Here is a 57,671-nt window from a genome sequence, read left to right as displayed (position 1 = left end):
GGCAATGGATGCACTCACCATATACCTTATAATCTCTCCTAAGCTATGTCCCTGCTCTAAGAATTCTTCAATGGCATAGTCACCAAAGCTGCTTAGATAAAATGCCTCGCAGTAATCAAGTAAAGCCCAGGAAAAAAGTCCAAGTAAAACGATATTTAGCAATAAGCTTCGATCTTTAAAATGAATGATTAAATACTTTACGCTAAATATGATGGGAATAAATATAAGGACGACATTGATTATAGATAATACCCTATACACGATGAATCACGCTCCTTTTGTCTAACCAACCTTCCATTTATATCCAATATCATTCCACATTTTTCTTTAAAACCCTCCTTCTTTCTGCCCATCAAGTAAAATATTTTGCAATCCATTTATAAGCTTCATACAGCATGACTGTTAATCCCGATGCAATCAAAGGCCCTACGGGTACACCTCGAAATGCGATCAAACCCAAGATTGAACCAAATACAATAGGAACGATTACCGTAGGATCATCAGTAATCAGTCGGTATCCTTTGGCTGACAATAGGATGACAACAGCCCCCGCTAAAACAGCGGAAATGCCCAATGGATTTTTCAAAGATTGAATAATTTCTTTCATTTCGTATTTGCCTGATGCCATGGGAGCAAGAAAACTAATGGTTAATATGATTACACCCACATTCAACCCATGGGCCTCTAACTTTGGAAAAAGCATCTCTAACTTTAAAAGCTTTAGCAAAATCAATATGGTGCTTGCTATGGCAATGGCATCATTCTTTGAAAACAAGCCCAGTATCAAAATAGCAAGCAATAGAATATAGCTTTGATCCATCTTTCTGATTCCTCCTCTTACACAATAGGGATTGTTGCATATCTATGGCTTTCTGAGGAGAAATATAACCAGGGTTGAATTTTTTCTTAAAATAAAACAAAAGCAGCCTAACGCTTCAGCTGCTTTTGTTTTATTTTATGCAATTAATTGGAACGCCCAATCCACTAGCTCAATGGCCACTTCTGCTGTAACATCATCCTGATCCAGATGGGTGTTTAACTCAACCAAGTCCATGGATTTTACTAGCTGGGTATCCATTAAATGCTTGAATACATATTTTACCTCATCCATGGTCATTCCATCCCGTACAGGGGTACCTGTTCCTGGTACGATCTCTGAATCCAATGCATCCAGATCAAAGCTCATGTGTACCGCTTCTACATTGTTTTCCTTTAACTTTCTGGTAATCTCTTCTACCATAGCATTTACACCGATTGTTTTAATATCATCCATCGTATACAAATTTAAATTCTTTTCTTTTGCTAACTGAATCTCCCCTTCATCGAGATCCCTTGCTCCGATAATAAACACATTTTGCGGCTTTACTTTAATCCCTTTATAATACACATCTGTTAAAGAAGGGCATCCTACACCCATGGCTGCAGCCAACGGCATACCATGAACATTTCCAGATGGAGAAGTTTCATGGGTATTAATATCTCCATGGGCGTCGATCCATACAACAGCTAGATTATCATAAAATTTACTAGCCCCTGCAATGCTCCCTAGTCCAAGGGAGTGATCTCCGCCAATCACAAAGGGGAAATTTCCCGCAGCTAGCGCACTGTACACATTATGGGCTAGGTTTGTATTCACTTCAACAATCGGCTTTAAATATTTCATTTTTTTATGGAAAGCGTATTTCTCTTCTTCTGATACCTTCGGTACATATAGATTTCCAAAATCATAGATGCTATGGTTGTACTTTTTGATCACCTCTACGATTTTCTTTTCTCTCAGCTTTTCTGGACCGTATTGGGCCCCTTCCCGGTCACAGCCATAATTCATTGGTACACCAATTAAACTAATGTTCATGTGTTATTGCCTCCTATTTTGCGATAATATAGTAAAATTATTTTTCAATGATTTTTTTAACAAGTAATCGTAGGTTTCAAATCAAATCTGTCGTGTCGAATAATACAATACCGATTATATCACCCTATTTTTAAGAGGAAAATAGAAATGTTTATTAATAATTCTGAATAAATATAAATTTCGAATAAATATTCGCCGTTTTTATGTGGTAATTTATGGGAAACCATACTTTCTAGCAAATTAAGGTATTACAAGGCTTCGCCAATATATACCTATTTCATTTTATACATCTATACATTAATTTATGAATATTTTTGTAAATATTTCCATTAATATTTTTTCTTATTTTCTTTGCTTGTTTACCATCAAAAGAACAAAATGTCCTTACAAAAATTGTAAGGACATTTTGTTCTTTTTCTATTCTTTAAATCTTTTTAGCCATTCGGTAAGAATCTGAATTACCTCTGGATCTATTGGCTTCTCTGCCTGTTGCCAATAGTCTAGGATCCCTCCCAGCACAGAGCCTGCCATTGGATCTTTTCGGAGAATATGACTTAAATTATGGATCACATGGCTTTCTACGGGTCCTTTTATTGCCTGAGCAATCTCCTCCACCTGAGAAGATGCCGCTTGTACGTCAGCTGATCCTCCTAATACCAGCGTAGGACAATTTACTTTTTTTAGATCCGTCATCACATTATATTGGAAATGCTCTCGCAACCATTGGACATTTAGCCTTTTCCCTTTTATCCGAATAACGGTTCTCTTATCTTTCATGACTTTTTTCTTTGTTGCCCTATACTGCCAATCTAAAAATGCCTTGGCCTTAAGGAGTCGGAGTAACAATCCCTTTATTCCCTTTATATGATCCAAATCCTGTAGAATTCTATTTTTCCTTCTTTCGATGATCTCTTCCAGGCTATGGGCAAACCCACAAAGCAGAATCATCCCATCTACTGCTACCTTACCATAGAGAGCAGCTGCGATGATTGCTCCTTCACTATGTCCAAGGGCGATGATCCGTTTTCTATCCACATAGGGCTGAGCCCTTAGAAAGTCTAACGCTGCTTTTGCATCCTCCACTAAGTCCCAAAAACTTGCCCTATAAAAACTTCCACCGCTCTTTCCAACCCCTCTTTTGTCATATCTCAAGGTAACAAATCCTTCTTGAACCATAACCTGGGATAAATCTTTCAGTATATTCATGGACAAAAATGTAAAGTTTTCATCTCTATCCACATTTCCTGTGCCGGGAATCATTAAAATCCCTGGAATGACCGCCTGCTCCTGTTTGGGTATGGTTATAGTTGCACTTAGGAGGTATTCCCCTGGAATCATTACCTCTTTTTCCATGAAGTCGCATTGCATTAGCATTGCTCCTGTCTATTATTTATATAAACCCTCTATTTATTTTTCTCTCCAGGAGTTTTCTCTATTCCGTTATTTTCTATGGAGCCTCTTCTTATTCTCTAACCCTTAAGATACTTTTTTTATCTTTTGATATAACCAATAAGAATAAATATTTACGCCAATTACTGGTCCAAATATCCCAATCATCATTACCTTAAAAGCAACCGCATTTTGAAGAAAAACACTAAGGAAAGCAAAAATGCCCGATAAGATGAACCCATATCCTCCCAAACGGTGGGTTTTTGTCCAAACCTCTTCATTGGCTAATGTCCAAGGATTCTTTATACCAAAGAAATAGTTATGGCGAATTTGACTCATATAATTCCCAATGATCACGAACAAAATCCCTAACCCAATCCTTACAAACTTTCCTGTATTCACATCATACCCCAAAGCGGATGCAAGGACCACCCAATGAATAGCTATTAAAAAAATAACGATCGCTATCTGGAACATAGCATAAGCCTTTTCATGTTTAAGATAGGAAGCCTTTTTAGGGTCAAGATTAGGTAAAAACACCATCAAAAGATGCAGGATAAGAGGCAATAAAGCTGTAACAAATACCATTTCTTTTTTATCATATCGATCAATTTCTCCACTTAAATTCCAATGCCCCGGTACAGTATCAGGCAAATATTGGTATACAAAAATCGTTCCAATAATTGAAAGTAAAACCATTACGACAATCCATTTATTTATTTTCATCAGACTCTCCCCTTTCTGAAAACTCAAAGAACCATTGCATGACCTCTTGGAAAATCGTTGTGTTTAAAGAATAATAAATATTCTGTCCCTGTTTGTCGCTAAGCACGAGGTTTGCTTGTTTTAGTAAGTTTAAATGATGACTAATAGAGGGCTTGCTGATATGAAAAGCATCCGCAATTTCTCCTGCTGATAAGTCTTTGTCTCGAAGCATCTTCAAAATTTTTCTTCTTGTAGGATCTGCTAATGCCTTAAAAACATCATTCAAGACGTTCTCCTCCCTTTCCTTGGTATTCGTCCATTCACTGCCTCCTTTAATATATTTATATATTTAGATAAATATCTAATTATCTAAATATAGTGTATTCCTTTTTTTATTTTTTTGCAACTTCTAATTTTATCCATAGTAAAATAAAATCTGCGCACGAACGTACGCAGACCAAGATTGAAAAATTTATTGCTCTATTCTATTTTTCAGTTTTTAATAACTCAGAAATAATCTCCTGACATACCGCAGGAATATCCTTATCATCTGTATCAATAATGTAGTCTGCTGCTTCATAGTACCGCTGTTTTCTTTCTTCTAACCGATGGGCAATAGCCGATACCGTCATTTGGTTTCTTAATAGTGGTCTGGAACAATCATCCTTAATACGCCCATAAATCGTTTCAGCCTCTGCCTGTAGTAGTACCACCCGCCCATTTTTCTTCAATACTTCTATATTTTCAGCCCTCAACACTACACCGCCGCCGCAGGAAAGGATTGTATTTTCTCGATCTTGAATTTCATGAACCACCTGGGTTTCTATATCCCGGAAATATGCTTCTCCATAAACATCAAACATTTCATGAATCTTCATTCCCTGATGTACTTCAATCTTTTGATCCACATCGATCCACTCCATCTCTAAGAGCTTGGACAAATGCGCTCCTACTGTGCTCTTTCCTGCTCCCATGAATCCTATGAGCACGATATTATAGGGAAAGAGCTGTTTTGATTGAAGCTTTCGACTATTCCGCATAATTTCTAGATAAATCTTTTCTATTTCCCTGGAAAAGTCTTTATGGGTGAGCTGAGCCAGAGCCTTCTCTAGTACCAGTTGCTCTCTTTCAGGCTGAAAGATAGGTATACCTTTGCTTCTTTTATAGTCTAAGACCTTCATTGCAGCCTTCATTCGTTCTTCCAAGGCCCTCACGATGATTTGATCACAACTGTCAATTTCTTGACGTAATTTTTCCAATTGGTTCAATGCTTCCCCTCCTACTTCTTTATAGAGATGCTTTCCCATGGGTTATGACCTGATAGATTTCTTTTATTCACCAATCTTCCAGTTCATTTTTCCAACGAAATAATCTTCAATTTCCTTATATAGCAAGCGCTGTTCATCTTCCATTAAGGTCTTCCCAGTCCATATTTCTTGAGCTTTTATCGCTTGATAAAATAACATAGAAAATCCATTCTTTACACCACAGCCATGCATCTTTCCCAGCTTTAGAAGTTTCGTTTCATAGGGATTGTACACCATATCAAATATCCAGGGAGCGTTCCTTAACGCCTCTTCCCTCACAGGCATCTCTCCTTCCCATGAAGACATCCCTAATGGAGTGGCATTGATGATGCAATCAAAGTTTGCCTCTACCTGATCTAAGCTCAACACTTCTATGTTTTCTGCTTTTAGATTGATTTCTAAGACCTCTTTTAGCTTATAGGCTCTATCATCACTGCGGTTAGCAATGGTCAGTATTCCCCCTTGCAAAAGGATTTCATGGGCTGCAATACGGGCAGCGCCACCAGCCCCAATTAGCAGGATTCGCTTCCCTTTTAAGGTAATTCCCTCCTCCTGAAGGCTTCTTGTAAATCCATAACCATCGGTATTATAGCCAGTCATTTTTCCATTGTCAACCTTCACTGTATTGACAGCGCCATACCAAAGAGCCTTTTCTTCGATATCATCTAAGTATTCCATAATCGTTTCTTTGTGAGGGATGGTTACATTGAATCCCTTAAAACTATTTCGTAACATAGCAATAGAATCTTTTAATCCTTGGGGTGGTATGCTTACGGGTAGATAGATCCTGTTTTCACGGCATAGGTCGAAAATAGTATTATGAATTTCAGGAGACAAGCTATGGGATATGGGATATCCTATCACGCCATATAGGGCTGTACCTCCATTGATTCTACTGTTCATGATTCATCATCCTTTCTATAATATCATAAAAGTATGGAAAGGATACGGCTGCACATTCTAGTGTGTCGACTTCTACCCCTTCTTCACTTCCCAATCCTGCAATCGTCATAGCCATAGCAATACGGTGATCTCCATAGCTATTTATTTTTCCACCCTTGATCCCTTTACCTCCTCGAATCACCATACCATCCTCTTTTTGCTCTATATCTACACCAATTTTTTTTAATTCTGTCACTAGCGCATCAATTCGATTGCTTTCCTTTACCTTCAGCTCTTGAGCATCTTTAATCACCGTTGTTCCCTCGGCGAAGGCTGCTGCCACCGCCAGCACGGGGATTTCATCGATTAATCTTGGTATCAAGGCTCCCCCAATCTCAATACCCTTCAAAGTACTTCCCTTTACCCTGATATCTCCAATTCTTTCCCCACATTCTTCCCGAACGTTCAGGATTCTGATTTGACCTCCCATTTCCATGAGGACATCCAGGCTTCCTGTTCGGGTCGGGTTGATTCCCACATTTCTTAAAAGAATATCACTATCCCCTAATATTGCACCCAAGACAAGAAAAAAAGCAGCGGAGGAGATATCCCCTGGTACCCTCCGTTCTTTACCATACAGTACATTGCCTGGTCTGCAAATCACCTGTAATCCTTCTTCTCTAATATCTGCTCCCATATCCTTAAGCATTATTTCCGTATGATTCCTTGATAGATAGGGTTCACGAATACGGGTCTCTCCCTGAGCATACAGACCGGCCAATAGAATGGCAGACTTTACTTGTGCACTGGCAATCGGTGAATCATAGGAGATTCCTTGCAGCATTTTTCCTTTGATCCTAAGGGGTGCAAGATTTTCTGCCTCTATTCCTTCTATACTGGCACCCATCTGTTTCAATGGCAGGATTATCCGATCCATGGGCCTTCGCTGTATAGAAGCGTCTCCTGTAATCTCACAGTCAAAATTCTGGCCACTCAGAAGTCCTGACATCAATCGAATGGTTGTTCCTGAATTTCCAACATCTAATCTCTCTTCAGGTACCTTTAGCCCTCTGAGTCCTACACCCCTTATCTTTACAAAATCTTTTTCCATTTTAATAGAAACGCCTAGCTTTTGAAAGCAATCGATGGTACGTAGGCAATCCTCCCCTGTTAGAAAGTTATATAGCTGACTTTCACCCTGGGCAATAGCAGAAAATATGATCCCTCGATGAGATATGGATTTGTCTCCAGGTATATCGATGACTTCTTTCACCCTATGTAATGGCTTAATAAACATTTGGCTTCACCTTCCCTTTTACCACTGAAGTTCTTCCCTTGAAAGAAGCTTCTCCACTACCTTACTCCGATCGATGGGAAGAATGAAGGAAATCTTTCCATGCAGATTTTTCTTATCTTTACTCATCATGTCTATAAGACCTTCTTTGTCGTAGGCAGATATATCGTATGAAACGCCCATGGCTTGAAAAAAGTCTAAGAGTTCCTCAAAATAATCATGTTTTATTAATCCTAACCTCTCCGCCAACAAAATTTCATGATACATTCCCACCCATACGGCTTCACCATGGGTATATTTTTCATAGGCTGTGATTGACTCCAACGCATGACCTATGGTATGACCAAAGTTCAGTATTTTCCTCATTCCCTTTTCCTTTTCATCCTGCGACACAATGCCAGCCTTTATCTCACAGCATCTTTTGATGATATAGCCGATGCATGCTTGATCCAAGGAAAAAATCTCGTCCCTATGACTTCGTATATATTGGAAAAAATCATAATCATAAATGACGCCATACTTCACCACTTCTCCTAGACCACTCATAAAATCTCTTTTAGATAGGGTACGCAGCAGATTCACATCAATAATGACTGCTTGAGGTTGATAAAATGTCCCCATAATATTTTTTCCCTGGGCAATATTAATACCCGTTTTGCCCCCCACACTGCTATCTACTTGAGCCAATAAAGTCGTTGGCATCTGGATATATTCTATCCCTCGCATATAGATAGATGCACAAAACCCTGCAATATCTCCAACAACACCGCCTCCAAAGGCTAAAATCTTGCTTTGCCTTGTACATCCTATTTCATGTAGATAGTCTATAATCTCTACAACCGTATGAATATTTTTACTTTCCTCCCCTGGTACAATCACAATCTTATAGACTGTTTTATTTTTAAGGGTCTGTTTCAACCAAGCCTCATATAGAGACTCCAGATTTTCATCGGTAATAACTACCCACTGATCCGCAGTATCTATATAATCTTCCAGTCTTTCTAGCAATCCACTTCCAATATATATGGGATAAGACTTCTCTCCTAAATCGATTTGTAGTTTTTCCATCGTTCCTCTATCTCCTCTAAAGAATCTCCACCAAATTTTTTTAAAAATTCTTCAGCAATAATGGTCAGTGCCACCATTTCTCCTACAATGGCTGCTGAAGGTACAGCACAGGTATCACTTCGTTCCACGCTGGCGACAAAGGGCTCCTTTGTTTCTATGTCTACACTCTTTAAGGGCTTGTATAGGGTAGGAATAGGCTTCATGGCACATCTTAAAACGATATTCTCTCCATTGGACATACCACCTTCAATGCCACCAGCTCGATTTGATTCTCGATAGTAACCCGTATTTGCATTATAAAAGATTTCGTCATGGACTTGAGAACCTTGTAGGCTTGCACCCACAAATCCCCATCCTACCTCTATGCCTTTGATGCCTTGTATGCTCATAAGGCCTTGGGCAAGCCTGGCATCCAGTTTTCGATCCCAGTGGACGTAGCTCCCTAGTCCCACAGGTGCCCCTTTGATATGTATCTCGAAAACACCTCCCAGAGAGTCACCAGTGCTTTTTGCCCTTTCAATTTCCTGGATCATCTTCTGCTCTACCAAAGGATCTACACAATGTACAGAAGATTGTTCCGCCATTTTAAGCCTTTCAAAGTCTTCTATTTTCTCCCGAAGACTTACACCACCAATGGCAGTCACATGGCTAACACCTGCTATACCAAAAATCAAAAGAAGCTGCTTTGCGATGCTGCCAATGGCTGTTCGTACTGCTGTTTCCCTGGCACTACTTCTTTCCAAAACATTTCGAATATCGTGAAAACCATACTTTATAGCGCCAGCCAGATCTCCATGGCCAGGCCTTGGCTTTGTAACCTTTCGCCCTTCTACATCCACTTCCAAAGGATTCATATAACGTTCCCAGTTTTCATAGTCCCGGTTGGCAATACGAAAGGCTATAGGGCTTCCCAGTGTTTTACCTCCTCGAACACCAGAAAGGATTTCAATTTCATCCTTTTCAATTTCCATACGTCCACCGCGGCCATACCCCTTCTGCCTTCGCCGCAAATCTGTATTCACCATTTCTATATCTATAGGCACATTGGCAGGGAAACCCTCTATAATACCCATCAGACATTTTCCATGGGATTCGCCTGCCGTAAGATATCTCAGCATTTTTATTCACCTATCTTTTTTGCTTTTCATTATAGCATAATGGTAAAATTTTACCAATAATAGTTTGTCCAATTCCATAGATTTCCTATGTGCTAAAAAAGAGCAGATTCATTTCTGCTCCTCTGATTTTCTTAAAAGCTAATAACAAATACTTTTTTCAGAATATCTACTCCCTTTTGATAACACGCCACACTTTTATGGTCTTCTCCTATCAATGCAAACAGTTCTGCCAATTCTAGATAGCTTTTTGCTAATTCTTTAGGCATCTCTGTTTTCCTCAAAAGTTCAATAATTTCTTCAATGATTTCTATAGCCTTATGATTTTCTGCCATTTCCTTATAGATTTTTGCTTTACTTTTTAGTGCATTTACTTTATATCTTTCCTCATCACGTTCTTCTCCAATTTCTAAAGCTTCAGAAATTAACAGATGCGCTTGATCATAATCTTTTTTATGAATATAATAATTGGCATAGGCCAGTATAGTATCTGCCAAGGAATCATCCTGTATTTCTTTCTTTAAATGATAGGCTTTGTCTAAATGCGCTAAAGCTTGATCATATTTTTCAGTTTTCATATAGATATGACCTAAGTTATCTTCGATGAGAGCCAGCTCCTTCTTTTCATTGCTTTGCTTGTACATCTCCAAAGCCTTTTCTAAGCATTTCATGGCCATCTCTACATCTCCATTTTCCATATGTCCTGAAGCCAATAAGGATAATGTCTCACCATACTCATAGGAATTTTCAATTTGTTTCTGTATCTCTTTGGCCTTTAAGGCATAATCTATGGCTTCATTTCCTTTTCCCAAGTTTACATAACAAAGGGAAATATGGTAATAAGTTTTGAATTCCAGTTCTTTGTCTACCATTTTTCTCTTGTGAATGACTACTTCTGCCTGATTGAACTTGTCTAGGGCAGAATGGAAATAGTTTTTATTATAATAGGCGGTACCTAGCTGTAGATAACTTAGTATCACGCCTTCATAATCTCCAACCCGTGTATAAAGCCTCATACTTTCTTCCAGATAGCGAGCTGCCTTTACATTTTCTTTACTTTTCAAGTAGATAGTCCCCAATAGATATTTTGCTTTTGCATCTATGGCTAACACTTCATATTTTTCCGTAAGCTCTACCATACTAGAAATCTTTGCAATAGCTTTTTCATAATTCTCTTTATAGACTAAAGTTTCAGCTTCTAATAAAATGGCTTCACAATGTCTTTTCAACTGTGCTTCTCTGGTTTCGACTAAATAGTCCACCGTGACATCAAGCCGTTTGGCAAAATATTTTAACAGGTCCTGACTCGGGTAGGACTTGTCTCTTTCTATATGGCTGATCTGGGCAGCTGTAATACGATCTCCGGCCAGATCTTTTAGTGTCATGTTCAATCTCTTTCGGTGCAGCTTGATCTTTTCCCCCAAGCTTAAAATTTCCATGCAATGTCGACCCCCAATAAATATTTTGAATACGATGTTTTTATAAATTCTCCTTTTTTTCTTAGAATCCTCTTTTTTTAAATTCTTTTTTATTTATTTTGAGTCCCGAATTATATTTTTGCAGCTTTACATGAGCCTTACAAAGGATTTACATTTTCTTTCCCTTAATATCTTTATATCCATATATTCTTTTCTGAATCCTAGGGCTGTTTCAAATAGTGCCTTTTTAAATCGAGGTGAGAACTCCTTAATGCATCGTTCCTGGTATGACATCAGATTTCCTTTCTTAATTTCCTCTGCTGCAATCTTTCCACTTCGAATTGCATAATAGATACCTTCTCCTGTATGGGGGTCTGCAAAGCCCGCTGCATCACCAACCAGCAGAATATTATCTTTCACAATTCTTCTTTTAAAACCTCCTGCTGGTAAAAATCCACCCTTTATTTTTATCTTTGTATCCTCTAATTGATAAATTGCATTTAACCTTTTCATATAATCTTGAAATTCCTCTAGCAGTTCCTGTTTCTTAAACATAGGGCCTCCAATTCCAACATTGATAGCCTTCTCTCCCATGGGAATCGCCCAACCCATAGAAAATGCCACAGGAATACCAAATAATTTAAAATCATCATTGGAGTCCCCTTGTTTTTTTTCCAGTATTGAACTAATCGTAAAACCAGTTTTGTATGGGCTTATAGAGGGATAATCCCCTACGTATTTTCTTACCTTGCTAAAGACCCCATCACTACCAAGAAGAATTTTGCAATAATACTCTCCAGAAGAAGTATATATTTTAAATATATTTCTTTGTTGCTCCATATGATAAAATCGCGTTTCATCTATAAAACGTACTCCTTGCCCTATGGCCTTATTGACTAGAAATTGATCTAGATCTATTCTAGGGATGGTAACTCCCAATGGTTCATTGCTATGATAGCTTGACTTTCCTAATCCTTTGCCATATAGGGATATGTTGTAGATTTCATTGCGTATAAACTCTCTTGGTAAATTGAATCCTAATTCATTCAATGCCTTTGCTGGAACAAACCCCCCACATGTCTTATCTCTGGGAAAAATTTTTTTATCGATCATCAGAACGTTTAGTCCTTTATCTCCTAGCTCCCTTGCTGCCGTTGCCCCTCCAGGTCCTGCTCCAACAATAACTACATCATAGATTGCTGTCCTTGTTGTCATGACTTTCTTCAGCTCCCTCAACAAAAATCTGCTTGTGTATATTTATGTATTTTAAATACATTCTCTCTAATAGACAGTAACTTCTCTATTTTCAATATTGAATTGTCTTGAAAAAAAAGAAAAATTTCCGTTTTTTCTGGAAATCATTATTTCATTTCTATTTTATCCCTTCATGCTTTTTTTCATACTGTTGGGAAGTTCGTCTTTTATCCGCTTTTGCTATCTTTCTTAAAGCCCTCCCTTTCCCTTGAGCTTTTTATTATGTATTTTATAGGCATGTTTCGGACAAACTTTAATATATTAAACTAGAAGGGAGTGGTACAAACTATCATGAATGCGATTACACCCACCACAGATCATTCCGTCAATGTCCAAACACCTATGGCGGCTTCTGCCTTTAGTAAGATCTTTATAGACTATTTGCATACATACTATAATACTGAACAGTATGGTGATTTGGTCATTATGTGTATTGGAACAGATCGTTCCACTGGTGATTCTCTCGGCCCTTTGATCGGCTATAAGTTACAACGAATACTAAAGAGATATCAAAATGTATTTGTCCATGGTACCCTGGATGATCCTGTCCATGCAAAAAATTTAAAAAACTCCATCGATCATGTTTATCGTTCATATAAAAAACCTTTCGTTATTGCCATTGATGCCTGCTTAGGTAAAGTAGAACGTGTAGGCTGCATTAATATGTCCCATGGTCCCCTGCGACCTGGTGCAGGTGTAAATAAAGACCTTCCTCCTGTTGGAGATATCCATGTTACTGGTATTGTTAATCTGGGTGGCTTTATGGAATATATCGTCCTTCAAAACACCCGTTTAAGTCTTGTCATGAAGATGGCGGATACCATCTCCGATGGCATTCAGTATGGCCTTTGGAAATACCTTCATGAAAATGCAAAGGAGCAGCCAAGACTATTCTAAGCTTGCCTGCTCCTCAAATTTTCTTTTCATTTAAAATAAAGATTCATAACTCCCTCGTTCGATGGCCTCGATGATTTCATCTACGTTTTTTCCTCTTGCATTCACCACAAGGGCTCCTTGATCCATGTCAATGACATTATCAAAATTCGTTAGGTAACCAAGTTTGCTATAATTGCTATCATACAATATGGTGTCCACGTACCCTTGATAGCGTTCATCAACAACCTCGTACCCCCGTGCTTCTAATTGTTTTCCTACTGCTTCTAGTCCGGGTGGAATAGCTATGACCTTAGGCATTTCAACACCTCCTAGGTGTATTATGACTAGAAGGTTTATCCTTTATACCCTTTTTTAAAAAAACATTCTAAAAATACCTGATTCTATATGTCTAGGATCTACTGGGGTACAAAAACCTCTATTCCACCACGATAGATTTCTATAGATACAGGCGCTTCTCCAACAATATCACCATCTACATTCAGCATTAGCCTCTCTATTCCACTTATCTTTATTATTTTTCCTCTGATTAACTCTACTTCTTTTATCTTCATATGTTCTCCAGAAAAAATAGTAGGAAACAGTCTTAGCAGCTTACCCTTGGATATCCTATTGATAATGCATATATCAAAATATCCATCTTCGATTTCTGCTTGTGGTGCGATTTTCATTCCACCACCGTAATATCTGCCATTGGCTACTGCCACAAGCATGATCTGCCGCTTAATTTGTATCCCATCAATCTCTAGGAGAATTTCTTTATTTCGAAAATGTAACAGCGTCTTCAATACGCCAACCGCATAAGCGGAGGGTCCTTTTATATATTTTTTAATATTTTCCGTTTCCTTTACAATCTCTGCATCTAAACCTACACTAGCTACGTTTAGAAAATACCGTCCATTGGCCTGACCGCAATCAATGATTACCTTATGTCCTCCATAGATAATCTTTAATGCCTTCATGGGACTTTTTGGTATGCCTAGGGTCTTGGCCAAATCATTTCCTGTTCCACTGGGAACGATGCCTAATGCAGCAGTTTTAAGCCCCATACCATTGATCACCTCATAGATGGTTCCATCTCCACCTACAGCAATGATCGTGCTACAACCCCTTATCACCGCTTCCTTTGCTAGGATTTCTCCATCTCCTTTGTATCGGGTAAACCGTATGTCATAGGGGATAACTTTATCCTTCATGAATTGATGAATCTGCTGAGCAATGATTCTCCCTTTTCCCTTCCCAGCAACAGGGTTAATGATGAACATCCAATCCATTCAAAGTTCCTAAGAAATTGCTTTAGCATATTCATCTAGAGAATTATTCTTGGCACGGTCTAACGCTTGGAGCTCTTCTGCTGAAAGGGTGTAGGATGACTTCCCTTTCTTCACAGGCTTTCCATACACCGTCGTGCTGCTTCTACCATAAATACTTGTTAGAATAAAGCCATTATGCTCTTCATCCAAGAGTGCAATAGAAAAGCTTAGATCTCCCCCAGTATCATTGAAAGCATTGTAACGTATCATACCCACCTTTTGAATACTCTTCAGTAATTTGCCTTCTATCATTCCCAATCGCTGGTCTATTTTGTTCATATGAATATCCGCCTGATCGATTCTTTCATAATAACGATAAATAATTTCTTCTAGGTTTTTTCCATCTAATCCTTTTGCCAAATCGCTATACTTTTTATCTAATCTAGAGGTTTTGCTCATCTGGACGATCCACATGATGAGTAGAAAAATGTTGGCAACCCCACTGTATAGGATGAATAATTCCCCATTTTCCTTTATGAAGTTAAATAATAAATCCACACCGATCCCCTCAATTCCACTTAAGATATTTTAACGTATTTATTATCTCATGGACTGACAAAAAATGAAAGAACTTGTCGCTTGAATTCATCTACTATTTTTTTCTATGTCATTTTAATACAGTCCTTTTATATCTCATGTTATTTCACTAATAACAAAAGAGTCTGTATTTTCATCACAGACTCTTTTACACATCATATAAAAATGCGCCATATCGCAGGAGCGTGCATTGCACATCCGTTCTGCCTGGTAATGACCCCATCATTGACGCCCAATGGGCACCCCCTACGGAACCATCTTATGTCGCATCATTCTACAAACGTTCACTACTAATATCATAAAATATTCACACGATATCTTACACCACTAATTCCTCACAAATCTTCTTTAATGCTTCTATGGCTTTATCAATATCTTCCCTTGTATTAAAGTATCCAATACTAAATCTTACTGTTCCTTGCTCAAAGGTCCCTATGGTTTGATGGGCCAATGGAGCACAATGAAGCCCAGAACGGACAGCAACTTCAAACACCTTATCTAATACATAGCTTACTTCTGAAGAATCCTCTTCACCAATATTAATGGATATTACCGCCGCCTGCTTTGTATGATCCTGAGGTCCATATATTTTTATCCCTTGGATTTTCTTTAGCTCTGAAAGCATATGAGCCGTTAAATCTTCTTCATGCTTTCGGATGTTATCTAATCCTGTGGATAGAATAAATTCTATACCCGCGCCTAACCCTGCAATTCCTGGTGTATTGGGGGTACCGCTTTCATAGCGATCAGGTATGATTTCTGGTTGTAGCAGAGACTCTGACTTACTGCCAGTACCGCCCTCTTTCATATGTCTTAGCTCTATCCCATCTCGAATATAAAGAATTCCTGTTCCCTGAGGACCCATGAGCCCTTTATGCCCCGGGGCTGCCAATAGATCAATCTGCATCTCCTCTACATCGATGGCGTAGATTCCTGCTGTTTGTGCCGCATCCACCAATAGCAAAACACCTTTTTCTTTTGCGATCTTCCCTACCTTAGCCACTGGCATTAATGTCCCTGTGATGTTTGATGCATGGGTCATCGCAATAAGCTTTGTGTTTTGTTGAATTGCAGCTCTTATCTTTTCAGGGTCTAGTTCACCAGTTTCACTACACTGCACAACGGTATGCTCCACTCCAATTTCCTTTAAGGACATGATGGGACGTATCATTGAATTGTGCTCCATGCTGGTGGTAATAACATGATCTCCTGCCTTAAGCACTCCTTTTAAAGCAAGATTTAATGAGTCCGTTGCATTGCTTGTAAATATTACCTGCATAGGATTGTCGATATTAAACAATCTACACAACAATTCTCTTGTTTTATAGATCGCCCTTCCAGCGTCTAATGCCATCTTGTGTCCAGATCTTCCAGGATTGGCACCAAAACCACGCATACACTGATCTACTGCTTGATACACTGCCTCCGGCTTCGGGAAAGTGGTTGCAGCATTATCCAAATAAATCATCATTTCACCCCCATAAATATCTTTAAAGCATCTCCAAAATATCTTTATTGCATTTAATGTTTCACGTGAAACAATTTTCCTTTTTTATGATAAAAACCTTTGAAACTTTATTCTGCTTACATTTTATTTAGAAAAGATTCATTATGTTCTTCCAATGGAAGATATGTATCTTATCTGGACTGAACAATTACACGGATATTGCTTACGTCAAAGACATTTTTTAAAATATCATAATATTCCCTTATAATGATTGCACAGTGGTTTTCACTAAAGGTAATAATCCACATATCTTTCTGGTATTTTTTAATATCAATCAATACATTAAAGTATTTTTGGAATTCAACCTCACCAATCTCCTTTTTTAGCTTTTTAAACCCTGACTCTAATTCACTGCCCGATAATCTTTCTTCCATAGGTGTAAACTCTATTTCATAAATTTCATCTGGAATATCTAAAACTGTTTCCATGAATTTTTCTTCGCTCATATCCATCCTCCTTCATTTGCTTCCTTATATATTATATCAAATTTTCATAGGAATATATGGATTCTACAGTATTATTCTCGTGCAAAATTTGATCTATAAGCTAAACTCATATTTAATAAAAGATGTGCAACAAAATAGGCAGTATTTATGGACAACGGTCGATTCGTGAATCGACCCTACAATGTGGAACAGGCATGCCAGGTCTCTACAGGATATGATCTCAGCCTCTATCTTACGACACACCATTCTACAATTATGTTCACTATACAAAAGGAGCCACTTCGTTTTAAGTGACTCCAATCATTTGAAAAACTTATGCGTAAATGATAACCCCTTCTAAGGTAATCACCGCCTGGCCTCCTACTTTGACAGAAAAATCATCTTTATTACCCTCAAGTTTTACTACTATTTTGCTTGGTCGATCCATATAATAGCCTTGTTCGCAAGTAAAGGTAAATCCATCTTTAAGCTCAACAATATTATTCCGAATTAGGAAGGCTCCAAGGGCACCATTGGATGTTCCTGTAGCCGCTTCTTCGTCAATACCTACAGCTGGAGCAAAGTTTCTACAAGCCAAAAAGGATTCCTTTTCTTCCGTTTCTAGAGTAAAGGCATGGACACCAACAAGTCCATTTCTATTGCTGAAATCTATCAATTTCCCTTTGTTAGGCTTCAACTTCTTTAGCACGTCTAAACATTTCACCGGCATCATCAAATCAGGTAGTCCTGTAGATATCCCCTGCGGATAAAAAATCTGCTTTCCAATCCCAAAATCCGCCTCATCAATCCCAAATATTTCTGCCAACTCCTTTAGATCAGTAATATGCGATAGAAATTCAGGCTGTGCTTGGGTCATCATCACTTTATCAATCTTGTCATTCTTAAAGTAGATTTCTACCGGTAAAATACCCGCCTTTGTTTTTTGCCTTATAGTAAACAGTCCATCCTTACCTTCAATGTATCCTTTTTCAGCAAGAGCATAGAAAGTACCGATCGTGGCATGTCCACACAAATCAACCTCTTGCTCAGGCGTAAAGAATCTCACCTCATAGTCTACGCCATCCTGCTTCATAGGAATGACAAAAGCAGTTTCCGATAGATTCATTTCCTTAGCGATCTTTAACATCTGTTGATCTGTTAATCCTCTGGCATCTGGCACTACCCCCGCAGGATTTCCTCCGAATCTTTTATCTGTAAATGCATCTACTTGATATATAATTTTTTCCATAGGCATCTCTCATTTCTAATAGATTTATTTTGGAGGGTACATCTTTCGATAGAATCAATAAAGTATATTGGAATATGCGTTTCATAGATAGAAAAGTTTAGCAAAGCAGCAATTCCAATAATTACCTCTTTAAAGCATTGTTTTTTTGCAACAAATTGATGTATTAAACGTCTAATTCTATAAGAACAATTTTAAAAGCAGTTATGCTGTATGGATATGTGATTATAGCATTTCATCTCCATCTGTAAACTACTTTCAAACCAAAGAATAATAATCAAAAAAGTATCTCCATCAGGGCTTAGGGAAACTTGATTCATACACTAGACTCTCTCTTTTTTATCATATTATATTGTGAAGTTCCTGTCCATAACATAAAAATGGCAGAAAATATATCTATTCTGCCATTTTTATATAATCACTTTTAAAAGTGTTTCACGTGAAACATGCCTATCTTTTTTGCAAATAGTCAATCAAACGCTCTAGTTCATCATCACTATAATATTCAATCTCTATTTTCCCTTTTTTCTTTCCCTTGACAATGCTCACCTTTGTTCCCAGTATACTTTTCAGGGTCTCTTCCAGATCGAGTAAACTCGTGTCTTTTTGTTTTTTAAGCGATTCTTTTCTAAGGCTCCCATCTAGCAGTTTACCAATCAAAGTCTCTGTCTCTCGAACAGATAACCCTTTTGTAACCACTTCTCTACCCAGCCTTTGTTGTAGCGTAGGATTTTCCAAACGCAAAAGAGCTCTGGCATGCCCACTAGAAATTTGACTTTGAATAAGCATTTCTTGAATCATCTCATCGAGATTCAATAGTCTCATGGTGTTTGCGATATGAGGTCTACTCTTTCCAATGGCATTCGAAATTTCTTCCTGCGTTAATCGGTATGTATCCAGTAGGTGTTTAAATGCAAGGGCCTCTTCAATAGGGTTTAAATCCTCCCTTTGAAGATTCTCAATTAAAGCAATTTCCATACCTTGCTGATCATTCAATTCTTTAATAATACACGGTATTTCCTTAAGCCCCGCTTCTCTAGCCGCCCTCCACCTCCGTTCTCCTGCTACAATCTCGTATCCAGCATCCGCGGCTCTAACTATAATAGGTTGTATGACGCCATGAAGCTTTATAGAATCAACCAACACCGCTAGCTTATCCTTAGCAAAATCTTTTCTAGGCTGGCTACGATTAGGTTTAATATCATGAATACTAACTTTCAAGGCATCACCCTTTTTTACTTCAACGCTCGAAGGTTCAATCTTTCGCTCTGGTATCAATGCATTTAAGCCTTTTCCAAGGCCACCTTTCATCTTCGTCAATTAAATCACATCCTCTTCTAGGTCTAAAAACTCTTCAGCTAGTTCACTATAGGCCTCTGCGCCTTTAGATTTTGCATCATACTCGATAATAGACAAGCCATAGCTAGGTGCTTCAGCCAACCTTACATTTCTGGGAATTAGGGTTGTATATACTTTGCCTTTGAAGTATTTCTTTACCTCATCTACAACCTGTATCGATAGGTTCGTCCTACCGTCGAACATGCTTAATACTACCCCCTGAATATCGAGGCTTGGATTCAAATTCTTCTTTACCAATTCAATGGTATTCATTAATTGGCTTACACCTTCCAGAGCATAATACTCACATTGAATAGGAATAAGGACACTATCTACGGCAGTCAGTGAGTTAATCGTCAAAAGTCCCAGGGAAGGAGGACAATCCACAAAAATATAATCATAAGCATGTTTTACATCCTGTATCGCTTGTTTTAAACGCATTTCTCTGCCTTCTAAATCTGTCAATTCGATTTCAGCCCCTGCCAGTTGGACGCTAGAAGGAACAATAGAAAGATTTTCTCGATTGGTTTCATAAATACACTGAGATATATCGGCATTTCCAATAATTAAATCGTACATTGAAGTAGGCAGACTATTTTTATCAATTCCTAATCCACTGCTTGTATTGCCCTGAGGATCAATATCAATAACAAGTATCTTTTTCCCTTTCACTGCAAGACAAGCACTTAGATTGACATTGGTTGTCGTCTTTCCTACCCCGCCTTTTTGATTAAAAATAGCAATTACTTTTCCCACCAAAATCACCTCCGCATAAATTGTTATCCTATACATACATTTCGTTAAAATATTTTCTATTCCTTCTTCATTGAAAAGGAAAAAATGAAAATGTATCATGAAAAAAAAGGAAATTACCTTTTTCCAATAGATTAGTTTTGCAATATCTATTAATAGTAGAGAATGTTGGTGAATATAATATAAAGGTATGGGGACCAACCGAAAAATTATCTTTACTAATTAGAGATAGTAAATTAGAAATCATAGAATTATTTGTACCAATTTATAAGGGGGATCTATAGATGTGGAAAATCATAGTGAGTGCTTTTTGGATGGTGTTCATAGCCGAATTGGGAGATAAAACACAACTCCAAACCATGCTTTTGGCTACCCAGTCCAAATCCGTTTTAGGTGTCTTTATCGGTGCTGCTTCAGCTTTGGTATTGAGTGCGTTAATCGGTGTATTCGCAGGGACATATATTACAAAATACATTCCACCTCATTACTTACAGTTAAGTGCTGGGGTAGCTTTTATTGTTATTGGCATGCTTACCCTATGGGGAAAAATATGACACTTTACTACAGTAAAGTTTTCTTTTAAAATCGTTTTTAAGGCGTTTTGACCACGTTTTGGATCACTACCCTTATGGACCACTCTTTCTCCTTTTAAATTCGATTTATGAAGGTCGTTTTTTCTATAAAACTCAATCTTTCTAAATTTTACAATGAATAGAAAAAGGCTATAGATGAAAATCTATAGCCTAATCTTTATATATTTATTTATCGAGCTTTGGGAATCTTTACAACTACTTCGATATGGTCTCCCTTATCTAGCTGCTTATACTCTGCATCTAATCCAGTTTGCTTAATAGCATTAAAGGCATTTTTTAAAGTATTAAGATATATCTTAAAATTAAAAGCACTTTTGATGTTCTGCCGTTTCTCAGGTTCCTTTGGCTTAGATAGCTCTTCTAAAATATCAGCAATCATTTTTTCCGTTTTCTTTACTGTCAAATCCTTCTTTGAAACTTCTTCCAAAACCTTCAATTGCAGCTTTTCATCTGGCAGCTTTAACAAAGCTCTGGCATGTCGCTCCGTCAAACCAAATTCCATCAGTTTTTCTTTCACCGTTTTGGATAGCTTTAAGATACGAAGCTTATTGGCAATCGTAGATTGATTCTTGCCTACCTTTTCAGCAATATCCTGTTGGGTGAAATGATGATCTAGGATCAGATGGTTATATCCTTCGGCTTCTTCGATAAAATTCAAATCCTCTCGTTGCAAGTTTTCAATCAAAGCCAATACAGCAGAGTCCTGATCCGTCATCTCGGACACAATCACAGGAATTCTCTCAAGTTGGGCAAGCTTTGCTGCTCTCAGTCTTCGCTCCCCAGCAACCAACTCATAATGATCTGGCCCCATTCTTCTCACACTAATAGGCTGCAAGACACCATAGGCTTTAATAGACTCACTCAGTTCTTCCAGGCTAGCCTTCGTAAAAACTTTTCTAGGCTGATACGGATTTGGCCTTATTAGGTCTATTGGAACTTGTAACACTGTTGTATTTTGTTCTAACACCATATTCCATCTTCCCCTCATACAAAAGCTCCTCATTTATACACTTAGAACAAAGTTGCCTATCGGCAATTTGTTTTCGCTAGGAAACCCTAGGTCTCCTTTGACGGCTGCTAAGCAGCCTGAGTACCTTCATGAAAACGGCAAAGGAGAATCCCCTCTGCACACCCCATATATAAGAAATTGAAGTCCATAATTTCTGACATATTAAATAATTCGTCAAAAACACCTTACTTCCTTCCTTTTCAGAGAAAAATAATCTGTTTTTCGCTCAACAAAAATTACTAGAAAACGACTAAATTAAAGGGTTTTTCGACGGTGTTCCAGCTTTTCTCGGGAATTTTGTCGGTGTGTTTTTTACCTTCTCTATAATGACAATATTATGAGTAATCTCACTAAAAGGTAGCACAACATCCTTACGATCCACGATTCTTCCGCCAAGGGCTTCTATTGCCTTTTTTCCCCGCTCTATTTCCTCATGGATACTAGGACCTTTCTGACATACAAAATATCCCCCCACCCTTACGAAGGGCAAACAATACTCGCTCAATACATTTAGTTCTGCCACAGCCCTTGCCACAGCAATATCATATTGCTCCCGATGTTGTTTGTTAATGCCAAAATCCTCAGCACGACCATGGACAAACTGAATATTCTTTAACCCTATAGACTCACATACGGTCTTCAGAAAATTAATTCGTTTGTTTAAGGAATCTAAAAGAGTCAAGGTTACGTTTGGAAAATATATCTTTAAAGGAATTCCTGGGAAACCAGCTCCCGTTCCTACATCAATAATTTTTGCATTTTCATTAATCTGACTTACCGTTGCACAAGATAGGGCATCGAGAAAATGCTTGATCATCACTTCCTTTTCATCAGTGATAGCAGTCAAGTTCATTTTTTCATTCCATTCCAAGAGCAAATCTTTATATTTCACTAGCTGGTTTACCTGATATTCTGACAAAGTCAACCCCAGTTTCGCAGCGCCTTCTGTTAGGATCTTCAAATTATTCATTCTCTTCACTTCTCTTCCTACGCTGTTGCTCCAAGTAAACCAATAAAACAGATATATCGGCGGGAGAAACACCTGAAATTCTTGAAGCCTGTCCCACTGAAAGAGGTTTTACAGCATTGAGCTTCTGTCTAGCTTCTAGCCTCAGACCTTCTATGACAGTATAGTCAATTTCCGCATGTAGCTTTTTAGTCTCTAGCTTTTTAAACTGCTCGATTTGCTTCAATTGCTTATCTATATAACCTTCATATTTGATTTGAACCTCGCACTGCATGATGACATCTTTGGGCAGTGTCTGTCTTTCCTTATCCAATTCCAGGATATTTCCATAGGTCAATTCAGGCCTCTTCAACAAATCATGGAGAGAAATCCCACTACGAATCTCGGCACTATTCATTTTATGTAGAAATTCATTTCCTGTAGCTGGAGTAATCGTCGTATTTTTCAATCGTTCAATTTCTGAAGTAATCTGCTGTTTTTTTCTTAAGAACCGTTCATAACGATCCTCTTTTGCCAAGCCGATTTGATATCCTTTCCCTGTCAGTCTTAGATCCGCATTGTCTTGTCTTAATACCAGGCGATACTCTGCCCTTGAGGTCATCATACGATAAGGTTCATTGGTTCCCTTGGTGACCAAGTCATCAATCAATACACCAATGTAGGCCTCCGATCGATCTAGTATAAAAGGATCTTTTCCTTGAATCTTCAAGGCAGCATTAATTCCTGCAATCAGCCCTTGGGCTGCGGCTTCCTCATAACCTGATGTTCCATTAAACTGTCCTGAAGAATACAGCAAATCTATATCCTTGCACTCCAAGGTCAGCTTTAATTGCTGAGGATCTATACAATCATATTCTATGGCATAGGCCGGCCTCATAATTTTCACCTTTTCTAGCCCAGGGATCGTCTTCAGAAACTTAAGCTGTACATCCTCAGGCAAACTGGTAGACATCCCTTGAACATACATCTCATGGGTGTCTAGGCCCTCAGGCTCAATAAACAGCTGATGTCTTTCCTTATCGGCAAAACGCACGACCTTATCTTCGATGGACGGGCAGTATCTAGGACCCGTACCCTCAATTTCACCGCTATACATGGCTGACCGATGCAAGTTATCCATAATCACTTGATGGGTTTCTTTATTGGTGTAGGTAAGCCAACAAGGTACCTGCTCTTTTTCCAGTGAATCATTCATAAAAGAGAAGGGCACAATTTCTTGATCCCCTGGCTGAATCTCCATTCTAGAAAAATTTAATGTTTTTTCATCGACCCGTGCAGGTGTTCCCGTCTTAAAACGACGCATTTTCAATCCGAGTTCCTTAAGATTTTTTGTAAGCTCCTTTGATGATGCCAAACCGTTGGGGCCACTTTCATAGTTAACACCGCCGATAAATATCTTTCCACCAAGGTAGGTACCTGTAGCCATAATCACTGCCTGACAATGATAAATGGCACCTGTTCTCAAGACAACCCCTTGAACCCGCTTATTTTCCACAAGGATTTCAATCACCTCTCCTTGCTTCAGGTCGAGATTTTCTTGGTTTTCCAAGACCTTTTTCATTGCAACATGATACAATACCTTATCCGCCTGAGCCCTTGATGAATGGACCGCAGGACCTTTAGCTGTATTGAGCATACGGCTTTGAATAAAGGACTTGTCAATATTTAACGCCATTTCTCCACCCAATGCATCAATTTCCTTCACCAGATGTCCCTTACCAGTTCCACCGATAGCAGGATTACAAGGCATCATGGCAACAGATTCCAAATTTATACTCAAAATCAATGTCTTACAATTCATTCTAGCAGCAGCTAAAGCCGCTTCACAGCCAGAGTGTCCAGCACCAATTACAACCACATCATAGGTACCAGCTACAAATCGATCCAGCATCTATTCTTCCTCCTTTGTTAACGTTAGAAGTTAGTGGATAGTAGTTAGTGGCTTATTCTTTTCATCTCTTGGTTTTGCCACTACCAACTAACATCTAACCACTAACTCCTTATTTCCCCAAACAGAAATTAGCAAATATCCGATCTATGATATCTTCTCCCACTGTATCTCCAGTGATCTCACCTAGGTATTCCCAGCAGTTTCGAACGTCTACCTCGACGAAATCCAAAGGCATATTGCTTTGAATAGCCCCCACAGCATCCTCCATACTTTTCTTAGCTCTTTCTAAGGCATTTTGATGTCGGACATTGGTAACTAAGGAAAGATCCTTATGTTTTACTTGCCCTCCGTAGACCATCTGGACAATGGTATCCTCTAATTCCTTTAACCCAATCTCCTCTGTCACAGAAATTCTGATGACTTTTTTACCAGGCAGCATCTCCTGCAATCCTGCCTCATCCACGACCATGGGAAGATCAGTCTTATTCAATAGGATAATTGCATCCCTTTCATTGACCAATTGTATAATCTGCTGATCTTCTTCTGTCAAAGACTCTGCTGCATTCAAAACGAATATGACTAAATCTGCCTTATTAAAAAACTCCTTGCTTCTTTCTACACCTATCTTCTCCACAATGTCTTCCGTTTCACGAATACCTGCAGTATCAACGATCTTCAAAGGAATACCTTGAATGCTTACATATTCTTCAATCACATCCCTGGTCGTCCCAGGAACCTCTGTCACGATGGCTCTCGATTCCTTAAGCAAGGCATTCATCAAAGAAGACTTGCCTACATTGGGCTTTCCGATAATAACGGTTTTTAAGCCTTCCCGAATAATCTTTCCTGTATGGGCTGTAGAAAGAAGGGCAGCAACAGTATCTACAATTTCTTTAGCTTGTTTTTCCAAACCTTGATATGTAATTTCCTCAATATCTTCATCTGGAAAATCAATATTTACAGTAATATGGGCAATCATTTCTAAAATATTATTACGGATCTTACCTACTTCCTTTGACAAAGAACCTTCCAGCTGACCTAAGGCAATATCGAAGCCCTTCTCCGTTTTGGCACTGATGACATCCATCACTGCCTCTGCTTGAGCCAAATCAATCCTTCCATTTAGAAAAGCCCTTTTGGTGAATTCTCCGGGCTCCGCCATTCTTGCCCCCATGGATAAAACCAAGCTCAAAATTTTTCGTACAGGAACAATACCACCATGACAATCAATTTCCGCCACATCCTCAGCTGTGTAGGTATGAGGCCCCTTCATATAAACAACCAATGCTTCATCTACCTTGTCCTGGGTTTGGGGATGAACAATATATCCATGGGTTAATCTCCTGTTGGGAAAATCCTTTATACTCTTTCCCCTACTGGGAACAAACACTTGATCTAAAATTTCTACTGCCATAGGTCCACTTAAGCGAACGATACCAATTCCTGCTTCTCCTGGAGCCGTAGCAATGGCTGCAATTGTATCATCGATCATCTTATCACCTCATTTTATCTGAAGAAAATTATATCCTATATCATCAGCACTGTTCAATACTATATATTATACCAATAATCTGCCAAACCATTACAGATATAAAGAACAAAGTCGATTGCATCACTTTATTTTCCATAACATTAACAAAACCCAGTATACTTACTGGGTTTTGTAGTATCATCGTTCTACCTGTTTTTCATAAACAACTAGGACCAATCCCTGTTACTTTACCGTAATAATTACCTTACGATAAGGCTCCTCACCATGACTTCTTGTTTCAACATGGGGATGGTTTTGTAAAGCAGAGTGAATAATCCTTCTCTCGTATGGGTTCATTGGTTCCAAAACAATGTCTTTTCGAGAGGTCCTAACTTTTTGCGCCAATCTATTGGCCAATCGAATGAGGGTTTGCTCTCTCTTTCTGCGATAATCCTCTGTATCCAAAACAACCCTAAGATAATTTTCACGATCCTTGTTCACAACCAAACTGACGAGATACTGTAAGGAATCCAAAGTCTGTCCTCTACGGCCAATCAAGATACCCATGTCTTTTCCGAATACATCTACATATAAAGTCTCACCTTTTAACTTTGTTTTGTATTGTGCTTCCAATCCCATGGTCTTTAGAACATCCTTTAGAAATTCTACAGCGGCTTCCTGTGGATTGTCGATCACGGTAACCTTAACTCTTGCTTGTTTGGTCCCAATAAGACCAAATATCCCCTTACTTGGTGCTTCTAGCACCTCAATCTCTACCTTATCCTGTGCAACTTTTAATTCCTCCAGGGCAATCTTTACAGCTTCCTCTACGGTTTTTGCTGTCTTTTCAGTAAATCTCATACTAATTCGACTCCTCCTTAGGGGTTCCCACTGTTCCGGCTTTAGGTAAAAGATACTGTTGTACCATCTGGAATATATTACTTACTACCCAATACAACGTCAATCCTGCTGGGAAACTTCTTCCCCACCATAAAATCATCACAGGGAATACCATATTCATGGTTTTCATTGTTTGATTCTGTGCAGCACCTGTACTAGCAGAGTTCATTGAGAAATAAGTTGTAATACCTGCCAAAACAGGTAATATAATCGGATCTGGTTTACTCAAATTAGGAATCCATAGAAATGCTTCATTGACAGCTTGTACAAAGTTAGGATCACTAATATATTTGATCGGTTCCCTTAGCACAGCAAAAAGACCAAAAATAATTGGCATCTGAATCAAGAGAGGCAAACAACCACCCAAAGGGTTTATCTTATATTGCTGATATAATTCTACTGTTTTTGCATTTAATTTTTCTTTATCGTTCTTATATTTTTCCTGCAATTCCTTTAGCTTAGGTTGTAACTCGGACATTTGCTTTGTTGACTTTAATTGCTGTAGTGTTAATGGCAACAGGATAAGCTTCACGATCACCGTAAATGCGATAATCGTAATTCCATAGTTTCCAATAAGACCATATAAGAAATTTAAGAGCATTCCTAATGGTTTTGCGATCAAATCTTTTACCCCCTATCATTTCTACTTTAAAGGATCATACCCTCCCGGGTGGAAAGGATGACACTTAAATATCCTTTTTATGCTTAGGATCGTCCCTTTTATCGCCCCATACTTTTCTAGGGCATCCAATGCATACTGAGAACATGTTGGATAAAATCTACAGGAAGGTTGCTTGAGGGGAGAAATATATTTTCTATATATCTTCACCATCCATATCAATATCGCCTTCAATGATTTCACCTATTTCAATAGTTTTGATTTTCTTAGTAAATGAACCATGGCTTTTTCTACATCGCCATAAGTTGCTTCCTTTATATTGATCCTGGCAATAAATATTAAGTCGTATCCTTTCGCAGTTGTAGGCCCCACTGCTCGAAAACTTTCCTTCATCAAACGCTTCACACGATTTCTTACGACACTCTTTCCTACCTTCTTGCTCACCGAAAAACCTACACGATTGAAATCCTCCCCATTTTTCATCATGAAAAGAACCAATAGCCGATTTGCCATAGAATTTCCTTTATCATATACTTTTTTAAATTCCATGTTTTTTTTCAGTCGCAACGTATGCTCCATGGTTTTTCCTTCCTTTTAATGAAAGCCTTCCTCTTTATGCACTTTTCATTATGTCATTTATTCCTTAGTATGCACAATATTTCCTATGTAATATGAATTTTTTTTAAATTCTCTTCCATAATTTTATGCACTTCATAATTTTCCAACTATATCTGTGGTTATAGAAAAAGGCCACTTTATGCGGCCCTTAAGCAGTCAGACTTTTTCTGCCCTTTAGTCTACGTCTTTTTAAAACGTTTCTACCAGACTTCGTTTTCATTCTTTTTCTAAAACCATGTTCTTTCTTTCTTTGTCTCTTCTTTGGCTGATATGTCATCTTCACGAAAAACACCCCCTTCAAAATCTACCTATATTATATCTTATTGATAGGGACATCATCCCTAAAATGAGCATTTACTAAATAATTATAACTTCGTACGTACAATCTGTCAAGAAAGTAATTTTTGCTACCCTTTTGTGGATAAAGATATCACCACATTTTTTTCCTGTGGATAATTTTTGTGTTTTTGATTGAAATCCCTTTTTGAATTTGATATGATTAAGACAAACTGTTGATAAGTGGAAATATATATTCACAAATTCAACTTTATACACAGACTGTGGATAAAGTTGTGTATAAGTGGAGAATGTTTCTCCCTTTTCCTTGAATATATCTCATTTTTTCATGTGTATGATTGCTAAATACCGCTGTTGATTTTGTGTACAAGCCCTCAGGGGTTTTATGAATATCTTTTTATACCATATGTTATCCACAAATCTAATCATTTCCCAGTTCATAAAATTTATTCACAAAAATTTTCGAAAGATCATAACTATCAACAATTTTTGTGGATATCTTGTGGATATACTCTATTTTCAACTCCTATTATTTTTTTATTTATCTATGGGGTTGTTTTTATTTCATTCTGATAGGAGGTCGCTATATGAGTGTTAATCTGCCAGATATATGGCAAAAAGCTCTAAATCTAATCAAAACAGAGCTGACAGAAGTAAGCTACAATACTTGGCTAAAACCCATAGAACCTATTTCTATTCATGGAAATACTATTGTTCTTGGTGTCATCAATGATTTTTCTAAAGGTATTTTGGAAGCAAGATACGCGAATCTAATCATGAATGCCATTAAACAGATTACTTCCCATGAGTATCGTCTAGACTTTATTGTTCCAGGAAGCGAAAAATATATAAAGGCGACCCAACAAGCCCCACAGCATCAAAATAATGGCTCTTCCGATAGCTTTGATACCCTCAACTTAAATCCTAAATATGTATTTGATACCTTTGTTATTGGAAATAGTAACCGCTTCGCCCATGCTGCATCGTTGGCCGTAGCAGAATCCCCTGCAAAGGCATATAATCCTTTGTTTATTTATGGGGGTGTGGGATTAGGAAAAACCCACTTGATGCATGCCATTGGTCACTACATCCTAGGTCAAAATCCCAATGCCAAGGTTGTATATGTTTCCTCTGAAAAATTCACCAATGAGCTTATCAACTCTATTCGTGATGACAAAAACGTAGAATTTCGGAATAAATATAGAAATGTAGATGTGCTTTTGGTCGATGATATTCAATTTATTGCAGGCAAGGAAAGAACCCAAGAAGAATTTTTTCATACCTTTAATGCCCTCCATGAGGCTAATAAGCAAATTATTATTTCCAGTGATCGTCCACCAAAAGAAATACCTACCTTAGAAGATAGACTAAGATCCCGTTTTGAATGGGGTTTGATTACAGATATTCAACCGCCTGATTTAGAGACAAGAATAGCCATTTTACGAAAAAAGGCAGAGGTTGAAAACATTGACGTACCCAATGAGGTTATGCTTTATATCGCTAAAAAAATTCAGGCCAATATTCGTGAGCTTGAGGGTGCTTTGATTCGCATTGTAGCATACTCTTCTCTCACCAATAAAGAAGTGACTGTTGAACTAGCCAGTGAAGCATTAAAGGATATCATTTCATCTACAAGACCAAAGCAAATCACCGTGGCGCTTATCAAAGAGGTGGTTGCAGAGCACAGTGGATTAAAACTAGATGATTTTAACTCAAAGAGAAGAACTCGTTCCATCTCTTATCCAAGACAAATCGCTATGTATCTATGCCGTGAATTAACAGACTTATCTTTGCCAAAAATTGGTGATGAATTTGGGGGAAGGGATCATACAACAGTCATCCATGCCCACGAAAAAATTAGTCAAGATATCAATAATAATATAGATTTCAAATCGAAAATAGAAAACATGATTAAGGATATAAAGAATAAATAATACACAAGAGGCTGTGGTTAAGGCTCTAATAATTTGTGCATAAGTGCTAACGAACATTTTATTTTTGGAATATGTGGATAAGTGAAGGGGCTTTATACACATTTTTTAAACATCTTCTAAATATTGATTTTTAAGGAATACAGGCACTTACCCACAAATTCACAAGCCCTACTACTATTACTACTAAAAATTTATATTTATTTATTCCTTTTTCAGATAAGGAGGTTATCCACAGATGAAATTTATTTGCAGTCAAAAAAACCTGTCAGCTAGTATCAATATCGTTCAAAAAGCTGTTTCAACAAAAACCACATTACCTATACTAAAAGGAATATTGATTGAAACCTGCGGACAAAAACTAAAATTAGTTGGGACAGACCTAGAGGTTGGCATAGAACACTACATAGAAGCAAACATCGTCTCTGAAGGATCCATAGTTATTTCATCAAGGCTCCTAGGCGATATTATTCGAAAGCTTCCTGATGCAGACGTGGAAGTTGAAGTGGATGAAACAAACAATATAACGATTCGATGTGAGAACTCAGAATTCACATTGATAGGACAACCATCCATAGAGTTTCCAGAGCTACCAGCCATTGAAGAAGAGAATATTTACGAAATACCTCAGGATTTATTAAAAAATATGATTCGTCAAACAGCTTTTGCAACGGCATTAGATGAGACAAGACCTATTCTGACTGGTGTTCTCATGGAGATACAAGAGGGAATCATCAATATGGTAGCTTTAGATGGATATAGATTGTCCTTAAGACAAGGAAATATAAAGACAGACTTTAATAATAAGGCTGTTATTCCAGGAAAAACTTTGAATGAAATTCATAGGATTTTATCAGAAGAGGAAAATTCTAAAGTAGAGATATTCTTTACGGATAAGCATGTGTTGTTCCAAATGGCAAATGTTCGGATTATTTCTAGATTGCTGGAGGGAGAATTTATAAATTATAAGCAGATTATCCCAAAGGAGTTTAAATCAAGGGTAAAAGTGAAAACCAGAGATCTATTGGATAGTATTGAAAGGGCGTCTCTTCTAGCTCGAGAAGGTAAGAACAATCTGATTAAATTCTCAGTAAAGGATGAAATGATGACTATTACTTCCAATGCCGAAATTGGTAGGGTATTTGAGAACTTACGTATTGAACTGGAAGGTGAGGATATCGATATCGGATTTAATTCCAAGTATTTTCTAGATGCGTTGAAAATACTTGATAGTGATGAGATATACCTAGACTTTACGACCAATGTAAGTCCATGTATCATCAAGCCGACGGATACGAATAACTATACCTATTTGGTATTGCCTGTTAGACTGGCAGGTTAGCACGGGAGCCCATTCAATATGGGTTCCTTTTTTTGAAAGATTTGAAAAATGAAATATTTGACACTTGTAAGAAATAAGAATATTGTATACAATAAAGGTCAAAGTAAGTCAAATATAATTATCTTTCAAAATAAGAAATAGTTCTATATAATAGATACATTGGAATAATTGGGCGTAAAATATCCCATGATAGAGATAAAATGATGGCAGAAAGGAAGGTCTCCTATGTATAAAGAAATCAAAATACAAGAGGAATACATTAAATTGGATCAACTATTGAAAATGGCGGACTTAGTACAGTCAGGAGGCCATGCAAAGCTCATGATTCAAGATGGTATGGTAAAGTTAAATGGAATAAAGGAATATCAGAGAGGTAAAAAGATTAGGGTCGGAGATGTTGTTGAAATTCAAGGAAATAAAGTAAAAGTGATAGAATAGATAAAAATATTTTTAGAAAAAATCTCTAGGTATGATCAGATATTGTGAGATCAAGGGGTGCTCAGCGTGTATTTAAGGAAGTTAAAGTTAATTAACTTTAGAAATTATCATCAATTGGACTTAAAGCTTCATCCAAAGATGAACGTATTTATTGGTGATAACGCCCAGGGAAAAACAAATATTTTAGAAGCTATTTATATGACAGGAACGGGAAAATCCTTCCGAACCAGCAAAGAAAGAGAAATCATTAAGATGGATAAAGATAAATCCTATATTCATGTGGAAGGAGAAAAAAAATATACCAGTGTTTCTGTTGAAATAAAGTTAGAAGAAAATAAGAAAAAACAGATGAAAGTAAATGGGGTAACTTTAACAAAAAATGTTGATTTGCTGAGCAATGTTCATGTGATTGTATTTTCACCAGAAGATTTAAAGTTAGTGAAAGAAGGCCCTGTAGAGAGAAGAAAATTCATGGATATAGAAATATCCAACATGAAGCCCCGATATTACCATCAACTGGGACAATATAATCGTGTATTGATACAAAGAAATAATCTATTAAAGAAGATACATCATGATCGAAAATATATGGCAACTTTAGATATATGGGATGAAAAGTTAGTTGAATTGGGAACCAGTATTATGAAAGAAAGAATAAAGTTTATTCTTCGTTTAAATACATTAAGCAGATTACTTCATCGTAAAATTACAGATAATAAGGAAAATCTTGAAATAAAATATATGAGCAATATTAAAGAAGTTCACGATGAAGAAAGGATTCAACATTATTTTCATAGGGATTTGAAGAAGGTACTGGATATAGATATACAAAGAGGAACTACCACCGTAGGTCCCCATAGAGATGATTTGGGCGTCTATGTGAATGGTATTGATATCCGAATTTTTGGATCTCAAGGGCAGCAAAGAACTTCTGCGTTAGCCTTAAAATTGGCAGAGATTGAATTAATGAAAGCAGAAACGGGAGAATATCCTATCTTACTTTTAGATGATGTGATGTCCGAACTAGATGTAAAAAGACAAGCTTTTCTCGTAAAGAGTTTAAGGGATATTCAAACATTTATTACTACGACGGATTTAAATGCCTTATCTACATTAAATCTGGAAGCAAAAAACATTTATTATGTGGAGAAAGCTACTGTCCGGCAAAATGATGAAAAGGATATCAACGAATTGAAAAGTAAATGAAAAATAGGGAGTAAAGTCTTATTCTTTTCCCATATGTGTAAAAAATCTTTTATACTTGAATTGAAAAGGTTATAATATAGTGTGGATATTTTATGAAGGAGGCGTTTGTATGTTTCTTCATCTGGGAGGAGATGTGGTTGTTCCCACAAAAGATATTATATCGATTGTGGATATTACTTCCATATCCAAATCAAAGGATAGCAAGGAATTTTTAAAAATTGCTGAAGAAGAAGGATTTATTGTAAGAATCTCAGAGGAAGAACCAAAGTCTTGCATTATTACGGAGAAAAGAATCAAAAAATCGGGAAAATCATCTAAGGAAATAAAAACAATAATTTATTACTCTCCTATCTCCTCCGTAACCCTTCAAAAACGAACAAATTTTATGGAGGAACTCCACCTTTAGTATAGACATCCGTAGGTATTTGAAAAATGAGCACACCCAGTGTGCCTTTTTGCAGTCTGAAAAAGATGATTGTAAATAAACATAAGCATAAAAAATAGTGTACGGCACATTTGATTGTAGGGGGTAAAAAAATGGTTGAAAAAATAACACAGGAATATAGCGCTGAACAAATACAAGTGCTAGAAGGTTTAGAGCCTGTAAGAAAAAGACCGGGCATGTATATAGGATCTACAGGGCCTAAAGGATTACATCACTTGGTATATGAGATTGTAGATAATAGTATTGATGAAGCATTGGCAGGATACTGTAAAAATATAGAGGTTATTATCCATGAAAACAATATTATTAGTGTTCAGGATGATGGCAGAGGTATGCCTGTAGATATTCATCCGAAAATGGGAAAACCAGCAGTAGAAGTAATCCACACCGTGCTCCATGCCGGTGGTAAGTTCGGCGGCGGCGGGTATAAAGTATCCGGAGGCCTTCACGGCGTAGGTGCGTCTGTTGTAAATGCATTGTCTGAGTGGATGGAAGTAGAAGTGAAAAGAGATGGAAAAATCTATAAGCAGCGCTATGAAAGAGGAAATACAGTGACAACCTTAGAAGTCATTGGAGAAAGTAATGAAACGGGTACAAAAACATCTTTTTTAGCGGATCATCTCATATTTGAAGAGGTTGCCTATAAATTTGATACATTAGAACATCGATTGAGAGAAATGGCCTTCTTAAATAAGGGAATTCGAATTCGATTGATAGATAGAAGACCTGAAAATCTAAAGGATCTTACCTTCTATTATGAGGGTGGAATCCAAGAATTCGTAAAGCATTTAAATAAAAACAAAGATGCTGTAAATGAGACGATTATTTACTTTGAAGGAACAAAAGACAATTCCTATGCAGAGATTGCCATGCAATATACCGATACCTACACAGAAAATATATTCTCCTTCGCTAATAACATCAATACCCATGAGGGTGGTACCCACTTGATTGGATTTAAGACTGCTCTGACAAGGGTTGTAAATGACTATGCGCGGAAAAATAATATATTAAAAGAAAAAGAAGAGAATCTTACAGGAGAAGACATCCGAGAAGGTTTAACTGCAATTATATCAGTGAAATTAACCGAGCCTCAGTTTGAAGGACAAACAAAGACGAAGCTTGGAAATAGTGAAATGAGAGGAATTGTAGAGACCATATCTTCTGAGGCCTTCACTGCATTTTTAGAAGAGAATCCCTCTGAAGCAAAAATTATCGTAGAAAAATCTCTTCGAGCGGCCAGAGCGAGAGAGGCTGCGAGAAAAGCAAGGGAGTTAACAAGAAGGAAGGGAATTCTAGATAGTATGGCATTGCCTGGTAAACTGGCTGACTGTTCTGAAAGGGATCCGAAACTAAGTGAGGTATTTCTCGTAGAGGGAGATTCTGCCGGTGGTTCAGCAAAGCAGGGTAGAGATCGTAGAACCCAAGCCATTCTGCCGTTAAGAGGTAAAATTCTGAATGTAGAAAAGGCGAGATTGGATAAAATATTGAATTATAATGAAATCCGAGCAATGATTACGGCTTTTGGCTGCGGTATTGATACAGATTTTGATATTGAAAAATTAAGATATCATAAAATCGTTATCATGACCGATGCTGATGTGGATGGTGCCCATATTCGGACATTATTACTGACATTCTTTTATCGCTATATGAAGCCGTTGGTTGAATTGGGGCATATCTATATTGCACAACCACCTTTGTATAAGATTAAAAAAGCAAAGGATGAGTATTATGTATACTCTGATAAAGAATTAGACCAATTATTGAATGAAATTGGTAGAGTCGGTATTAGTATACAAAGATATAAGGGTCTTGGCGAAATGAATCCAGAACAGTTATGGGATACAACCATGGATCCTACAAAGAGAACGTTGATTCAAGTAAATATTGATGATGCTGTAGCTGCTGATGAAATTTTTACTACACTTATGGGAGATAAGGTAAAGCCTAGACGCGATTTTATCGAAGAAAATGCAAAATATGTAAGCAATCTTGATGTGTAGTAAGGGGGAACAGAAATGGTAGAGGATACTAGTAAATTATTACAAATTGATATAGAAGAGGAAATGAAAAAATCCTATATTGACTACGCCATGAGTGTTATCGTAGGACGTGCCTTGCCTGATGTGCGAGATGGTTTAAAGCCTGTGCATAGAAGGATTTTGTATGCCATGAGTGAGTTGGGTCTATCTCCCGATAAGCCCCATAGAAAATCTGCCCGTATCGTCGGTGACGTGTTGGGTAAATATCATCCCCACGGAGATAGCTCTGTGTATGAGGCGATGGTTAGAATGGCCCAAGACTTTTCCACTAGATATCTGTTGGTAGATGGCCATGGAAACTTTGGTTCTGTTGATGGAGATGGAGCAGCAGCCATGCGTTATACGGAGGCAAGGATGTCTAAGCTTGCCATCGAATTGCTGCGGGATATTGGGAAGGAAACCGTAGATTTTGTACCAAACTTCGATGAAACATTGAAAGAACCTGCCGTATTGCCTAGTAGGTATCCAAACCTTCTGGTAAATGGATCCAATGGTATTGCCGTGGGGATGGCCACATCCATTCCGCCCCATAACTTAAATGAAGTCATCGATGCTACGGTAAAAATGATTGATGATGAAGATACAAATATTGAGGATTTGATTAAGATTGTAAAAGGCCCAGATTTTCCAACGGGAGCTACGATCATGGGATATGAAAGCATCAAGGAAGCCTATCGTACAGGACAAGGTAGGGTAACCGTTCGTGCCAATGCAGAAATTGAGCAGACGGCAAAGGGAAAAACTCAAATCATTGTCAGTGAAATTCCTTATCAGGTGAATAAAGCAAAGCTGATTGAAAAGATTGCGGAGTTGGTAAGGGATAAGAAAATAGAGGGTATTTCCGACTTAAGGGACGAAAGCGACCGTACAGGAATGCGAATTGTCATAGAATTAAAGCGTGACGCTAATCCGAATGTTGTCCTCAATAAGCTGTATAAGCATACCCAAATGCAGGATACCTTCAGTATCATTATGATTGCTTTGGTAAATGGAGAGCCTAAAATATTAAATCTACAAGAGGTGATTTACCACTATCTAGAGCATCAAAAAGACGTGGTGACCAGAAGAACTCAATATGATCTGGCAAAAGCTGAAGATCGAGCCCATATCTTAGAAGGTTTAAAAATTGCTTTGGATCATATTGATGCAGTGATCAGTCTAATCAGAAGCTCTGCCAATACGCAGGAAGCAAAAACAAGGCTGATGAATGAGTTTTCTTTATCAGAAAAACAAGCCCAAGCTATCTTAGATATGCGTCTTCAAAGGTTGACTGGATTAGAGAGGGAAAAAATTGACGCAGAATATGAAGAGTTAATCATGATGATTAATCAATATAGAGAGATTCTTGCCAATGAAAGATTGCTTTTAAATATTATCAAGGAAGAATTGATTGAAGTTAAAGAGGCTTATGGAGATGAGAGAAGAACTGCCATTACAGCAGCTGCCGATGAAATCGATATGGAAGACTTAATCCAAGAAGAAGAAGTAGCCATTACATTGACTCATTTTGGATATATCAAGAGACTCCCAGCCAACACCTATAAGATTCAAAAAAGAGGCGGAAAAGGAGTAACAGGACACACTACTAGGGAAGAGGATTTTGTGGAGCACTTGTTTACCACGTCCACCCATAATTATGTATTGTTCTTTACAAGTTTAGGTAGAGCTTATCGATTAAAAGCCTATGAAATTCCAGAAGCAAAAAGACAGGCGAAGGGTACCGCTATTGTAAATCTGCTCCAGCTTCAGCCAAATGAAAAAATAACAGCTGTAATCCCTATCAAAGAATTTGAGAACAATAAGTTCCTCATTTTAGCTACAAAACTGGGAATCATTAAGAAAACAGAATTATCTCAGTTCGATACATCTAGAAAAGCAGGTTTGATTGCCATTAGCTTAAGGGAAGATGATGAGTTAATTAGCGTAAAGCTAACTGATGGTAAACAAGAGATCATCATGGTCACTAGAGAGGGAATGTCTATCCGTTTTGATGAAAACGATGTGAGGGATATGGGTAGATCAGCCATGGGTGTAAAAGGAATGAATCTCTCGGATGAAGATCATATCGTAGCCATGGAACTGGTATCAGAAGGCAGTGATTTACTGGTTGTAAGTGAATATGGTTTTGGAAAGAGGACGGATTTAGAAGAATATAGAATTCAATCCAGAGGTGGAAAAGGTATTATTACCTACAATACAAAGGATAAGACAGGACTTATTGTAGGTGCTAAGGTCGTGAGTGATGAGGATGATGTGATGTTGATCAGTGCAGACGGTGTCATCATTCGATTAGAGGTAAGGTACATCTCAAGAATGGGAAGAAATACCCAGGGAGTTACCCTCATGAGAGTAGGTCAAGATACAAATATTGTATCCATAGCAAAAGTTGCTCAGGGCGCTGAAGAGGAAGAATAAAAAATTTCTATAAAAAGATGTTTTAAAAAGCATAGGGGGGTATATATAGGAATATAGGGAATAGATTTCAACGATCCTTATGCAATTGCTGGAAAACTGTATATAATTTTCTAGCAAAAACCCCAAAACCCCCCTTATTTGACGATTGCGCAAAAGACGAGAGCTTTTGCGTATTTTTTTTTAGATAAATAAGAAAGAGGATTTTTAAATTGAATGTTTAATCTATATTTTTACGGGTAATATTTAAAAGAAAAATGAAGGGGGTCGTTTTGTGTCACTTAATATTAATACAATTTTAAACCAAGAAGATGATTTATGGATTGTAGATGTCATTGGAGAAATAGATATATATACAGCAAATAAATTAAAAGAAACATTGGTACAAATTTTAAATGAACATAATACAAGCATAAAGATTAACTGTTTGGAGTTAGATTATATAGATAGTACAGGTTTGGGAGTTCTCATTGGTGCATTAAAGAGACTGAAGCAGGAAAATAAAAACATCATTATTTCCAATGCAAAATCAAATATATCCAAGCTGTTAACGATTACTGGCCTTAATAAAATATTTGTAATTGAATAGAAGGGTGAATAGATCCGTGATAAATAATAATATAATGATAGAGAAGGTGGAAAATCAAATGACTGATAGCTTGTCCATATCTGTACCTAGCAAGCCAGAATATGTAAGTGTCGTGCGATTGACAGCATCCGCAGTAGCGAGCAGAATGGGTTTCAATGTAGAAGAGTTAGAGGACATTAAAGTTGCCGTAGCCGAGGCATGTACCAACGCCATTAAACATGGTATTTGTAAAGAAGAAGCAAACTTTGATGTTAAGTTTCTTCTAGATCAGGAAAAGATTAGTATCCATGTTATTGACCATGGCAGTGGATTTAGCTGTAATCAGCTGGAAGAGCCAGATCTAACAAGTCCAAAAGAAGGAGGGTTAGGAATCTTTATCATCAAATCTCTGATGGACGAAGTAGATGTAATCTCAGATGTGGGAGAAGGGACAACCATTAAGATGACTAAGTATTTAGGGGAGGATATTTAATGAAAAATGTTGCCTGTGCTGCGATGAATGAAGGTGCAGATTCCCCGAAAAAAGCTACTGAAAAAGAACTATTTAAACAATATGCAGAGACAAAAAATAAAGATATTAGAAATGAACTTGTAAATAGATATTTATATATTGCTGAAATTCTATCGAAAAAATATGTAAATAAAGGAATAGAATATGAAGATATCTTTCAAGTTGCTTCTCTAGGTCTTATTTATGCTATAGAAAGATTTGACTTAAGTAGGGGATTCGAATTTTCAAGTTTTGCTACACCTACCATCATAGGTGAGATAAAAAAATATTTTAGAGATAAAGGGTGGTCTATTCGTGTACCACGAAGAATCCAAGAATTATCTAAAAAGGTAAATGCTGCGCGGATTGCATTAAATCAAACCCTTCAAAGAACTCCTAGGATTGAAGATATTGCTGAATATTTGGAGTGCACAGAAGAACAGGTATTAGAAGCTATGGAAGCCAGTCAGGTTTATACGCCAAAATCTCTAGATTTAAGTTACGACAGCAATGGGGATGATAAGGATTTACAGCTTATGGATCTCGTGGGAGAGGACGATAAGCATTTTGATGTCATTGAGAATAGGGATTTTATTCAGAAATGTATGGATAAACTAAATGAGGTAGAAATAAAAATCATTAGGGATCGATTCTTTTATAATAAGACTCAAATACAGGTGGCTGATGAAATTGGTGTGTCTCAGATGACCATTTCAAGGATGGAAAAAAAGGCTATCGAAAAGTTTAGGAAAGAATTGAAGCGAGTTAGAGAAATATGAAAAAACTACAGATTCTATAGTGTTTTTTCTTTTTTGAATTTATAGATAAAAAAATAGCATGTTGCTTAAAGCAACATGCTATTTTTTTATCTATAGCAGAACAAAACCCATTTTTTCCTTTACCCGTCTTAATGTAATATTTGCCACCTGTTCTGCTTTTTCAGCACCTTCTTTCAATATATTTCTGATTTCATCAGAATTTCGAATTTCATGATAACGCTGCTGAATCGATGAAAGGGAGGCAGTAACGACCTCTACCAAGTCTTTTTTTAGAGCGCCATAGCCAAGACCTTCATATTTTTGTTCCAACTCGGAAATAGACATGCCGGAAAACTCACTATAAATGGTTAAAAGGTTACTAACCCCTGCTTTGTTTTCTAGATCAAATCGTATCTGGCCTTCTGAGTCGGTAGTTGCCTTCATGATAGCCTTCTTCAATTGTTCTGGCGAATCCATCAGCGTAATCCTGCTTAATGGATTTTCAGCACTTTTACTCATTTTTTTGCTTGGATCATCTAGTGCCATGATTCTGGCACCGGATTTTTTAATCTGAGGCTCAGGTATCACAAAGGTTTCTCCAAAACGATTATTGAAACGAATGGCAATATCTCTGCATAGCTCAATGTGTTGTTTTTGATCATTTCCTACTGGAACAATGTGAGTATCATATAGAAGTATATCTGCAGCCATTAAATTTGGGTAAGTAAATAGTCCTACAGATACGGACTCACTTCCTTTGCTCTTGTCCTTGAATTGGGTCATTCTATTGAGCTCTCCCATATAGGAATTGCATTGTAGAAGCCAGCCAAGTTCTGCATGGGCTGGTACATGGGATTGAACAAAAATTGTAGATTTTTTAGGATCAATACCGATGGCCAAATAAAGGGACGCCACATCTAATGTATGGGAATAAATGCTCTTAGGATCTTGTGGTAAGGTAACAGAATGAAGATCCACCACACAAAAGAAGCAATCCATTTCTTCCTGCAAATCAACAAATTGTTTCATGGCCCCTAGATAATTACCAATATGTATATTTCCAGTAGGTTGAACACCGGAAAAAACTCTTTTCATGAATAAACACCCCCAATAATAATAGTTTTACAATATAATATAACCAAATCCGACAAAAAACAAGGCATCCTTAGATTAAAGGATATATATATTCTATTCTATAAAACAGTATGTTCACAAGGCAAAATATAATAAAGGAAAAAAACTGTTGATATGATGCATGAATAGAAATTTGGCAAAGGAATGGAAGGGGAATTATGTTGACAAAAATGTTACAAAAACTTAAAATATAGTTAATATGTTCAAATAATTTTAAAAAGGAGGAAAAATAAAAAAATTGAGTAAATTAAGGGGGATGCATAAAGCCTATGAAAGGAAGAACGGCTTTATTTTTATTGATATGCATTATTCTATTATCCCTTGGTGTTAGAGGTATTATTGGATCGACGGAAGAAAGGTTAGGACAGGATTTAGATATAGAAAAAAAGCGTTCTGAGGTAATCAAAATAGGTGTTTTTGAACCTCTTACCGGAGGCGCTGCTTCAGGGGGACAGATGACCTTAGAAGGTATTCAATTGGCTCAACAGCTATATCCTGAGGTTTTGGGAAAGAAGGTTGAATTGGTTATTGAAGATAATAAGAGTGATAAGTCAGTGGCTGCCAAAGCTGTAACAAAGCTTGTCCATGAGGAGAATGTGAACGCCCTCATTGGCAGCTATGGAAGTTCATTGTCCATCGCAGCGGGGGAAGTTGTTAAAAAGGTGAAAATACCTACGGTGGGATGTTCACCTACAAATCCTCAAGTGACATACAACAATCCCTATTATTTTCGTGTGTGCTTCATGGATCCTTTTCAGGGGACGGTCATGGCCAATTATGCTGCAAGGGAATTAGGTGCACAGAAAGCCATTATTGTACAGGATACAACCCAGGAATACTCTTTGGGATTAAGCCAATATTTTATGGAATCATTTAAGGAATTGACTGGAAATGAAAAAAGCATTATTTCGGTAGTACCCTACGTTTCTGGTGAAAGTGATTTTGAAGAACAGTTAGAAAGCATTAAAGATGTAGAAGCAGACGTGATTTTTGTACCGGGAAACTATATGGAATCAGCCATGTTCATCAAACAAGCTAGGCAGTTTGGTATTAAAATACCTATCATTGGGGGAGATACTTGGGAGACTTATAACTTTATGGAAATAGGCGGACCTGAAGTTGAAGGCGCTACCTTCAGCACCCATTTTACGGCTGAGACACCGATTACAGAGATGTCAAATCAATTTATAGAAGCCTATCAAAAACAGTATGGTAAGGCTCCTAATGCCTTTGGTGCCTTAGGATTTGACGCCTATATGGTGTTAATCAATGCCATAGAAAGAGCAAACTCAGTGAATCCTGAAAAGATTAAGGCTGCACTGGCAGAGACAGTTCATTTTAAAGGAGCTACAGGCAGTATTACCTTGGATTCCGATGGAAATACAAGAAAAAGTGCTGTCATTAAAAAAATTGAAAATGGCCGCTTTAAGTATGTAACATTTATAAATGAGTAGCCCAGTGGACTTCCATGATCATGGAAGTCCCGTTGTTTCAATATATAAATCGATGGAATAGGATGATTGCATAATCTTTAAGTGTTAGGATGGATGACGGGAAAACGCTTAAGGTAGATAAAAAAATATGGGGGGATAGGAAGATGACTTTTCAAGCATTTATGCAGCATTTAACCAATGGTATGTCTTTGGGAAGTTTATATGCTCTGATTGCCATAGGCTATACAATGGTTTATGGGATTCTAAGGTTAATAAATTTTGCCCATGGAGATATTTTTATGATCGCTACCTATGTGGCTTTTTATGCAGTGATATTATTAGGCATGCAGCTATGGTGGATCGCTTTTCCAGTAGCAATTATTTTTACATATTTCTTTGGTAGGTTGGTAGAGAAAGCAGCGTATCGGCCATTAAGAAATTCGCCAAGGATTTCTGTTTTGATTTCTGCCATAGGGGTTTCTTTTTTAATAGAGAACTTGGCTATTGTTGTTTTCGGTGGCAGACCTAAAGCGTTTCCTATTCCACCGATGTTCAATAAAGTATTCAACATCAGTGGTGTGTCTGTGGTTAGTATTAACTTTTTTATACCTACCATTACCATCGTACTATTGATTGGTCTGGTTTATTTTATAAATAACACAAAAACAGGTATGGCCATGAGGGCTGTTTCTAAGGACTACGAAGCCTCTAGATTGATGGCTATAGATGTAGATAAAATTATATCTCTAACCTTCGGTATTGGTTCTGTTTTGGCCGCAGTAGGTGGCATCATGTGGGGGCTAAAATTTCCAAAGCTTGAGCCTCTTATGGGACTTATGCCAGGATTAAAATGTTTTATTGCTGCTGTAGTAGGAGGTATTGGAGATATACGAGGTGCTGTGCTGGGTGGCTTTATCTTAGGATTAGGAGAAATTATGCTGGTGGCTTTGCTTCCTGAACTCACTGGGTATCGAGATGCTTTTGCCTTTGTACTTTTGATTGTCATTCTGTTGATTAAGCCTACTGGTTTAATGGGACAGAAGTTGTCAGAGAAAGTGTAGGTGATGGCGATGAAAAAACAAAAAATATTATTAAATATCGGAGCGATCCTTGGTTTTATCATCTTACTTTTTATACTCAATAAAACCTTCGATCCCTACCAGAAGAAAATACTAAATCTATGTGGTATTTATGTAGTACTAGGATTGAGTATGAATCTAATTAATGGGTTTACGGGATTGTTTTCTCTAGGTCATGCAGGGTTTATGGCTGTAGGTGCCTATACAGCTGGACTTTTGACCATGCCCCCTGCTATGAAAGAAATGAATTTTTTCATGAAACCCATCGTTCCTTTTCTAGCAAAGGTGGAATGGCCTTTTCTGCCAGCATTACTTATGGCAGGGGTTGTAACAGCTCTTGTGGGATTTTTAATTGGTAGTCCAGTGCTAAAGTTGAAAGATGACTATCTGGCCATTGCTACATTAGGATTTAGTGAAATTATTCGCGTTGTCTTTGTAAATATACAAAGTGTGACCAACGGGGCATTAGGATTAAAGGGTTTGCCTACCCATACCAATGTTTGGTGGAGTTGGGGTACTGCCATAGTGACTATTCTATTTATGGTGTTTTTGATTAAGAGCAGCTACGGAAGAGCATTCAAAGCCATTCGTGAAGATGAGATTGCAGCAGAAGCCATGGGAATTAGTCTATTTAAGCATAAGGTAATGTCCTTTATCATGGGAGCTTTCTTTGCTGGTGTTGGAGGGGCACTCTTGGGAAATCTATTGGGAACCATTGATCCCAATATGTTCCGATTTGTATTGACCTTCAATATATTATTGATTGTTGTGCTAGGTGGTATTGGTAGTATTACAGGAACCACAATTTCAGCGGTCGTTGTTACTGTGGCCATGGAGGTACTGCGTGTATTAGATGAAAACATTAATTTAGGATTTGTACAGATTAAAGGAATACCAGGAATGCGTATGGTAATTTTCTCTCTTCTTTTAATGATTGTAATTTTATTCTATCAGCAGGGGTTGATGGGAACCAATGAATTTTCTTGGGATTGGTTTTCCAAGATCAAAGGCTTTAAAAAGACTCCAAAAAAGGAAGTGAGACAATGAGTATTTTAAAAGTAGACAATATCACCATGCGATTTGGCGGTCTGGTAGCAGTATCCCAATTTGATATGACCTTAAATGAAGGAGAAATCGTAGGATTAATTGGGCCAAATGGTGCTGGAAAGACGACAGCATTTAATATGATTACAGGGGTATATAAGCCTACAGAAGGAAGCGTGTTTTTTCAGGATGATAAGAGTGCAGTGGATATCACCAAATATAGGCCAGATGAAATCACAAAGCTGGGAGTGGCAAGAACCTTTCAGAATATAAGATTATTTAAGGAGTTATCCGTATTGGATAATGTACTTATTGCAAATCATCTTCGATTAAAATCTGATGTGTTTTCTGCCATGTTGACGCTTCCTAATTACAGAAAAGAAGAAAAAGCAATGTATGAAAAATCTATCCATTTATTAGAAGAGGTAGGTTTACAAGATCTAATGCATGAAAAATCAACATCTTTACCCTATGGAAAGCAAAGGAGATTGGAAATTGCCAGAGCTTTGGCTACAAATCCAAAGGTGTTACTATTGGATGAACCTGCGGCGGGGATGAATCCAAAGGAATCTTTAGAACTGATGGATTTTATTGCAGATATACGAGATCGGTTTAAGTTGACAATCTTTATGATTGAGCATCATATGCAGGTGGTTATGGGGATCTGTGAAAGAATTTTTGTATTGGATCATGGTGTAACCATTGCACAGGGAACCCCCAGTGAAATTCAGAACAATGAAAAGGTTATTGAAGCATATTTGGGGGTGGATTAGATGTTGCATATTCAAAATCTAAATGTTCATTATGGAGGTATTCATGCCCTTCGAGGGATTAATATTGATATACCGGACAACAAAATTATCACATTGATTGGTGCCAATGGGGCTGGAAAAAGTACAACTTTACGGAGTATTATGGGGATTACAAAACCGTCCCAAGGGTCTATTCGGCATCAAGGTGAAGAATTGACAAAGTATAAGACCAAGGATATCGTAGAAAAAGGCATTGTACTGGTACCCGAAGGTAGAAGGGTTTTTGCCAACCTTACGGTGGAGGAAAATCTTATTTTAGGTGCATATTGTAGATCTGATAAGGATGAAATTAAGAAGGATATGGAATGGGTTTACGAACTATTCCCACGATTAAAGGAACGATTGTGGCAGAAGGCAGGAACTATGTCTGGTGGTGAGCAGCAAATGTTAGCTGTGGGACGTGGTCTCATGACAAAGCCAAAGCTATTGATGATGGATGAGCCTTCTTTGGGATTGGCACCTTTGTTGGTAAAAGAAATTTTTAATATCATTAAAGAAATCCATCGCCAAGGTATGACGATTTTATTGATAGAACAAAATGCCAAGGCAGCTCTGGAGGTTGCGGATTATGGTTATGTATTGGAAACCGGAACCATCGTGCTGGAAGGACCAGGTAAAGAACTATTGACAAACGAAGAAGTGAAAAATGCCTACCTTGGAGAGGCAAAATAAATTTTGGAACTGGAGGGAGACCTCTGGTTCTTATTTTTTAGTGATTTATGAAGTGTAGAAGATTGTCTATTTCCTGGGAAATAAGTAGAAAAACAATACAGACATAAAACACCATAAATCTACGAAGATGTTGATATATCAAGGAATTTGTCTATAAAAACTTAAAGGAAACCCTTTGTGAGTAGCGAAAATATTATATTACAGATAAACAAAAGAGGGTGGATGGGAAATGGAAAAGGCGGGTTTAAAGCTACGACATTGGAGTGAGGAAACAACTACTGGTCATCATTATGTAAGCAGGGTAGATAGTTATATTATTAGAATGAGGGATCGGGAAGAAATTGAGAGAAAGTATGAAGAAAAGAGAAAAAGCCGAAATGTGTTTTATCGTATTTTAAAGAATTTGAATATTTAGGTTTGATGATGATTTGAAATATACAAGAACTCCTAATGGTTAACGCCAAAGGAGTTCTTTTTTTTTATCTCATTTAAAGTTGGATACCATAATAAGATGAGGCATATTTGTAGATAAATGCGACATAACAATAACGGTTGGACAGGGTCGTCCAACCCTACAAAACCATAAAAAATCATGTTTTGTGTAGGGAACGATGCCCTCTGTTCCGAAAAAGATAGGGATTCAAAACCACGAAACGACAGAGAGTGCCGATCCCTACGAGATACTGTACACATTGGTAGGGGGGATTCATGAATCGCCCACAGACCTTAGATACCACTCCAACTATCATTGCTGCCCGTAATCGGAACGCCCTTTGTGGCGTTCCGATTACGGGCAGCAATGATTCAGAACGGTTGACTACGATATGTCGCATATTTTATTTATTGCGAAGGAAATATTTACTTTTTTACACTCATAACTCCTTATCAGGGGTTTAGTAGCATCATATAAAGACAATAATGAATAATACATGCATGATTAAGGAGGAAATAACTTGAGCAGCGTTACTGGAAAAGAACGAATAAAAGATAAAAAATTTGATTTTTATAACATTCAAGGTTTAGATCAAGTGGAGGAAGTTTTGTATAATACAGTCTCAGCTAATGGAGGGCAAACCCAAAAAATTTGCTTTGATCTTATTGGGGCAGGAGGGAAAAGACTTCGTCCTTTATTGGTATTAAATACTGCCCAATGCTTTGGTACATTAAATGAAAAAGTAATTAAGACTGCAGCTGCCTTTGAATTAATACATATGGCTTCTTTGGTACATGATGATATTATCGATGAATCAAATATAAGACGAAATAAACCCTCTTTGAATGCAGAAAAAGGAAATCTTACATCTGTCTTGGTGGGAGATTATCTCTTTGCGAAGGCATTTGAAATTTTAGCCGCGAATCAGCTGATTCCTTCTATGAATCTAGTAGTGGAAGCCATTACAGAGATGTGTGATGGAGAAATTGTTCAGGCAGACAATCGGTTTAACTTCAACCAGTCTGTAGAGGATTATTACGAAAGAATCTATAAAAAGACTGGGGCACTCATCGCAGCTTGTTGTCAGGCTGGAGCCATTGCAGGAGGGGCAACAGATAAAGAAATAGATGCGTTAAAAATTTATGGTACTCATATTGGTTATGCTTTTCAGATTATTGATGATATATTGGATTTCACAGGGGATCCAGTAATTTTAGGTAAACCCGTGGGTAGTGATTTAAAAGAAGGAAATATAACATTGCCTGTGTTAAAGCTCATGATGCAGGAGGAATACAAAAGAGGTTTAGAAAGAATTTTTGAAAAGTATGGTTTTACTGAAGATGCCTATAAAGAGATTTTAAGGCTTTTACAGGATAGTTATGCCTTGGAGGAAGCTCATAAGGATGCAGTGAATTCTGTAAGAATAGCCAAAGAAGCGCTGAAGAACATAAAAGATTCAAATAGTAGGTATAATCTCAGTGAAATTGCAGAAAAAATTCTTATTCGTAAAAAATAATTTTTTTATTATTTACATTATTTTTGAAAATATAAAGATGTGTAATGAAAAAAAATGAATAAATTTACCTACAGATGTTGACAAAATTTTACACCATTGGTAAAATAACTATAGATGAGAATTATTTGCAGTCTTAATGAAAAGAAAACACATGATAAAGGCAAACTTATCGAAAGATAAGGACGCAAAGCTATGGGTCTAAGGTTGACGAAACGATGATTGCCAAGCTGCCATTTGAAATAGTAAGAGAATACTCCTGCTATAGAGGCCTTTATCGATCTATAAGCAGGTTTTTTTCATGCTATAAAAAAGTATAATTTTTTATAGCATGAAAAAACAGGGATGCAGGGGAAGCGTTCCAATGTCCCAGGAAGAGAGGTGCCCAGGCTGCTTTGCAGCCGTCGAAGGGGAGAGAGTCCTCTGGCGAAGCATACAAAGTATGCATTTCTATTGTTTACAAAAGAAGAATTTAATTATCTGAGTTGGGGACTGGGGTGTGTGGTATGGATGAGGAAAAATCTCTTTCGTTGGCCAAAGGTGTTTTGCAAGCACTGACGGCAGTAATTAACATAAAGGATCATTATACCTTTGAACATTGTAATGAAGTTGGAAGACTATGTGAGGCATTCTCTTCCTATATGGGTCTTGGTCATCAGCAGGTAATCCAGATGGAAATGGCAGGACACGTTCATGATGTGGGAAAGATATTTATTGAAGAGAGTATTCTGCTAAAACCTGGTTCTTTATCGGATATGGAGTACAAAGTGATAAAAGAACATAGTAAAATAGGAAGTGACCTCATTAGCCAAGTTGAAGGATTAGGATTCTTATCTGATATAATCCTCCATCATCATGAAAGATGGGACGGTAAGGGATATCCTTATTGTCTACAAGGTGAAGACATCCCTTTTGAATCCAGAATCTTATCTGTTTGTGACTGCTATCATGCCCTGATTTCTGATAGACCTTATCGAAAGGCACTATCTAGACAAGATATTCGTGATATTTTTAGAGTAGAAAAGGGAAAACAATTTGATCCCTATTTAGTAGATGAATTTTTAGTGTTTATTGATAAATAAAATTATTTGTTTTCTAGATGATATTTTTGTTTCTGAGCTGCTTGCAAATATTATATAAAATAGAAGTAGAATAAGGAGCATATTTTAGAATTTCACGATGAATCAAGGCTTCCTCGCCATGAAATGTCTTGGGGTCTGAAAAATACATGGCAAGAAGACCTTCGATAACTGTTAGGTGAAAGGTTGGGTTTTTAAGAGACAGAACTTTGTCTAAGGACTGTTGTAAAAACCACTGCAATCTTTCTTTTTTTATGTCAATATCCTGATAATAGGATACAAAATTTAAATCTCCAGTAGAAAGATCTTCCCTTTGATCAATAAAATAATCTAGTAAGATATGGAGTCCACAGACCCAGGGGAAATATGCATCCATTACAGCTTGAACTTCTAGCTTTGTAAGATTTTCATCAGAAGCCAATGCACATAAAAGAAAGATGCCCAAGGTAGAACCTGCGGCTGCAGAAAACTCCCATGTGGATAGACCGGGAAAGGAAGACAGGTAGTGTTGTGCCCAGGCATTCAGGGCATTCTCTCGACGCATAGAAGAAATATGTTTATAGCTCTGCATTTCACCATATAATTTGCCTAAACTCATAACTTCCTGTTGTACCAAAGAATATTTAGGAAGATGGATAATGTAACTTTTGCAAGAAGCTACAAGTTGGTGTAAGTATCCACCGTCATTCCTATAGGGATAATTGGCATAGTAGTCAGAAAATGTGTCAGAAGGATCTAGTGCATCGGTGATGGCCCTATGGAGCTGTAAGAAGGCAGTATGATCCTCTAAACCTACTCGGTCACAAAGATTGTCCAAGTAATCGCTAATGGTTTGAAGGGCTACAATAAATTTAATCAACGAAGGGTTTACCTGTTTTGTATATAAGCTATAAATAGCACCACCCTGGGCATGAAAGGCCTTTTTTTCTATGCTGGCAAGGGCCTGTTGGGAAAGAACTGTATCTATGCCATCAGAGGCTGCTTTTTTCCAAATATTCAGTTCCTGATCAACTAGGGGAAATACATCTTTAACAAATTTGTAAATGATTCTTGTTTGATACAATGACTTATAAAGAGGATTGTATTTCATGGAGTCACTCCTTTTTCTATGTATTTTGGACGTATAAGAAGGAGTTCATTCCTTTTTCTCTAAATATATAAATAAGAAGTCAAAGGAATTGGAGAGATGGAAATGTATACTTTGGAGGAATTAAGGGGAATTGTAATGGGGTGCCATCTATGTCCATTGCATCAGGATAGAAAAAATACAGTTTTTGGTCAGGGAAATCCTGAGGCAGAAATTTTGTTCATCGGTGAGGGACCGGGGCAAGTCGAGGATGATACTGGACTAGCATTTGTAGGGCCAGCAGGACAACTCTTAACCAAGGCTATCGAAGGAATAGGACTTACTCGGGAAGATGTATATATAGGAAATATTGTAAAATGCAGGCCACCCCACAATCGAAACCCTATCAAAGAAGAAATGGAAGCTTGTATCCCTTACCTAAAATGGCAGGTAAAGCTAATTAGGCCCAAAATCATCATATGCTTAGGATCTATCGCAGCAACGAACATCATCGATCCTAGTTTTAAAATAACAAAACAACGTGGAACTTGGTATGAGCGGAAGAACATATGGATTATGGCAACTTATCATCCTTCAGCGGTGCTTCGAGATTCGGTTAAAAAAAGACCTTTCTGGGAAGACTTTAAAATGATTCGTAAAAAGTATGATGAATTGATTGAAGATAAGAGCTTATAAGATGTAGGAAATGATGTCTTCGTCGTTTCATGAGAAATACGTAGAGGTGATATTTTTGAAAAAAGAGAAACTAGAGAGTTTAGAAATACAATGTAGAAAAGAAAGCACTGATCCTATCGTTTTTGGAGAAGGCAATAGCGAAGCAAAGCTTGTTTTAGTGGGAGAGGCACCAGGAGCTAAAGAGATCGAACTGGGGAGGCCTTTCGTAGGGCAGGCAGGGAAAAATTTAGATGAGTTTTTACAGATTCTAGAATTAAATAGGGAGGATATCTATATTACCAATGTGGTAAAAATTCGACCTTACAAGATAAATGAGAAGACAGGAAGAAAATCTAACCGCCCTCCAAGTAAAGATGAAGTTGAAAAGTATGAAAAATATATGATGGAAGAGATCCGCGCCATTCAGCCCAAGGTGGTGGTAACCCTGGGAAATGTACCCTTAAAGGCTGTATTAAAGGATCAAAAAGTTACTATTGGAGGGGTACATGGAGAACCCATAAAAAAAGAAGGCTATTATATCTTCCCTTTATATCATCCTGCATCTATTATTTATCGTCAGGAGTTAAAAAAGACATATATAGAGGATTTGCACAAACTAAAGGAATTTATCATGAGGTATCCATTCAATTAGAGAAGTGGAGGCAGTGAACGAAATAGCTGCCTCCACTTCTCTAGTTTATGTTACTGCATATTGGAAAATTTTGAACTTCCCATGTATGATAATGGGGAAATTTCAAATAATATACTTTAGGATATAAGACAATTACACCATATGGAAATGAAAGCACCATTTTACATGAACGAAAGGGAGGAAGATTGATGGCAAGAAAAATGAAAACTATGGATGGTAACGAGGCTGCCGCATACGTATCCTATGCATTTACGGAAGTGGCTGCCATCTACCCCATAACGCCTTCTTCATCGATGGCAGAAGGTGTAGATGAGTGGGCAGCTCATGGGAAGAAAAACTTATTTGGACAGCCTGTTCGGGTGGTGGAAATGCAATCGGAGGCAGGAGCAGCTGGTGCAGTACACGGTTCCTTACAGGCTGGCGCATTAACTACTACCTATACAGCATCCCAAGGTTTGCTACTGATGATTCCTAATATGTATAAAATGGCTGGAGAATTGCTGCCAGCAGTATTTCATGTGAGTGCTCGCGCCATAGCAGCCCACGCCTTATCCATATTTGGAGATCATCAGGATGTAATGGCTACAAGACAGACCGGGTTTGCTCTCTTGGCTTCCAGTAGTGTTCAAGAAGTCATGGATTTAGGGTCTGTAGCTCATCTAGCTGCCATTAAGGGAAGGGTACCATTCCTACATTTCTTTGATGGGTTTAGGACTTCCCATGAATATCAAAAAATCGAAGTGTTGGATTATGATGAACTAGGTGCATTGTTAGATCATGATGCTGTAAGAGCATTTAGAGAAAGATCTCTTAATCCTGAGCATCCTGTTACGAGAGGGACAGCACAAAATCCAGATATTTACTTCCAGGGCAGAGAATCGGCCAATCGATTCTTTGATAATGTGCCAGATATTGTCATGGATTATATGTATGATATCACCAAGTTGACAGGAAGGGAATATAAGCCTTTTAAATATTATGGCGCAGAGGACGCTGAGCATGTGATTGTGGCTATGGGCTCTGTATGTGATACCATTGAGGAAACCATAGACTATTTAATGAGTCAGGGTGAAAAAGTAGGGTTGATCAAAGTACACCTATATCGACCTTTCTCGGCAAAATACTTCTTTAATGTACTTCCCTTAAGTGTGAAAAAGATTGCTGTATTAGATCGAACAAAGGAACCAGGTGCAGTAGGGGAGCCATTATATGAAGATGTACGCAGTCTATTCTATGATCGAGAAGAAAATCAACCTGTGATTGTAGGAGGAAGATATGGCCTTGGATCAAAAGATACGAGACCTTCTCAAATCATTGCTGTGTATAACAATTTAAAACAAGATAATCCTCAAAATGGTTTTACAATCGGTATCGTAGATGATATCACCCATACATCCTTAAAGGAAGAAGATATTGTTGATACAACTCCTGAAGGAACCATTCAATGTAAATTCTGGGGATTAGGTTCCGATGGAACAGTAGGGGCGAATAAGACTGCTATCAAGATTATTGGAGATAAAACAAACTTATATGCCCAAGGATATTTTTCTTATGATAGTAAAAAATCTGGTGGTTCAACGATCTCCCATTTGAGGTTTGGAAAGAAGCCCATTCGATCGCCTTATTTAATCTATAATGCTGATTTTATTGCATGCCATAACAAGTCCTACGTAAATCATTTTGATTTATTAAAGGGAATTAAGAAAAACGGTATCTTTATTTTAAATTGTCCATGGACACCAGAGGAGCTGGATGAAAAGTTACCAGCATCGTTAAAGAGAACCATTGCAAAGAAAAATATTGAATTTTATGTGATTGATGCTATGAAGGTCGCCACAGAAATTGGTTTAGGCAATCGAATCAACATGATCATGCAAGCGGCTTTCTTTAAACTGGCAAAGGTAATTCCTATAGAGGACGCAATAAATTATTTGAAGGATGCTATTGAAAATGTTTATGGTAAAAAAGGTGAAAAAATTGTGGAGATGAACCTAAAAGCTGTAGACAAAGGCGTAAACGGCCTAACCAAAGTGAATGTACCAAGCCACTGGGCTGATGCCAAGGATGAAGAGTTACCAATAAAGAATGAACCTGATTTTGTTAAAAATATTCAACGACCTATGGCGAGACATGAAGGAGATGAGCTGCCTGTCAGTGCTTTTAAAGGAATGGAGGATGGAACATTCCCAATGGGTACAACATCCTATGAGAAACGTGGTATTGCAGCGATGATTCCTCAATGGCAGACAGAAAAATGTATCCAATGTAACCAATGTGCTTACATATGCCCCCATGCAGTTGTACGCCCATTTCTACTGGATGAGGGAGAGCAGAAAGCAGCACCCGAAACCTTTGAGACAAAGAAAGCAATTGGTAAAGGCGTAGAAGGATTAGCATATCGGATTCAAATCAGTCCATTAGATTGTACAGGATGTGGCAATTGTGCGGATGTCTGTCCTGCACCAGGAAAAGCACTGGTGATGGTAGATGCAGAAGAGGAAATTGTAAGACAGGGAGAAAACTGGGAATACGCCATGAGGGTTACCGATAAGGATCATCTAGTAGATAAAGGAACCGTAAAAAATAGTCAATTTGCACGACCATTATTAGAGTTCTCAGGAGCCTGTGCAGGTTGTGGTGAAACGGCCTATGTAAAACTTCTAACTCAATTATATGGTGATAGAATGATGATTGCCAATGCCACAGGCTGTTCATCCATATGGGGAGCTAGTGCACCATCAATGTCCTATTCCACAGATGCCAATGGAAAAGGACCTTCATGGGCAAACTCGTTATTTGAAGATAATGCAGAGTTTGGATTTGGAATGGCTTTAGGTGTAAAACAGATTCGAGAAAAACTAGGAAATCTAATGAGAGAAGGTCTCCAATCGAACATTGATGAAGAATGTAAATCAGCCTTCAAAGAATGGCTTGACAACATGGAGGATGGCGAAGGTTCAAAAAAGGCCTCTCAAAAACTATTAGAAGTATTGAATAAGCATAATCATCAGAACGATCCTATTGTAAAAGAAATTTTGGAGAAGAAAGATTATCTGATTAAGAAATCTGTTTGGATTGTTGGTGGGGACGGATGGGCCTATGATATTGGTTACGGTGGTTTAGACCATGTCATTGCTGCAGGTGAAGATATAAATATCCTCGTTATGGACACTGAAATCTATTCCAATACTGGCGGGCAGTCTTCTAAATCTACACCAACGGCTGCCGTTGCAAAATTTGCGGCTGGAGGGAAGAGAATTCGTAAGAAGGATTTAGGCATGATGGCCATGAGCTATGGATATGTTTATGTAGCTCAGATTTCTATGGGAGCCAACATGAATCACACCATTAAGGCGATTATGGAGGCAGAAGCATATAAAGGACCATCTATTATTGTTTGCTATGCCCCTTGTGTAAGCCATGGTATTAAGACTGGTATGGGAACCAGCGTTGCCCAGGAGAAGCGAGCGGTAGAAGCAGGCTATTGGCACTTGTATCGCTTTGATCCAAGATTGAAAGAGCATGGAAAAAATCCGTTTATCATGGACTCTAAAGAGCCAACGGCGCCATTTAGGAACTTCATAGAGAGCGAAATTCGCTACACACAAATTATGAATGTATTCCCTGACATCGCAGATGAATTGTTCAATCAAGCAGAAAAGCATGCCAAGGAAAGATATCAAAACTATAGACGTTTTGCAGATATGAAATATGAATAAAAATAGGGAAGATCCTAGGTTCGGATCTTCCCTATTTTTTAGAAATATTTATTTTTGGTTGGTATCTACCCATTCCTTTGCATTTTTTACTTGTGTTTCATTGGGAATAGGCACTCTAGAAACAGGTTGAAGCTCTTCAATATTTGCCCAGGCAGCAGTATTATGTTCTTCTACTGGCCTAGCCATATGTTTTTCCTTGGTTCTATTTTTAGCCATAAAATTCACCTCTTGCTATTATTATTTTCAGAAGAAATAATTCTATGATAGAAAAAGTGGGTTGCAACAAAATGGAAATTCATTTTTATGTATTATAACAATCTATAGAAAAGAAAATTTGTATAGAAAAAATTAATTTTATTATTGTATTCAAAATGGATATAATGATTTTGAAAAATTTTACAGGAGGAATTACTATGAAAAATTCAGTTTTCTCATCAACAAATGCGATGATTATGACATCTTTAGGCGTTGTAATCAACTTGGTATTGGGAACAGTTGTACAAACATTAAATATCCCTTTTGTTTTTCTTGATACCATAGGAACAATTTTTGTAGCTTCTATCTTTGGCCCATTGGCAGGCGCTGTGGCAGGTGGATTATCCAATGTAATTCAAGGAATGATTACAAATCCTATCACGATTCCATTTGCCTTTGTAAATATTATGGTAGGCTTGGTTGTAGGCTTTATTGCGAAAAGATGGAAATTTGATATTAAAACTGCTGTGATTACAGGATTGATACTGTCTGTGGTAGCACCACTTATTGGAACGCCCATTGCAGTATGGCTATTTGATGGATTAACAGGTAATGGAACAGACTTTCTTTTCATTTGGCTTGTAAACAGTGGGCAGAAGATTTTTCAAGCAGCCTTTATACAGAGAATTACTGAAAATCTTATTGATAAGATCGCAAGTTGTATTCTGGTATCTTTAATCATTACAAAACTACCAAAAGATGTTTTGAAAGGGCAGTTAACAAAAAATGCTTAGAAAAAAGAAGATTATTCTAGCAACCCACTGTATATTAAATCAAAATGCAGTCATTAGAGATTGGGAAAGAGCAGAAGGTGCTTTTAATTCAATTGTAAGGATTCTCTTAGACTATAATGTTGGAATTATACAATTACCTTGCCCAGAGTTTACTTATCTAGGAGAGGGTCGGCCTCCCAAAACAAAGGAGGAATATGATAAGGAAAGCTATCATCTCCACTGCAAACAACTATCTATCCCCATAGTAAAGGAATTAGGAGAATACATAAAAAAAGATTATCATATTTTAGGCTTAATCGGCATACAGGGGAGCCCTTCCTGTGATATTCTGGGGAAGAGAGGTATATTCATTGAGGAACTTTTGGAACTACTCCAGAGAGAAAATATAGATTTAAAAGCTTTCGAAATTCCAGAATCCTATATAGAAGGACAATCAGATCAAGTAGTAGATGATTTTAAACAATTTATAAATAAAGCGTACTAAAGATTGTTCTGGTGCGCTTATTTTTATGATGACGAGTATAAAATCCTTCTTTATATAGATATATAAATTTAGAAATTGGATAAATTTAGAACTTAAAAGATATTGACCTAGACACATAAACATGCTATATTATTCTTCCGCCCCATTTTAGGGGTGAGAGTTAGACGGTAGGAAAAATTACCAGTTGATTTGATGTAAGAAACATGGTAAGATAGATTTTGTCGTCGCGAGAAACAAGCTATAAAAATTACCATAAAAAAACTTGTTGACACGAAACGACAGATATGATAATCTATATAAGTCGCTGATGACAAGCGACACAAACTTTGGTCTTTGAAAACTACACAGTGTAAGAATTAAGCCAGCATATAATGGTTAGAAATAACCACCCAGAAATTTTTTATAGAGAGTTTGATCCTGGCTCAGGATGAACGCTGGCGGCGTGCCTAACACATGCAAGTCGAGCGGAGTTGATGATTAGCTTGCTATGATTCAGCTTAGCGGCGGACGGGTGAGTAACGCGTGGGTAACCTGCCCTATACAGGGGGATAACACACCGAAAGGTG

Annotated in this window: 59 protein-coding genes, 1 rRNA gene and 1 riboswitch (1 of these 61 running past the window's edge); of the genes, 27 read left to right on the top strand and 33 right to left on the bottom strand. The window is 37.6% G+C overall.

The features are described from left to right. From HNQ80_RS20635 to HNQ80_RS20575, 13 genes are all read right to left on the bottom strand, one after another. Positions 1-261: the 5' portion of a hypothetical protein gene (locus HNQ80_RS20635; protein WP_184312582.1), read on the bottom strand. The gene continues 114 nt to the left of window position 1, outside the view; only the first 261 of its 375 coding nucleotides appear in the window; it begins with the start codon at positions 259-261; its stop codon lies beyond the left edge, outside the window. A 91-nt stretch (positions 262-352) separates the two neighbouring features. Further along, on the bottom strand, positions 353-820 hold the full coding sequence (locus tag HNQ80_RS20630) for a DUF441 domain-containing protein (RefSeq protein WP_184312581.1): 468 nt from the start codon (positions 818-820) through the stop codon (positions 353-355). A gap of 135 nt (positions 821-955) precedes the next feature. Further along, positions 956-1,855 (bottom strand): arginase, encoded by a 900-nt coding sequence (rocF, locus tag HNQ80_RS20625; RefSeq protein WP_184312580.1) that lies wholly within the window; start codon positions 1,853-1,855, stop codon positions 956-958. A gap of 417 nt (positions 1,856-2,272) precedes the next feature. Then, positions 2,273-3,223 carry an alpha/beta hydrolase family protein gene (locus tag HNQ80_RS20620; protein WP_184312579.1) on the bottom strand — a complete coding sequence of 317 codons (951 nt, stop codon included), beginning with the start codon at positions 3,221-3,223 and terminating at the stop codon, positions 2,273-2,275. Positions 3,224-3,331: 108 nt separating this feature from the next. Beyond that, the gene (locus tag HNQ80_RS20615; protein ID WP_184312578.1) at positions 3,332-3,970 is read right to left on the bottom strand and encodes an SdpI family protein; all 639 of its coding nucleotides are present in this window, start codon (positions 3,968-3,970) and stop codon (positions 3,332-3,334) included. Next, positions 3,957-4,286 (bottom strand): autorepressor SdpR family transcription factor, encoded by a 330-nt coding sequence (locus tag HNQ80_RS20610; protein ID WP_184312595.1) that lies wholly within the window; start codon positions 4,284-4,286, stop codon positions 3,957-3,959. The genes HNQ80_RS20615 and HNQ80_RS20610 overlap by 14 nt, the downstream gene beginning before the upstream one ends. A gap of 148 nt (positions 4,287-4,434) precedes the next feature. Continuing rightward, complete coding sequence (locus HNQ80_RS20605; protein WP_184312577.1) at positions 4,435-5,217, bottom strand: chorismate mutase; 783 nt, start codon at positions 5,215-5,217, stop codon at positions 4,435-4,437. A gap of 63 nt (positions 5,218-5,280) precedes the next feature. Beyond that, positions 5,281-6,159, bottom strand: coding sequence for a shikimate dehydrogenase (gene aroE / locus HNQ80_RS20600; protein WP_184312576.1), 879 nt, complete (start codon positions 6,157-6,159; stop codon positions 5,281-5,283). Further along, positions 6,149-7,435, bottom strand: coding sequence for a 3-phosphoshikimate 1-carboxyvinyltransferase (gene aroA, locus HNQ80_RS20595; RefSeq protein WP_184312575.1), 1,287 nt, complete (start codon positions 7,433-7,435; stop codon positions 6,149-6,151). Before aroA ends, aroE begins: the two co-directional genes overlap by 11 nt. Positions 7,436-7,453: 18 nt before the next feature. After that, positions 7,454-8,500 carry a 3-dehydroquinate synthase gene (aroB, locus tag HNQ80_RS20590; protein WP_184312574.1) on the bottom strand — a complete coding sequence of 349 codons (1,047 nt, stop codon included), beginning with the start codon at positions 8,498-8,500 and terminating at the stop codon, positions 7,454-7,456. Further along, positions 8,476-9,618 (bottom strand): chorismate synthase, encoded by a 1,143-nt coding sequence (aroC, locus tag HNQ80_RS20585; protein ID WP_279289018.1) that lies wholly within the window; start codon positions 9,616-9,618, stop codon positions 8,476-8,478. The genes aroB and aroC overlap by 25 nt, the downstream gene beginning before the upstream one ends. A 131-nt stretch (positions 9,619-9,749) precedes the next feature. Further along, positions 9,750-11,054, bottom strand: a complete 1,305-nt coding sequence (locus tag HNQ80_RS20580; protein ID WP_184312573.1) for a helix-turn-helix domain-containing protein — start codon at positions 11,052-11,054, stop codon at positions 9,750-9,752. Between the two features lie 126 nt (positions 11,055-11,180). After that, the gene (locus HNQ80_RS20575) at positions 11,181-12,248 is read right to left on the bottom strand and encodes a geranylgeranyl reductase family protein (RefSeq protein ID WP_184312572.1); all 1,068 of its coding nucleotides are present in this window, start codon (positions 12,246-12,248) and stop codon (positions 11,181-11,183) included. 330 nt (positions 12,249-12,578) lie between these two features. On the opposite strand from HNQ80_RS20575, the gene yyaC reads away from it, so the two are divergent. Further along, positions 12,579-13,184 carry a spore protease YyaC gene (gene yyaC / locus HNQ80_RS20570; protein WP_207727125.1) on the top strand — a complete coding sequence of 202 codons (606 nt, stop codon included), beginning with the start codon at positions 12,579-12,581 and terminating at the stop codon, positions 13,182-13,184. Between the two features lie 30 nt (positions 13,185-13,214). Here the strand turns inward: yyaC and HNQ80_RS20565 are convergent, their stop codons facing one another. The 8 genes from HNQ80_RS20565 to HNQ80_RS20530 form a co-directional block, all read right to left on the bottom strand. Beyond that, positions 13,215-13,481 (bottom strand): YkuS family protein, encoded by a 267-nt coding sequence (locus tag HNQ80_RS20565; protein WP_184312571.1) that lies wholly within the window; start codon positions 13,479-13,481, stop codon positions 13,215-13,217. A 98-nt stretch (positions 13,482-13,579) separates the two neighbouring features. Further along, the gene (locus HNQ80_RS20560; RefSeq protein ID WP_184312570.1) at positions 13,580-14,455 is read right to left on the bottom strand and encodes a diacylglycerol/lipid kinase family protein; all 876 of its coding nucleotides are present in this window, start codon (positions 14,453-14,455) and stop codon (positions 13,580-13,582) included. 9 nt (positions 14,456-14,464) lie between these two features. Beyond that, positions 14,465-14,992 (bottom strand): DUF4446 family protein, encoded by a 528-nt coding sequence (locus HNQ80_RS20555; RefSeq protein WP_330602985.1) that lies wholly within the window; start codon positions 14,990-14,992, stop codon positions 14,465-14,467. Between the two features lie 358 nt (positions 14,993-15,350). Beyond that, positions 15,351-16,499: an aminotransferase class V-fold PLP-dependent enzyme gene (locus HNQ80_RS20550; RefSeq protein WP_184312569.1), complete on the bottom strand. Its 1,149-nt coding sequence runs from the start codon at positions 16,497-16,499 to the stop codon at positions 15,351-15,353. A gap of 170 nt (positions 16,500-16,669) precedes the next feature. Beyond that, entirely contained in the window at positions 16,670-16,984 is a 315-nt protein-coding gene (locus tag HNQ80_RS20545) for a hypothetical protein (protein WP_184312568.1), read from the bottom strand. Between the two features lie 313 nt (positions 16,985-17,297). Further along, the gene (locus HNQ80_RS20540; RefSeq protein ID WP_184312567.1) at positions 17,298-18,212 is read right to left on the bottom strand and encodes a PhzF family phenazine biosynthesis protein; all 915 of its coding nucleotides are present in this window, start codon (positions 18,210-18,212) and stop codon (positions 17,298-17,300) included. A gap of 447 nt (positions 18,213-18,659) precedes the next feature. Further along, positions 18,660-19,520, bottom strand: a complete 861-nt coding sequence (locus tag HNQ80_RS20535) for a ParB/RepB/Spo0J family partition protein (protein WP_184312591.1) — start codon at positions 19,518-19,520, stop codon at positions 18,660-18,662. A 9-nt stretch (positions 19,521-19,529) separates the two neighbouring features. After that, a complete protein-coding gene (locus tag HNQ80_RS20530) occupies positions 19,530-20,303 on the bottom strand; it encodes a ParA family protein (protein ID WP_184312566.1) in 774 nt (257 codons plus the stop codon). Positions 20,304-20,584: 281 nt separating this feature from the next. Here HNQ80_RS20530 and HNQ80_RS20525 point away from each other — a divergent pair, with 281 nt between their 5' ends. Continuing rightward, the gene (locus HNQ80_RS20525; RefSeq protein ID WP_184312565.1) at positions 20,585-20,854 is read left to right on the top strand and encodes a TMEM165/GDT1 family protein; all 270 of its coding nucleotides are present in this window, start codon (positions 20,585-20,587) and stop codon (positions 20,852-20,854) included. A gap of 208 nt (positions 20,855-21,062) precedes the next feature. Here the strand turns inward: HNQ80_RS20525 and noc are convergent, their stop codons facing one another. From noc to rpmH, 9 genes are all read right to left on the bottom strand, one after another. Then, the gene (gene noc / locus HNQ80_RS20520; protein WP_243183459.1) at positions 21,063-21,881 is read right to left on the bottom strand and encodes a nucleoid occlusion protein; all 819 of its coding nucleotides are present in this window, start codon (positions 21,879-21,881) and stop codon (positions 21,063-21,065) included. Positions 21,882-22,152: 271 nt separating this feature from the next. Continuing rightward, positions 22,153-22,872, bottom strand: a complete 720-nt coding sequence (gene rsmG, locus HNQ80_RS20515) for a 16S rRNA (guanine(527)-N(7))-methyltransferase RsmG (RefSeq protein ID WP_184312564.1) — start codon at positions 22,870-22,872, stop codon at positions 22,153-22,155. Then, complete coding sequence (gene mnmG / locus HNQ80_RS20510) at positions 22,865-24,760, bottom strand: tRNA uridine-5-carboxymethylaminomethyl(34) synthesis enzyme MnmG (protein ID WP_184312563.1); 1,896 nt, start codon at positions 24,758-24,760, stop codon at positions 22,865-22,867. Before mnmG ends, rsmG begins: the two co-directional genes overlap by 8 nt. 109 nt (positions 24,761-24,869) lie before the next feature. Continuing rightward, the gene (gene mnmE, locus HNQ80_RS20505; protein WP_184312562.1) at positions 24,870-26,252 is read right to left on the bottom strand and encodes a tRNA uridine-5-carboxymethylaminomethyl(34) synthesis GTPase MnmE; all 1,383 of its coding nucleotides are present in this window, start codon (positions 26,250-26,252) and stop codon (positions 24,870-24,872) included. 222 nt (positions 26,253-26,474) lie between these two features. Then, positions 26,475-27,092: an RNA-binding cell elongation regulator Jag/EloR gene (gene jag, locus HNQ80_RS20500; RefSeq protein WP_184312561.1), complete on the bottom strand. Its 618-nt coding sequence runs from the start codon at positions 27,090-27,092 to the stop codon at positions 26,475-26,477. Between the two features lies 1 nt (position 27,093). Next, positions 27,094-27,753: a YidC/Oxa1 family membrane protein insertase gene (locus tag HNQ80_RS20495; RefSeq protein ID WP_243183457.1), complete on the bottom strand. Its 660-nt coding sequence runs from the start codon at positions 27,751-27,753 to the stop codon at positions 27,094-27,096. A 21-nt stretch (positions 27,754-27,774) separates the two neighbouring features. Further along, positions 27,775-27,984, bottom strand: a complete 210-nt coding sequence (yidD, locus tag HNQ80_RS20490) for a membrane protein insertion efficiency factor YidD (RefSeq protein WP_184312560.1) — start codon at positions 27,982-27,984, stop codon at positions 27,775-27,777. Between the two features lie 9 nt (positions 27,985-27,993). Continuing rightward, a complete protein-coding gene (gene rnpA / locus HNQ80_RS20485; RefSeq protein ID WP_184312559.1) occupies positions 27,994-28,329 on the bottom strand; it encodes a ribonuclease P protein component in 336 nt (111 codons plus the stop codon). Between the two features lie 187 nt (positions 28,330-28,516). Then, positions 28,517-28,651, bottom strand: coding sequence for a 50S ribosomal protein L34 (gene rpmH, locus HNQ80_RS20480; RefSeq protein ID WP_184312558.1), 135 nt, complete (start codon positions 28,649-28,651; stop codon positions 28,517-28,519). Between the two features lie 601 nt (positions 28,652-29,252). Between rpmH and dnaA the strand changes: the two genes are divergently transcribed. From dnaA to HNQ80_RS20430, 10 genes are all read left to right on the top strand, one after another. Continuing rightward, positions 29,253-30,599 (top strand): chromosomal replication initiator protein DnaA, encoded by a 1,347-nt coding sequence (gene dnaA / locus HNQ80_RS20475; RefSeq protein ID WP_184312557.1) that lies wholly within the window; start codon positions 29,253-29,255, stop codon positions 30,597-30,599. A 235-nt stretch (positions 30,600-30,834) separates the two neighbouring features. After that, a complete protein-coding gene (gene dnaN, locus HNQ80_RS20470) occupies positions 30,835-31,938 on the top strand; it encodes a DNA polymerase III subunit beta (RefSeq protein ID WP_184312556.1) in 1,104 nt (367 codons plus the stop codon). Between the two features lie 225 nt (positions 31,939-32,163). Beyond that, the gene (yaaA, locus tag HNQ80_RS20465) at positions 32,164-32,376 is read left to right on the top strand and encodes a S4 domain-containing protein YaaA (protein ID WP_184312555.1); all 213 of its coding nucleotides are present in this window, start codon (positions 32,164-32,166) and stop codon (positions 32,374-32,376) included. 66 nt (positions 32,377-32,442) lie between these two features. Continuing rightward, positions 32,443-33,582: a DNA replication/repair protein RecF gene (recF, locus tag HNQ80_RS20460; RefSeq protein ID WP_184312554.1), complete on the top strand. Its 1,140-nt coding sequence runs from the start codon at positions 32,443-32,445 to the stop codon at positions 33,580-33,582. Positions 33,583-33,691: 109 nt separating this feature from the next. Then, positions 33,692-33,988: an extracellular matrix regulator RemB gene (remB, locus tag HNQ80_RS20455; RefSeq protein ID WP_184312553.1), complete on the top strand. Its 297-nt coding sequence runs from the start codon at positions 33,692-33,694 to the stop codon at positions 33,986-33,988. Between the two features lie 131 nt (positions 33,989-34,119). Next, positions 34,120-36,033, top strand: a complete 1,914-nt coding sequence (gene gyrB, locus HNQ80_RS20450; RefSeq protein WP_184312552.1) for a DNA topoisomerase (ATP-hydrolyzing) subunit B — start codon at positions 34,120-34,122, stop codon at positions 36,031-36,033. Positions 36,034-36,048: 15 nt separating this feature from the next. Next, positions 36,049-38,487, top strand: a complete 2,439-nt coding sequence (gene gyrA, locus HNQ80_RS20445) for a DNA gyrase subunit A (protein ID WP_184312551.1) — start codon at positions 36,049-36,051, stop codon at positions 38,485-38,487. A gap of 271 nt (positions 38,488-38,758) precedes the next feature. Further along, positions 38,759-39,073, top strand: a complete 315-nt coding sequence (locus HNQ80_RS20440) for an STAS domain-containing protein (RefSeq protein ID WP_184312550.1) — start codon at positions 38,759-38,761, stop codon at positions 39,071-39,073. A gap of 58 nt (positions 39,074-39,131) precedes the next feature. Beyond that, positions 39,132-39,545, top strand: a complete 414-nt coding sequence (locus tag HNQ80_RS20435; RefSeq protein ID WP_184312549.1) for an ATP-binding protein — start codon at positions 39,132-39,134, stop codon at positions 39,543-39,545. Beyond that, positions 39,545-40,342, top strand: a complete 798-nt coding sequence (locus HNQ80_RS20430) for a SigB/SigF/SigG family RNA polymerase sigma factor (protein ID WP_184312548.1) — start codon at positions 39,545-39,547, stop codon at positions 40,340-40,342. The genes HNQ80_RS20435 and HNQ80_RS20430 overlap by 1 nt, the downstream gene beginning before the upstream one ends. Before the next feature lie 90 nt (positions 40,343-40,432). On the opposite strand, the gene trpS is transcribed toward HNQ80_RS20430, so the two are convergent. Continuing rightward, positions 40,433-41,416 (bottom strand): tryptophan--tRNA ligase, encoded by a 984-nt coding sequence (gene trpS / locus HNQ80_RS20425; RefSeq protein ID WP_184312547.1) that lies wholly within the window; start codon positions 41,414-41,416, stop codon positions 40,433-40,435. 308 nt (positions 41,417-41,724) lie between these two features. On the opposite strand from trpS, the gene HNQ80_RS20420 reads away from it, so the two are divergent. The 9 genes from HNQ80_RS20420 to HNQ80_RS20380 all read left to right on the top strand — a co-directional run bounded on the left by HNQ80_RS20420 (position 41,725) and on the right by HNQ80_RS20380 (position 49,523). Next, on the top strand, positions 41,725-42,909 hold the full coding sequence (locus HNQ80_RS20420) for an ABC transporter substrate-binding protein (RefSeq protein WP_184312546.1): 1,185 nt from the start codon (positions 41,725-41,727) through the stop codon (positions 42,907-42,909). Positions 42,910-43,052: 143 nt separating this feature from the next. Next, entirely contained in the window at positions 43,053-43,949 is an 897-nt protein-coding gene (locus HNQ80_RS20415; protein WP_184312545.1) for a branched-chain amino acid ABC transporter permease, read from the top strand. Positions 43,950-43,958: 9 nt separating this feature from the next. Further along, a complete protein-coding gene (locus tag HNQ80_RS20410; protein WP_184312544.1) occupies positions 43,959-45,014 on the top strand; it encodes a branched-chain amino acid ABC transporter permease in 1,056 nt (351 codons plus the stop codon). Then, complete coding sequence (locus tag HNQ80_RS20405; protein WP_184312543.1) at positions 45,011-45,784, top strand: ABC transporter ATP-binding protein; 774 nt, start codon at positions 45,011-45,013, stop codon at positions 45,782-45,784. Before HNQ80_RS20410 ends, HNQ80_RS20405 begins: the two co-directional genes overlap by 4 nt. Further along, positions 45,785-46,495, top strand: coding sequence for an ABC transporter ATP-binding protein (locus HNQ80_RS20400; protein WP_184312542.1), 711 nt, complete (start codon positions 45,785-45,787; stop codon positions 46,493-46,495). A gap of 229 nt (positions 46,496-46,724) precedes the next feature. Then, positions 46,725-46,910, top strand: a complete 186-nt coding sequence (locus HNQ80_RS20395; protein WP_184312541.1) for a hypothetical protein — start codon at positions 46,725-46,727, stop codon at positions 46,908-46,910. A 293-nt stretch (positions 46,911-47,203) separates the two neighbouring features. Further along, the gene (locus tag HNQ80_RS20390; protein WP_184312540.1) at positions 47,204-47,392 is read left to right on the top strand and encodes a hypothetical protein; all 189 of its coding nucleotides are present in this window, start codon (positions 47,204-47,206) and stop codon (positions 47,390-47,392) included. Between the two features lie 56 nt (positions 47,393-47,448). Then, positions 47,449-48,444, top strand: a complete 996-nt coding sequence (locus HNQ80_RS20385) for a polyprenyl synthetase family protein (protein ID WP_184312539.1) — start codon at positions 47,449-47,451, stop codon at positions 48,442-48,444. A gap of 149 nt (positions 48,445-48,593) precedes the next feature. Then, positions 48,594-48,679: riboswitch (cyclic di-GMP riboswitch) on the top strand. A gap of 268 nt (positions 48,680-48,947) precedes the next feature. Beyond that, positions 48,948-49,523 carry an HD-GYP domain-containing protein gene (locus HNQ80_RS20380; RefSeq protein WP_184312538.1) on the top strand — a complete coding sequence of 192 codons (576 nt, stop codon included), beginning with the start codon at positions 48,948-48,950 and terminating at the stop codon, positions 49,521-49,523. Positions 49,524-49,536: 13 nt separating this feature from the next. On the opposite strand, the gene HNQ80_RS20375 is transcribed toward HNQ80_RS20380, so the two are convergent. Beyond that, a complete protein-coding gene (locus HNQ80_RS20375) occupies positions 49,537-50,610 on the bottom strand; it encodes a tetraprenyl-beta-curcumene synthase family protein (RefSeq protein ID WP_184312537.1) in 1,074 nt (357 codons plus the stop codon). A 102-nt stretch (positions 50,611-50,712) separates the two neighbouring features. Between HNQ80_RS20375 and HNQ80_RS20370 the strand changes: the two genes are divergently transcribed. The 3 genes from HNQ80_RS20370 to nifJ all read left to right on the top strand — a co-directional run bounded on the left by HNQ80_RS20370 (position 50,713) and on the right by nifJ (position 55,632). Next, positions 50,713-51,282 (top strand): uracil-DNA glycosylase, encoded by a 570-nt coding sequence (locus tag HNQ80_RS20370; RefSeq protein ID WP_243183455.1) that lies wholly within the window; start codon positions 50,713-50,715, stop codon positions 51,280-51,282. A gap of 55 nt (positions 51,283-51,337) precedes the next feature. Then, a complete protein-coding gene (locus tag HNQ80_RS20365) occupies positions 51,338-51,913 on the top strand; it encodes a uracil-DNA glycosylase (protein ID WP_243183453.1) in 576 nt (191 codons plus the stop codon). Positions 51,914-52,101: 188 nt separating this feature from the next. Next, positions 52,102-55,632, top strand: a complete 3,531-nt coding sequence (gene nifJ / locus HNQ80_RS20360) for a pyruvate:ferredoxin (flavodoxin) oxidoreductase (RefSeq protein WP_184312535.1) — start codon at positions 52,102-52,104, stop codon at positions 55,630-55,632. A 48-nt stretch (positions 55,633-55,680) separates the two neighbouring features. Here nifJ and HNQ80_RS20355 read toward each other — a convergent pair whose 3' ends face one another. Beyond that, positions 55,681-55,848 carry a CDIF630_02480 family spore surface protein gene (locus HNQ80_RS20355; protein WP_184312534.1) on the bottom strand — a complete coding sequence of 56 codons (168 nt, stop codon included), beginning with the start codon at positions 55,846-55,848 and terminating at the stop codon, positions 55,681-55,683. A 197-nt stretch (positions 55,849-56,045) separates the two neighbouring features. Here HNQ80_RS20355 and HNQ80_RS20350 point away from each other — a divergent pair, with 197 nt between their 5' ends. The 3 genes from HNQ80_RS20350 to HNQ80_RS20340 all read left to right on the top strand — a co-directional run. Further along, positions 56,046-56,621 carry a CD3073 family putative ECF transporter S component gene (locus HNQ80_RS20350; RefSeq protein ID WP_184312533.1) on the top strand — a complete coding sequence of 192 codons (576 nt, stop codon included), beginning with the start codon at positions 56,046-56,048 and terminating at the stop codon, positions 56,619-56,621. Further along, a complete protein-coding gene (locus tag HNQ80_RS20345; RefSeq protein WP_184312532.1) occupies positions 56,614-57,105 on the top strand; it encodes a CD3072 family TudS-related putative desulfidase in 492 nt (163 codons plus the stop codon). Before HNQ80_RS20350 ends, HNQ80_RS20345 begins: the two co-directional genes overlap by 8 nt. Before the next feature lie 399 nt (positions 57,106-57,504). Beyond that, positions 57,505-57,671, top strand: a 16S ribosomal RNA gene (locus tag HNQ80_RS20340); the annotation flags it as partial.

It is taken from the genome of Anaerosolibacter carboniphilus (assembly GCF_014205875.1).
In the GTDB taxonomy this organism is placed as follows: domain Bacteria; phylum Bacillota; class Clostridia; order Peptostreptococcales; family Thermotaleaceae; genus Anaerosolibacter; species Anaerosolibacter carboniphilus.
Note: the sequence above shows the minus strand (reverse complement) of the source record. Positions and strands in the feature narration are given on the sequence as shown.

Coding starts and splice junctions, on each gene's coding strand:
- HNQ80_RS20630 (WP_184312581.1), bottom strand. CDS start 820: ATGGATCAAAGCTATATTCTATTGCTTGCTATTTTGATACTGGGCTTG.
- rocF (WP_184312580.1), bottom strand. CDS start 1,855: ATGAACATTAGTTTAATTGGTGTACCAATGAATTATGGCTGTGACCGG.
- HNQ80_RS20620 (WP_184312579.1), bottom strand. CDS start 3,223: ATGCAATGCGACTTCATGGAAAAAGAGGTAATGATTCCAGGGGAATAC.
- HNQ80_RS20615 (WP_184312578.1), bottom strand. CDS start 3,970: ATGAAAATAAATAAATGGATTGTCGTAATGGTTTTACTTTCAATTATT.
- aroE (WP_184312576.1), bottom strand. CDS start 6,159: ATGAACAGTAGAATCAATGGAGGTACAGCCCTATATGGCGTGATAGGA.
- aroA (WP_184312575.1), bottom strand. CDS start 7,435: ATGTTTATTAAGCCATTACATAGGGTGAAAGAAGTCATCGATATACCT.
- aroB (WP_184312574.1), bottom strand. CDS start 8,500: ATGGAAAAACTACAAATCGATTTAGGAGAGAAGTCTTATCCCATATAT.
- aroC (WP_279289018.1), bottom strand. CDS start 9,618: ATGCTGAGATATCTTACGGCAGGCGAATCCCATGGAAAATGTCTGATG.
- HNQ80_RS20580 (WP_184312573.1), bottom strand. CDS start 11,054: ATGGAAATTTTAAGCTTGGGGGAAAAGATCAAGCTGCACCGAAAGAGA.
- HNQ80_RS20575 (WP_184312572.1), bottom strand. CDS start 12,248: ATGACAACAAGGACAGCAATCTATGATGTAGTTATTGTTGGAGCAGGA.
- yyaC (WP_207727125.1), top strand. CDS start 12,579: ATGAATGCGATTACACCCACCACAGATCATTCCGTCAATGTCCAAACA.
- HNQ80_RS20565 (WP_184312571.1), bottom strand. CDS start 13,481: ATGCCTAAGGTCATAGCTATTCCACCCGGACTAGAAGCAGTAGGAAAA.
- HNQ80_RS20560 (WP_184312570.1), bottom strand. CDS start 14,455: ATGGATTGGATGTTCATCATTAACCCTGTTGCTGGGAAGGGAAAAGGG.
- HNQ80_RS20550 (WP_184312569.1), bottom strand. CDS start 16,499: ATGATTTATTTGGATAATGCTGCAACCACTTTCCCGAAGCCGGAGGCA.
- HNQ80_RS20545 (WP_184312568.1), bottom strand. CDS start 16,984: ATGAGCGAAGAAAAATTCATGGAAACAGTTTTAGATATTCCAGATGAA.
- HNQ80_RS20540 (WP_184312567.1), bottom strand. CDS start 18,212: ATGGAAAAAATTATATATCAAGTAGATGCATTTACAGATAAAAGATTC.
- HNQ80_RS20535 (WP_184312591.1), bottom strand. CDS start 19,520: ATGAAAGGTGGCCTTGGAAAAGGCTTAAATGCATTGATACCAGAGCGA.
- HNQ80_RS20525 (WP_184312565.1), top strand. CDS start 20,585: ATGTGGAAAATCATAGTGAGTGCTTTTTGGATGGTGTTCATAGCCGAA.
- noc (WP_243183459.1), bottom strand. CDS start 21,881: ATGAGGGGAAGATGGAATATGGTGTTAGAACAAAATACAACAGTGTTA.
- rsmG (WP_184312564.1), bottom strand. CDS start 22,872: ATGAATAATTTGAAGATCCTAACAGAAGGCGCTGCGAAACTGGGGTTG.
- mnmG (WP_184312563.1), bottom strand. CDS start 24,760: ATGCTGGATCGATTTGTAGCTGGTACCTATGATGTGGTTGTAATTGGT.
- mnmE (WP_184312562.1), bottom strand. CDS start 26,252: ATGATCGATGATACAATTGCAGCCATTGCTACGGCTCCAGGAGAAGCA.
- jag (WP_184312561.1), bottom strand. CDS start 27,092: ATGAGATTTACTGAAAAGACAGCAAAAACCGTAGAGGAAGCTGTAAAG.
- rnpA (WP_184312559.1), bottom strand. CDS start 28,329: ATGGAGCATACGTTGCGACTGAAAAAAAACATGGAATTTAAAAAAGTA.
- dnaA (WP_184312557.1), top strand. CDS start 29,253: ATGAGTGTTAATCTGCCAGATATATGGCAAAAAGCTCTAAATCTAATC.
- dnaN (WP_184312556.1), top strand. CDS start 30,835: ATGAAATTTATTTGCAGTCAAAAAAACCTGTCAGCTAGTATCAATATC.
- yaaA (WP_184312555.1), top strand. CDS start 32,164: ATGTATAAAGAAATCAAAATACAAGAGGAATACATTAAATTGGATCAA.
- remB (WP_184312553.1), top strand. CDS start 33,692: ATGTTTCTTCATCTGGGAGGAGATGTGGTTGTTCCCACAAAAGATATT.
- gyrB (WP_184312552.1), top strand. CDS start 34,120: ATGGTTGAAAAAATAACACAGGAATATAGCGCTGAACAAATACAAGTG.
- gyrA (WP_184312551.1), top strand. CDS start 36,049: ATGGTAGAGGATACTAGTAAATTATTACAAATTGATATAGAAGAGGAA.
- HNQ80_RS20435 (WP_184312549.1), top strand. CDS start 39,132: ATGACTGATAGCTTGTCCATATCTGTACCTAGCAAGCCAGAATATGTA.
- HNQ80_RS20430 (WP_184312548.1), top strand. CDS start 39,545: ATGAAAAATGTTGCCTGTGCTGCGATGAATGAAGGTGCAGATTCCCCG.
- trpS (WP_184312547.1), bottom strand. CDS start 41,416: ATGAAAAGAGTTTTTTCCGGTGTTCAACCTACTGGAAATATACATATT.
- HNQ80_RS20420 (WP_184312546.1), top strand. CDS start 41,725: ATGAAAGGAAGAACGGCTTTATTTTTATTGATATGCATTATTCTATTA.
- HNQ80_RS20415 (WP_184312545.1), top strand. CDS start 43,053: ATGACTTTTCAAGCATTTATGCAGCATTTAACCAATGGTATGTCTTTG.
- HNQ80_RS20410 (WP_184312544.1), top strand. CDS start 43,959: ATGAAAAAACAAAAAATATTATTAAATATCGGAGCGATCCTTGGTTTT.
- HNQ80_RS20405 (WP_184312543.1), top strand. CDS start 45,011: ATGAGTATTTTAAAAGTAGACAATATCACCATGCGATTTGGCGGTCTG.
- HNQ80_RS20400 (WP_184312542.1), top strand. CDS start 45,785: ATGTTGCATATTCAAAATCTAAATGTTCATTATGGAGGTATTCATGCC.
- HNQ80_RS20395 (WP_184312541.1), top strand. CDS start 46,725: ATGGAAAAGGCGGGTTTAAAGCTACGACATTGGAGTGAGGAAACAACT.
- HNQ80_RS20390 (WP_184312540.1), top strand. CDS start 47,204: ATGAATCGCCCACAGACCTTAGATACCACTCCAACTATCATTGCTGCC.
- HNQ80_RS20380 (WP_184312538.1), top strand. CDS start 48,948: ATGGATGAGGAAAAATCTCTTTCGTTGGCCAAAGGTGTTTTGCAAGCA.
- HNQ80_RS20375 (WP_184312537.1), bottom strand. CDS start 50,610: ATGAAATACAATCCTCTTTATAAGTCATTGTATCAAACAAGAATCATT.
- HNQ80_RS20370 (WP_243183455.1), top strand. CDS start 50,713: ATGTATACTTTGGAGGAATTAAGGGGAATTGTAATGGGGTGCCATCTA.
- nifJ (WP_184312535.1), top strand. CDS start 52,102: ATGGCAAGAAAAATGAAAACTATGGATGGTAACGAGGCTGCCGCATAC.
- HNQ80_RS20355 (WP_184312534.1), bottom strand. CDS start 55,848: ATGGCTAAAAATAGAACCAAGGAAAAACATATGGCTAGGCCAGTAGAA.
- HNQ80_RS20350 (WP_184312533.1), top strand. CDS start 56,046: ATGAAAAATTCAGTTTTCTCATCAACAAATGCGATGATTATGACATCT.
- HNQ80_RS20345 (WP_184312532.1), top strand. CDS start 56,614: ATGCTTAGAAAAAAGAAGATTATTCTAGCAACCCACTGTATATTAAAT.